This is a genomic window from Bacillus sp. ms-22 (assembly GCF_009759805.1).
GTDB classification, from domain to species: domain Bacteria; phylum Bacillota; class Bacilli; order Bacillales; family Bacillaceae; genus Bacillus; species Bacillus xiamenensis.
On record NZ_CP046653.1, the window covers coordinates 3,398,319 to 3,455,989 of the forward strand.

Here is a 57,671-nt window from a genome sequence, read left to right on the forward strand (position 1 = left end):
TGGATGGACATGAGCAGCAAATGATCTGCGTGTGAAAGCCGAATCAGCTTCACTCGAAAGAGCGCTCCACGTTCTAGTTGAAAAGGGGTGGATGCCTCTTTTTTCGCCCATTCAGCCGCTTTTTGTTCTTTTTCTTCCTGCGATTCCAGGTCTGATACATCTATCACTTCAAGCGCTGGAAGGGTCATATGGTCATGAATGATTTGCACCGGTTCATCCCCGCTCATTGCAAAGGATGTTCTGAGCGATTCATGTCTTTCCACCATTTGATGCAGGCTGTCCTGAAGCACCTTTATATCTAAAGGTCCGTTCATTCGAAAAGAAATCGTATTATTGTAAAATGGCAGATCGGGCTCTAATTGATAGAGAAACCACTGTCTTTGCTGGGCATAAGACATCGGAATCTCCTGACCCTTTTCCATTTTTCTCATCGGAATTGCTTCATCTGCTTTCGCATGTGAATCGATCCAGTCCGCTAATTCTCCAAGTCTCGTATGTTCAAAAAGAACTGCAAGCGGCACGTCAAAACCGGTTCTTTGTCTCACTGCAGACAGCATTTGCGTTGCCTTCAGCGAATGACCTCCTAGTAGAAAGAAATGATCACCGCAGCTGATATCTGAGACATCGAGCAGCTCTGCCCAAATATGTGCGAGCAGTTTCTCTGTCTCTGTTTGAGGTGCTCTGTTCTCTGAATCTAGTCCGCTTTCTTCTATTAATTCATGAAAATACGCCTCGTCCGGCATGCCATCTTCTGTTTCTTTCCAATATTCTTCAGGATACAGATGCACCGTGTATTCACCAGACAGCCGGGACTGTAAGCAGGTATGAATTGATTGATACAGTCGTTCTTCAACCGCCTTTGTTTGATCGGTTTTGAAAAAGACATAAATGGCTTGTTCTGTTTGCATCTCCGCATCCACCATCTCTTGAATCTCTTTCTTTGACCGGTCTAATCCCGTATAAATGAGCGGAGCATCTGTCATCAGACATGCCAGTATCGTTCGGAAGCCTGCCTGTTTGGACATCGAAAGATAACCTCTTTCTTTTAAAATGCCTTTGATCATGGAGCCTTCGCTCATTCCGACCTCGTCCCACATGCTGAAACTAAAGCAATACGGCTTCACTGTAGACGTCATCTTCTGATAATGAGCAAATTGTTCAACGAACTCATTCGCCGCACAATACGCGCCGACCGTCATTCCGCCCTTTAATGTACGTGCTGACGAGCTGGAAAGGAATAAGACGTTCTGCCGTTTGGAGGCAGCCTCATGAAGCGCAATCGTTCCATATACCTTCGCTTCGTACATTTTATTTAGCGACACAGACGTCATATCAGCAAGCAGCTCTTCTTGAATAATGCCTGCGAAATGGATGATGCCATCCAGCCTTTGATCTCGAGTGACCTCATGTCTTGAGATGGCGGCTTCAATCTCTTTTGCATCGGTGATGTTCGTTTTCTCATAAAGAACCGTGCCGCCATAGACTTTTGCCTGTTCCTTCAGTAAAGACAGGGTCTCTTGCTGCTCTGCAGATAAAGCCTCTTGCTCTTTTCTACCAAGCAATACGAGATGTGCTTGATAGGATGTGAGCAGATGTTCACTAAGCATACGCCCAATTCCGCCAAGCCCACCTGTGATCACATAGAGCCCAGATGCTTCAAATGGCGGCTTCTTCACCCTCTGTTCCTTTTCCAAATGAAGAGGGGTTAAAAGGGGAATATAACGAACACCTTCACGATAAGCAGTCACATGACTGTCTTTGTCATGTGTGAGTTCTGCCATAATCGCTGGTGCATGAGAATGACTTGATGCCGATTCTGTCAGAGAAAAATCAAGACATTGCACTTGAATAAACGGCCATTCATGCTGAACCGCTGTCAACAGCCCGGCTGTCGTTGCCTTTTCTACATCATGTGTATGATCTTCCGGCAAATTCATTGCATGAGCTGAGACAAAGGTGATGGCCACAGGTTCCTCATAGACGGAAATCGCTTTTGTTAAAAATAATGCACTCATGCTGCCCGTTTTCTGCGCTTGTTTCGCCTTGGCCACATGAAGCTTGTCTTCTTGGTTTGTATAGTTCCAAAGGTGAATGATGTGTTTCACCGAAACGCCATACGAACGGAGCGTCTCAAAGAGTTGTTCGTAGTCAGACGGCCGATTCGGGTGGATGATGAAGTGTGTGTGTGTGAGTTGTTTGAATGTTTGACCCGGTTCAACCGTAATAGATGCTTGTTCGCTGTTTGAAAGAGATTTCAATTGATCTGCCAGCCCTAATGTGTCTGCAAAGATCACCATGTCGCCTATTGTTTGCTTGTCAGCTGCTGCATCAAGCGGAGCAGGTGTCCACTGCTTTTGATAACTCCAATCAGGCAATGTATGCTCATTTTCAAGCCTTATGTCCATTTCCTTGATGATTTCATCGAATTCGCCTTCCTGCCATCGCGTCTTCAGCTGCGCCCTTTCTATTTTTCCAGAGCTTGTTTTTGGAAAGGCATGCTTCTGGACAGGAATGATACGCGCTGTAGACAAACCCATTTTTGTCGCAATATGGGATTTGATGTGCTGGCTTGCCCTCATAATATAAGACGGCTCATACAGCTTCGGTGTAAAAAAGAGAATCAGTTCATCGGATGCAGAAGCCTCCATTCGAGCGGAGCAGGCAGCCACAAAGCTCGTTTCTACGCCTGGTACTTCCTCTGCTATGGCTTCAATTTCATAGTTGTGATAATTTTTCCCGTTGATGATGATCATGTCTTTTTCTCTACCGGTTAATGTCAGCCTTCCTTCGTGAAGGAAACCTAAATCCCCCGTATGAAACCAGCCATCCGCTTGAAATACTTCTTCATTCGCTTCGTCATTTTGGTAATAGCCCTTCATTGTGGTTGGCCCTTTTATTTGCACGCAACCAATATGATCTTCTGGAAGAAGCTCGTGCTGATGGTTGACGATGCGGATGGTGATGCCTGGAATCGGTCTTCCGAGCTCTGTAAAGCTGACGGTTCCTGTCTCACGTGCCTCCGCCGGCCTCAACTGCTCTGTCAGCGAAGTTTCTTCAAAGGTCAATACCCCGCTGTTTTCATCTCCCCGCTCAATCGCAAAGGAAAAGACAACCGCTGATGAGATTTCGGACATGCCGAAAGCCGGCCTGATGACATCTCCCTTTAAACCATGCGGAGCAAGCAGATGTAAAAATCGGTGAATGGTTTTTGGTACGACCGCCTCTGCCCCATTGATCATGCAGGTCATGGCAGAAAGATCCCAAGATCCTGAAGAAATCTCTTTCTCATAATCATTGATCATTGCAAATGCGAAGTTAGGTGCCCATGTCTTCGTTGCACGGTAGCGGTCCATCCAGTCCAGCCAGCGCAGCGGCTGAGCGATAAAATCATCTGTTCTCGCCCGTACCTGCTCGCACCCTGTGTACACATTGACAAGGTGGAACATCACGATACCGCCAATATGATCTAAAGGCATCCAGTCTAACGAAACATCCTCTTGTGTAAATTGATTGGCTGCCACCGTGCCTTTGACATTCGCAAGCACACTTCTATGGGAATGCTCTACGCACTTTGGCATCCCTGTGCTTCCAGACGTTAAGATAAAGAAGACGGAATCATCTGGCGCGGCAGGATGAGCCCTTGTATCCCGTTCTAAAGAAAGCATCGGTTCGACTGCCGCGACACGCAATTGATCTGTGTTCCACAATAAAGCTAATCCTTGCACCTCGTCGATCAGTGAGTCATCTGTTAGGATGAGCGGATGCTCTAGCAGCTTCCAAGCATGATGAAGCTTCTTCACTGCCGCATTCATCTCTCGATAGGTGGGAGCAGCGGATACAAGTGTTGGAACAAATCCGCCTAATACACATGCCCAAAAGGCAGTGACCATAGCATGATTCGATGAAAATTGGAAGAAAACAGGATCGCCTGCCTCAAGACCCAGTGCCCTTAAACCAGTCAAAACCCGCTCGGCGTCTTCCTGTAACTGCGCATAGGATTGCGTGAGTTCGTTCTCACTGTTCACAATATACGTAAGCCCATTTGACGTTTTTGCCGCCTCTGTTAAGACTTCCTGTAAGGTCTGTGCACCTCTTGTAACATCTAAATCTCCTCCATAAGAAAGGGCGGGCGGCATGTCTGCCAAAGCAGGCTCAGCCGTTTGCGTCTGTATAGATTCAGCTGCGGCCTCCTGCTCAATATGCTTGTCGAGAAATAAATGAGAGAGGTGATATGGCCGCGGTCGAATGGTTTTTTCACGTGAAAAAACAGCGAAGCGTTCGATTTCATTGGTTTGTAATATGGCTGTCTTTACATCTTGTAAAATAGCATCCATTGATTCATGTACACTCGTTTGGTTAATGGTTGATGGTTTCATATGAGTTCCTTTCCTTTTTTGTTAGGCAGGAGTACAAGACTGCATCCTGCCTAATCTAAAGTTTACAAGACTGGTTCTCTATTTTTTTGATTCAGTATCTTTTTTATCAGCTGTGCATTTTGGGCTGCACATTCTTTGTTTTTGAACATATCAGCATGTCGACCGCAGCCTTGATACTGGCTAAAAGCACCGGTCGTCGCATGTTCCCAGCCCTCCATCCAGTCCGGAATCGAGATTTGTTCTTCAGATTGGATGAATGCAATATCTGCCTGTATCGCTCCTTGATTCACCCCCTTCACAAACGTTTCATAGTAGGCACGCGTCTTTTGTGCAAGCGCTTCTTGGACAAGCTCGCTTTGAGCAAGTTCACTTTGTTTCGACTGATGGACAATCGCTTCTATATCGTCATCAATGCTCCGCCCCTCTAAATTACTTTCTCCAATTTTCTTATAGGAATCGATCATGATAACCTTCTCGACTGTCCTCCCTGCTTGTTCAAGCGCTTGAACAAGCTCAAAGGCAAGGTAACATCCGCCAGAGTACCCCATCAACGTCAGCGACCCTTCTGGTTGAAGCTGCTGAATATGCTGAACGTACTGCGCTATTCGTTGATCCGTTTCAATAAAATCAAAGGCGATCAAACGAACATCATCAAGCGTTTTTGCTGCTTCCTGATAAATAAATCCATAGCCTGGTAATGGTGGGAGAGCAAAGACCGTAGATGATTGAGATTCATTGAATACAAGATAGCCAGCAGCTTCTTGGTCCTGCTGTTGAATGAAACGACTGAGCGCTTCTATCGTTGGTGTCTCAAACAGCAAGTGAATAGGCACCTGAACCCCGAACTCTTTTGACACTTTAGACAAAAGAGACATGGCTTTTAATGAATGTCCGCCAAGCTCAAAGAAATGATCGTCCGTGCTAATATCATCTCGTTCCAGTACTTCCCGCCACATGACCAGCAGCTTTTGTTCTACTTCATTTACCGGCAGTTTCACATGGCGGTTTCCTTGCGGCGCCTCTGGCTTTGGCAGCTTGCGTTTATCAATTTTTCCATTTGGCGTGAGCGGGAGGTTCTCTAGCACCGTCAGCTTATGAGGCAGCATATAAGCCGGTAAACGCTCTTTCAGCCCTGATTCGATCTCATCGAGCTTGCCCTTCCATTCATCATCACATGTGATATAAGCAAACAGCCTTGTATGATTGGTTTCATCCTGATCCGCAATAAGTGCAGCCTGTTTGACACCTGGATGCAGGAGGAGATGGGCTTCAATTTCTGTCAGTTCAATTCGGTGTCCGCGAATTTTCACCTGATCATCAACTCTGCCTGCATACTCAATGAGACCGTCTTCTCGAAAATAAGCTAAATCTCCCGTGCGATACAGCCGCTCGCCCGCAGCGAATGGATGAGCGATAAAGGCTTGTTTCGTCAGATCAGGCCGATTCACATATCCTTTCGCCAGCCCTTTGCCGCTCAGACAAAGCTCGCCAACCATGCCAATCGGTTGAAGCTGTCCTTGCTTGCTTAATATATAAGCACCCGTCTGATTGAGCGGCTTTCCAATTGGAATTGAACGTGCCTCTGCCGGAATGGCTTCATCTATAGGATAATAGGTCGCAAAGATGGTCGATTCGGTTGGACCGTAAACATTGATTAATCTGCCTTTCCCCATCACATCAAAGGCTTTTCTCACATGCCGGACTGATGCCCGCTCTCCTCCAAACAGCACCTTACGCACACCGCGCATCCAGTCTGTTCCTTCATCAACAAGAAGGTGGAATAAAGCCGTTGGAACAAACATGACAGAGATATTTTCTCCCCTAATCAGCCTGGTCAGCTCGTGCATGTCTAAAATGGTGTCTTTTTTCGGCAGGACTAGCTTTGCTCCATTCAAAAGCGCGCCATATACATCAAATGTAAAGCCATCAAATACGCTATTTGATAACGACAGCAATGTATCTGTTTCTGAAATGGTTAAGTAGTTCGTATTTTTGACCACTCGGGCAATATTTGAATGGGTCGTCATGATACCTTTTGGCTGTCCGGTTGTGCCAGAGGTATACATGATGTATGCTGTGTCATCTAATCCAGCTTCAAGCGGCAGATTCTCTGAGCTCATCAGTGAAATTTCCTGATCATCTACAAAAAGATACGTACCATTAAACGCGAGCGCCTTCGTTTGACTGATAAAGGATGAATGAGTGAGAAGATGCGTCGCTCCGCTGTCTCTCAGCATATATTGGATGCGGCTTTCTGGATAATCAGGATCAATTGGCACATAGGTTGCGCCTGCTTTTAAAACGGCAAGCAAGCTCACAATGAGTTCAGGCGTGCGCTCTGCTAAAATGGCGATAACCGTTTGATGTTTGGTTCCGTGTTTTTGCAAATGCCTTGCCAGACGGTTCGCCTGTTCGTTCAGCTCCGCATAGGTCATTGTGTGATTCTCTGCTGATAATGCCACCGCATTCGGCTGTTTGCGGACATTATGCTCAAACCACTTAGACAAATAGAGCTGATCATGTTCAAGCTCAGGTGCATTCCAGTCCTCAAGAATCCGCTGCTTTTCCCGTTTCGTCACAAGTGTGAGTGTGTGAACTGATTGATCGGGATGCTCGATGGCCTCTTTGATCAACAGAATCAGCTGCTCCTTTAATCGATGAACAAATGCAGGATTAAATGCACGTTGGTTAAAGGCCAGCTTCAACTGCAATTGTTCCCCGGGCGATGCAAGCAAATTGAGATCATAGTTCGATTTTTCATATACCTTCATTTCTTCTACGGTAAAGCCTAACAGCGACTCTTGCTCGTCTTTTTTAGCAGCGGGGACATTTTCAAACACCACAATATGATCAATGAGCTGCCGCTGACCTGTCTTGGCCTGGATATCATATATTGGGATATATTGGTGCGGTTCAGCTGCTAAAGACTGCTGCTGCGTCTCTGATAATAGAGAACGGAACGTCATTTGGTCTGTCAGCTGAATTCTTCTTGGAATGACATTGATAAACAATCCCACCATCCGATCCACACCAGCCAAATCTGCCGGACGTCCTGACACAACCGTTCCAAACAAAACATCATTTGACCGCTGATACCTGCTCAATAAAATGGACCAAACCGATTGAAGCGCACTGCTTAACGTGGCATTTTGCTGCAAGGCTAACTCTGATAAAGCAGCCGTTTCTTCTCTACTCATGGACCATTCGATTTCGCCTAATTCATGCTCATTTGTTTGCTTTCGCTGTTCTTTAAAGGTTGTTTGTCCATCAAACCCGGCTAACGATTGCGTCCAATATTCAAGTGATGCTTGTTTATCTTGTTTTTCCAGCCATTGAATATATTCTTTATATGGCTTAACTGGCTGCAGCTTGTAAGGCGTACCATGCAAAAGCCCATGATAAATCGCAAATAACTCCTGCACGACAAGGCCAAAACACCAGCCATCTAGAAGGATATGGTGATAGCTCCATATCCAGCGATAGCTTGAAGGGCCCGTTTGAAAAACGGATGCCCGCATGAGCAGATCCTGCGAGAGATCAAATCCTCTTAGCTGATCCTGTTCTTTAAAGCGCTCAATACGCTCAAGCTGTTCACTTTCAGAAAGGTTCTGTATGTCCACCACATCAAGCTGGAAAGGTCGTTTTTTCAAGACAACTTGGACAGGACGCTTCACTTTTTCGTGAAGGAACACGGTACGAAAAATATCGTACCGTTCCACGATGATATTCATGCTTTTCTCAAGCAAGTCATGGCGAAGTGTGCCCTTCACGTTCATATCCATTTGTTCTACATAAAAGCCCTTTTCTTGATGGTGGAGGGTATGAAACAGCATTCCTTCTTGCATCGGCGACAGGTAGTACATATCTTGAACTTGATCCCTTTTAAATTGACTCATCTATTCCATTCCTCCTTTCCCTTTTTCATGACTGATCTAGTGGTGTTAGGTCAATTTCTCCTCAAGCATGTCAAAGATTTCATCCATTTCATCCATTTCAAGATCCGCAACAGAGAAATCACTTGGCGTAAATTCCCGCTCGTGAAGTGCTAAGCAATGGGTGATGATGGACCTAATTTTCTCCTTCAACAATGCGATGAACTGCTGTATCGTTTGTTCTTCGTATTCACTTGCACAATAGGAACATGACAGAATGAATTGGTTGTGTTGAACAAGCCCGCTAATGTTCAGCTTATAAACAGCTTCTGATTCAGGGCTTGCTTGTCGGCCCATATCATAGGTTGACGGCCCAAAGAGTTCTGTCGCGACTTCCTGATCAATCTGCCCCAAATAGTTCAAGCTGATTTCAGGGTGTACGTGTTTGGCCGACGGATCAGATGCTGTCATGTATTTTAAAATACCGTAGCCAATTCCTTTATTCGGGACACGCCGCAGCATCTCTTTCGTTCCTTTAATAGCATCTGCTATTGTCTGATTCGGCTTCGCTTCAAGAACGACTGGATACATGCTCGTAAACCAGCCAACCGTGCGGGATACATCTAACCCTGATAAAATATCCTCTCTTCCATGACCTTCGAGCTGCACGTGTACATGAGATTGCCCTGTCCATTCCTGAACGGCAAGCCCAAGAGCACACAGAAGAATATCATTCATTTCTGTTGTGTACGGAAGATGAATATCGGTCAACAAATGCTCGGTTTCTGCTTCTGTCAGCTGCATTTTAACCGCTCTCGTATCGGTGACTTTTCTTTCTTTCACTTCATGGTCAACAGGTAAAGTGGTAAATGGCATGCTCTCAATCTCTGCCCAATACTCCTTTTGACTTTTGAGCGGCTGTGACTGTGCGTATCGTTCAATCGCTTCTGCCCATTCTTTGAAGGAGTGGGTTTTTGGCGGCAGAACCAGCGCTTCTCCTTGTTCTGCCTGATGATAAAGAGTCATAAAGTCCTCTAGTAAAATCCGGCATGAAACACCGTCAATGACAAGATGGTGCGTGACCATGAGTAAGTGATCACCTTGTTCTGTATGGAAACAAATCACTTTCATCAATGGACCTTTTTCGAGATTCAGCTGACGCTGATACTCATTGGCATATGTGGAGATGGCCTTTTTCACGTCCTTCTCTTTTGAAACATCACAAGAAATAATCGACATCGGTTCTGTGAGCTCCCGCTGATTATATTGCAGGATGTCACCATGCTCTTGTCTGTACACCATGCGCAGTGCATCGTGATGTGAAAACAGTTTTTGCAGGACTTGTTCTGTGATCGCCAAGTCAAATCCTTTCGGCGCATGAAGCATCATCGAGAGATTCCAATGGTGTTGATTTTCGAACCTCCGTTCAAAGAACCAGCGCTGAATCGGTGTTAAAATGACTTCCCCTTCGACCGGTGATTGATCCGCTGTGAGAAGATCGGCTTCTTCGATATATGGGCGAAGCTCCGCAATGGTTGGATATTGGAAAAGCAGCTTCATATCGAGCTTCCATCCCTCTTGCGTGAGCCTGCTTGCCATTTGGATGCCTTTAATTGAATCTCCGCCAAGGAAGAAGAAGTGGTCGTGAATACCGACTTGGCTTACGCCAAGCACATCTTCCCAAATGCCGCAAAGCAGTGTTTCGACTTCGTCTCTTGGCGCTTCGTACGCCGTTTGATTCGCTTCCATATCAGGTACTGGCAGTGCTTTAAGATCGACTTTGCCATTTGCCGTCATGGGGAATTGCTCTAGCTTTATGATCCATGATGGCACCATGTATTCTGGTAATGTGCGTTTTAGGCTTTCTTTCAGGGCTGTCGTGTCTTCATCCGTCGTAACGTAAGCGATAAGGGCATCTTGATCGCTGGCATCTTGGACTGTTGTCACGACTGCCTCTTTTACAGAATCTATCGCAAGGAGCTGCGCTTCTATTTCCGACAGCTCAATACGGAAGCCTCGGATGTTGACCTGATGGTCTTTTCTGCCGAGATAGATCAGCTCGCCATCCTCTGTCCATTTCACCAAGTCGCCTGTGCGGTACATGCGCTCTCCTGGATGAAATGGATCTGGGACAAATCGTTTGTCCGTTTCCTCGGGGAGATTCCAGTAGCCTCTGGCCAGTCCTTTCCCCGCAATGACAAGCTCACCCGGTACGCCTGGCGGCGAGAGATCATATAACGAACCCATGATGTAAAAACGGCTATTGGCAATCGCTGTTCCGATAGGAAGCGTGCCTTGATGCGGATCAATGATCCCGCTGGTCGCCACGACCGTATATTCAGTCGGCCCGTAGTTATTCACTAGTTTGTATGAAACGGGCTTCACCTGTTTCAGCTTATCTCCGCCTGTCAGTAAGTAACGGAGAGACTGATTGTCCATCGACATAAACTGCTCACATAGCTGCGTTGGCAGGAACGCAATGGTAATGCCTTCGTCATTGAAATACGTATTGAGCTTGATCATATCGAGACGGATCGCTTCGTCGATGATATGCAGCTCTGCGCCGGCTATCCATGTCGGGAACATCTCCCAAATGGAGGCATCAAAGCCAAAGCCGGCATATTTTGCGGTTCGATCTTCCGTTGTCACCTGGAAGGCATCATTGTGCCAGAAAGCGAGATTCACTAGTGACTGATGCTCGACCATGACACCCTTCGGCTGTCCAGTCGTCCCAGATGTGTAAATCATATAGGCGAGATCCGTTGGTTTGATAGGAACCTGAATCGCGTGCGCTTCTCCTTCTACCGCCTCTTCTATTAAGAGGGTATGACCTGTGAAAGAAGGTGGTGCAGTGAGCCCTTTTTGAATAAGAAGCACCTCTGCCTCGCAGTCTTCCAGCATGTACGCAATGCGCTGCGCAGGGTAGTCGGCATCAATTGGCACAAATGCCGCACCTGCCTTGAGAACACCAAGGACAGCGGCTGTCATATCCAGCGACGGACGAGTGAGAATGCCGACGCGATCTCCCGGTTTTGTGCCGCTGGACATGAGTCTTGCGGCCACAGTATTCGCCCGTTTGTTCAGTTCTTCATATGTCCAGCTTGTGCCGCAGAAGGTAGCCGCCTTTTGATAAGGTGTGTTGCACGCCTGCGCTTCAATTAGTGCATGAACGGTTTGATCGGACGGGACGTCTAGGACTGGCCCTGACCATTCATTCAGTAGGTCTTGCTTTTCTTCTTTCGTTAAGATTGATAGTGTTGAGATTGGCTGATTCAGCTTCGCCATCAGTTCGTCTATGATTTGTTCAAAGTATCGACTCCAGCGCTGAATGGTACTCTTTTTAAACAGTGCCGCTGCATACTCAAAGCGAAGACCCACTTGATTTTGTTCCTCAAAGACACCGAGCGTTAAATCAAATTTTGCATGAACCGTTTCTTGCTGCTTTTGCGAAAGCTTTAGCCCATTTAAATTCGGTAACGTCAGGTCACGATCATCTGTTGTCAACATGACACTAAACAACGGATTACGGCTCGTGTCTTGCGGAAGATCTAACTGCGCAACCAATTCCTCAAACGGGAACGCTTGATGTTCATAGGCTGATAGGTTGTGATCTTTGATTTTTTCAAGCAGGTGCTCGGAGGTTTCTTCTAGCTGAACTTCATGCCGAAGAGCTAGTGTATTCACAAACATGCCTGGAATCCGTTCGAGTGACGCATGCGTACGTCCAGCCGTCACAGCACCTATGACGATGTCTGTCTGCCCAGTTAATTGATGAAGGAAAAGAGCAAAGGCCGTTTGCATGACCATGTTCAGGCTCACACCTTTTTCAGCCATAAGTGCTTTGATGTGCTGCGTCTTTTCAGCAGACAGCCATCTATCGACTCGGTCTCCTTCAAATGACTGAACACTAGGGCGCGGAAAATCAAGCGGAAGCACCAAATCCTCTGGCGGCTGTGCATATTGCTCCAGCCAATACTGCCTCTGTTTTTCAAGCAATGCTTGCTGCTTTTCTTCCTGTTGCCACACCGCATAATCCTTGTAGTGCAGCTGAACTGGCGGTAATGCCTTTTTCTCATATAGCTCGGCCAATTCTTGAATGAGCAGACCACGTGTGACACCATCTGCAATAATATGGTGCATATCCATCATGAACATATATCTCTCATCAGAAAGCTTTGCCACCTTCGCCCTCATCAATGGTGCATGGTGTAATGAGAATGGTGTGATGAATGCTTCTATGGCAGATTGTTCCTGACCGCTCTCTACTTCAACAACCTCTAACGTAAACGGCACACGTCGATATACTTTTTGAACTGGGACACCGTCAATTTCAACAAAGGCTGTCCGCAATGATTCATGTCTGTCAATTAATGCTTGAAGTGCTTCTTCTAGCTGCTTCAGGTCAAGGTTTCCTTCCATCATTAACACTGCTGGCATATGGTAGGTGACTGCTTCTGGATGTAGCTGCTGTAACACGTACATCCGCTTTTGTGCAGACGAGACAGGATAGAAGTCTTGCTTTTTCGCTGGCTGAATGGCTGTGACCGCCGCAGAATCAGCTTCTTCCAAATATGCCGCCATCGCCCGTATGGTTGGCTTTTCAAAAAGGACTTTGAGTGGCACATGTTTGTTCAGCTTAGCTTGCATCTTTGATATGAGCACCATGCCTTTGAGAGAGTGCCCCCCTAATTCAAAGAAATGGTCATGAACACCGATTTGCTCAATTCCAAGAACATCTGACCAAATATCACAAAGCGCCTGCTCAAGCGCCGTTTCTGGTGCTGCGTGTACTGTGCGGCTCATATGTGCCTCATGAGGAAGCGGCAGAGACTTCGCATCCACCTTGCCGTTTTGTGTAAGCGGAATATGATCCACTTTGACAAAATAGGTTGGAATCATATAATCAGGCAGTGTCTCTGAAAGCTTTTCTCTAAACACCAGTGTTCCAATAGGTTCAGGCGCTGTATAATATAACGCTAGCTCTGGTAAACGGGTCATGTGAATCACTTTGACATACACTTCTTGAATGAATGAAAGTGCCCGTGCGGCATGCTCAATTTCTTGTTTCTCAATTCGATAGCCGCGAATTTTCACTTGGTCATCTACTCTTCCAAGAAACTCAATGTCTCCATTTGCATGCTGTCTGACCAAATCCCCTGTTCGATACATCCGCTCTTGAGGGAAAAATGGATTTTCAAGAAAACGCTCTGCTGTTAATTCAGGCTGGTTCAAATATCCTCTCGACACGCCTTCGCCTGATATATAGAGCTCACCCGGTGCGCCATATGGGACAAGGCGATGCTCACGATTGCATACAAGCGCGCTTGTGTGAGCAATTGGCTTTCCGATTAAAGAACGCTCCTTCAAAGCATCCAGCTCATGCGGTGTGATCAGCTTGGTGACTGTACCAATGGTTGTTTCCGTCGGACCGTAATGGTTCATCACTGCCACGCAAGGATGGTGCTTCATAAATGTCTCAACATCCTTAGGAACAATGGGTTCTCCTCCAAGTACAACAAGGCGCAAAGCATCAAATGCATACTGCGGAGAGTCTGCCATCATATGAAATAAGGATGGTGTCATTTTGATATAAGTCAGCTCTTGTTCATCAATAAAACGCATGAGACACACAGGGTCTGTATACACGTCTTCACGAGGAACATAGAGTGCACCCCCTGCTTTTAAGACAGGGAAAATGCTTGTGTAACCAAGGTCGTATGCATAAGAAGACAGCAGTGCGGTTCGATCACATTCTTGCATTGTCACCTCATTGGTCAGCCAGTTGACGTAATGAGATAGATTACGATGCGTGAGCTGTACGCCCTTCGGCTTCCCTGTTGTACCCGACGTATAAATCACATAAGCCAGCTGATCAACCGATACTTCCGGCAGGTCTAGCGAATGGTTTTGACGCACTGCTTTTTCAACATGTACCACCTGAATTGATTTGTGATACTGATCGGAATCGAGCAGAGACTCATTTGTCACGATGACTTGTGCCCCTGAATCTTCTAATGTGTAGCGGATACGTTCCGCAGGAAAAGCCGGATCAATTGGCACAAATGCACCGCCTGCTTTCATCACACCGAGCATCGATACGATGACATAGACAGAGCGATCAAGGATGAGCGCCACAGTGCTTTCTTTCTCTACGCCTTGAGCCTTCAGTTCACCGCTCAGTGCATTCGACATGTCCTCAAGTTCACGGTAGGTGAGCTTCCTTTGATCATCCATGACCGCCATGGCATCAGGTGTTTCCTTTGCTTGACGAGAAAATTGCACATGGAATGGCTCATGCTGACTCGTTTGTCCATCGTCTCTTTTCTCCAAACGCTCCATTTGCTCTTGTTGATCCAATAGATTGAACAAGCCGATCTGTTCATCTGGATGTAAAACCGCCTCACGAATAATCGTCAGAAGATGTGTTCCAAAACGGCGGATGGTCTCCTCTTTAAATAACGCCGTTGCATAGTCAAGACTTAGCTTTAATTCTCCCTCGCGTTCAAATGCTTCTAGAGACAGATCAAATTTGACCGAGCGATGTTGAATAGCATAAGGCGAAATGTTCAGATCGCCGAGCTTTAAAGCCGGAATCTCCATGTTCTGCATATTAAACGAAACACTAAAGAGCGGGCTCCGGGTTGTATCGCGATCAAGCGGAAGACGCGCAATTAACTCTTCGAGCGGATAGCTTTGATGTGCAAAAGCAGCTACACTCGTTTCTTTTATTTCTTCAAGCAGCTGTAAAAACGACTTGGTTTGTTCAGGTTTCCCGCGCATCGCAATGGTATTGATGAACATCCCCGGCATATCCTGTATATCCGGATGTGTCCGCCCTGCAACAGGCGAACCAACGATGATATCTTCCTGCCCGCTATAGGAAGCGAGCAGCACTTGAAAGGCGGATAATAAGAACATGTACAAGGTCGTATCCGTTTTCTGAAGCAATTCATGAATGCGCTGAGTCGTCGCTTGATCACAGCCAAACATCACCCGTTCTCCTGAAAAATCACGTTCCGCTGGACGCGGGTAGTCTGTTGGTAAATCTAAAACCGGTATATCTCCTTCGAATTGCTTCAGCCAATACGCTTCATGCTCACGCTGTTTCTCCGTTTCTTCTGCACTTAACTGCCAAGCAGCATAGTCTTTATAATGAATCGGTCTTTCTGCAAGCGTTTCTCCATCATAAGCCTTTGCCAAATCTTGAATGAACGTCTTCATGGAGCTGCCATCTGTAATCAGATGATGTGCTTCCACAACTAGAAGATGACGGTCCTCACTGACTTTAAGCAGCTGTGCTCGCAGGAGAGGAGCGGCTGTCAAGTCAAATGGCGCCTGACGTTCAGAAAGAAACGCCTCTGCATCTTCTTCCTTTACAACATGGACGGGAAGATGAAATGCAGCTCGTTCATGCACCCTTTGAACAATGTGTTCCCCTTTCATATGAAAGCTCGTTCTTAAGATTTCATGCGTTTGAATCAATTCATCAAACGCTGAGCTGAGCCGCTGATGATCAAGTGTACCTTCAAGCGTTAAGACGATCGGAATATGATAGTTCGTGCTCTCAGGTTCAAGTGTTTGCAAAATGTATAAGCGGCGCTGAGCTGGTGACACCGGATAGTCCTCCGCCTGCGCTGCCGGCAAGATCGGATGTACCTGCTCTTGTTCACCATCCTGATCGATAGATGCCGCAAGTGAGCGAATCGTTGGTTTCTCAAAAATCTCTTGAATTGGAACTTCCTTTTGAAACACTTCTTGAATCTTCGCTGACATCATCATCGCTTTGAGTGAATGCCCGCCAGCCATGAAGAAATGCTCGTCTATTCCAACCGTTTTCCCTAGCAGCTCTTCCCAAATATAAGCAAGCGCCTTTTCCGTCTCGGTTTCAGGCGGAAGAATCTTGATGTCTTCACCATGCGCTTCGTCTGGCTTTGGTAATGCTTTTCGATCGACCTTTCCGTTTGAGGTAAGCGGGAAAGCCTCTAGCTTCATGACATGATGCGGCACCATATACGCAGGCAGCGCTCGATTGAATAGAGTCCGCACTTCTTCTTCTGTGATCGTGCCTGTATAGTATGCGGTTATTTCTTTTTCATCTGAAGAAGACTCATGGACGATTACAACCGCATCATCTATACCCATTTCTTGCTGAAGAACCGTTTCAATTTCACCAAGCTCAATACGGAAGCCGCGAATTTTCACTTGATCATCTGTCCGGCCTAGGAATTCGATCTGACCATCCGAGTTATACCTAGCCATATCTCCTGTTCGATACAAACGTCCTTCAGGCCTAAAAGGATCCGCGATAAATGCTTGCTTTGTTAAATCTGGGCGATGGAGATATCCCCTTGAGACACCATCACCGCCAACATACAGCTCTCCTGGCGCGCCAATTGGTTGAAGCCTTTGATTGTCATCTAAAATGTAAGCGGACGAATGATTGATCGGCTGACCAATTGGGATTGTGCCCGTTTCATCCCCTCTCACCTCGTAAATGGTCGAGATGGTGGTGTTTTCTGTTGGACCATATGCATTCAGTAACACAAGTGATGGATGGCTCTTCTTCACAAGCTCTGCACTCTTCACATTGATCACATCACCACCTGTGATCAATGTGGACAACCCTTTAAACATCTGCGGCCGCTGCTGAGCGAGCTGATTAAATAATCCAGTCGTTAAAAAGAGCACCGAGATCTGATTCGTTTGGATAAATTGTTCAAATCGATTGATGTCTAATAACGTGTCACGTTCAACAGGATAAAGCGTCGCCCCATTTAACAATGTCGTGAAAATTTCAAAGGTAATCGCATCAAAGCTGACTGCACCTGTATGCGCCATACGATCCGACACGTTCAAACTCAATTTTTCCTGAGAACATGCTAATCTCACAATATGCTGATGCTCAATTTGAACACCTTTTGGCCGTCCAGTTGATCCTGACGTATACATGATGTATGCCAACTGCGCAGGAGACGTCTGGACTGACAATGGCACGTGTGAACGCTTAGACAGCTCTGACACATTGACAGCTTGGATGCCTTCATGAGCTGGCGGCTGACTGTCAGCATAGAGCAAAATCGATACACCGCTGTCTTCAAGCATAAATCGGATTCTCTCCTCAGGCTGGGATGGATCAATTGGTACGTAAGCAGCACCTGCATGAAGAACTGCTAATATGGACAGCACTGCATCTGCTGATCGGTTCATATACACAGCAACGGCATCCTCGGACTTTACTCCGTTTTCAGCCACCAAGCTGCCAGCTATGCGATGAATTTCTTGGCCAAGCTCCTTATAGGTAAATGACCGATCTCCTTCGACTAATGCAAGATGATCTGGCTGCGTTTGGATGCGCTCTTTGAGAAGCTCAGGAATGGACAGGTGCTTCGGATAATCTCGACCTGTCTTGTTCCAAGCTTCAATCTGCTGTTTTTCTTCATCTGTGATACATGTCACTTCATGAAGGCGAATTTCCGGGTTGTGGATGATCTGCTTCATGAGATGGGTCAGGTGTTTCGATATATGTTCAATGACCTTTTCTTCAAAAGCCTTCGCATTGTATTTGATTTTCAATGTCCATGTTTCACCTGGATATACAAGTACATTTAGATCGAAATTCGTTTGCTCAAATCCGTCTTTTACATCAATCGAAAAACCTAGACGCGCAGACATGGTGTCACCAGATAGCTCTTGATCTAAAGGATAGTTCTCAAACCCCACCAAGTGATCGAAGAGCTGTCCTCCAGCGGCTGTCTGCTGCTGAATGTCATAAAGTGGCATAAAATCATAGTTTTCCGCTTCCAGCGCATGCTTTTGAACCTTTTGAAACAGCTGTTTGAAGGTGTACGCCTGATCTATTGTCACCCTGACTGGTATCGTATTAATAAACAGCCCTGCCATACGTTCTATACCGGACACACTTGGCGGTCTTCCTGATACGACTGTTCCGAAAGTGACATCATCTGCCGCATGGTATGTGCCTAAAAGAACTGCCCAGACAGCCTGAAACATATTTGGCGGTGTCACTTGGCAATTTCTTGCGACCTCTTGAATGGTATTGACCATTTCAGCATCCCATGTGAACGTCCATTCCTGATGGTCGTATTGTCCGCCCGTCTCTTTCTGATGCAGCAGTCCTTGATGCTGAACAGCACCAGCTAGACGCTCCTTCCAATAGCCTTCCGCTTCTTGTTTATTTTGCTTTCCAAGCCACTGGATATAGTCTGCATAAGGTTTACCTTGTGAGCGATCCGGCGTTTTGCCGTTTCGATAAGATTCATAGTAATGAAACAACTTTTTCATCAAAACACCCATGGACCAACCATCCATGATGATGTGATGGTTGCTCCAAATGAGATGCCAGTTTGTTTCATTTAGCTGGAAAACAGCGACTTTCAATAACAGATCATTCGTTAAGTGGAAGCCTTGTTTTCTCACTTGCTTTTTATATTGTTCTAGTACCTTTTGCTGTTCCTGATGATTCATGTGAGATAGATTCTCTCTATGCACCTCTAAATGACGTTCTGCCAATACAACCTGACGAGGCTTTTGTAATTGCTGATATACAAAGGCTGTACGGAGAATGTCATATGTGCGTATGAGCTCATTGAGACTTTTTTCAAAAAGATCGAGATCGAATTCTCCTCTTATTCCAAGCTCTAGCTGTGTGAAATAAGAGGAGGAATTAGGATCTAGCATGGCATGATACAGCATGCCCTCTTGCATTGGCGTTAAAGGATATACCTTTTGAATCTTCTGTTTGCTCATAGTTCACCTCTTCGTTTGCTTAAAATATATCCATCAGCTTTTCAAGTTCATCCATGGTAAGATCGTCATCCCCTACATCACTAGGTGTGATCTGAGTCTCATCCTGTGATACACAATGTGAGATTAAGGCCTTCACGTTCTTTTCTAGAAGTTCCTTGAATTGCTCCATCGTACGCTCTTCGAATTCAAGTTGATTGTATGAAATCGTCATATGGAGCATGCCTTGTTCTACGAATCCAACAATATCTAACGCATGAGGCTTCTCTGATTCAGGGCTCAGCGATTGTCCTGCATGCCACGCGGATCGATTCAGCTCACCGCCGCCGATCTGTTCATCAAACTGACCGAGATAGTTGAAGCTGATTTCTGGTGTGACATCAAATGCAATATCACTTTTCATCTTGTCAGGCGTTAAGTATTTTAAAATGCCATAACCGATTCCCTTGTTTGGGATGTGCCTGAGTTCCTCTTTTAAATATTTGATTTGATAAGGAAGATCGTCTGTATGCGACATATCTAGTAACACAGGATACATGCTCGTAAACCAGCCGATTGTCCGTGACACATTAACCGCTGGAAGGATTTCCTCTCTTCCGTGTCCTTCAAGGTGAATCAAGTGTCTGTCTTCACCTGTCCACTCTTTCATGGACCATCCTAATGCTGTCAGCAAAATATCATTTATGTCCGTATGATAAGCCTCATGTACATCCGTCAGCAGGCTTTCTGTTTCCTCTTCAGACAAAGTAAAGCGGATTGTCTTCGTATGCAGCATTCTTTGATCCTCCGTGACATGATCCTTCTGAAGCGGCGTGATTGAATGCGCAAGTACCTTTTTCCAATAGGCCCTTTCCGCTAGCAGATCGTCTGAAACAGCGTATTCTGTCAGCTTTTGGGCATATTCTTGGAATGAATGTGTTTTTTCAGGAAGTGTTAGGGCTTCCCCGCGTTTCGACTGTTCATAAAGAGCCATGAAGTCTTCAAGGAAAATACGCCATGACACACCATCAATGACAAGGTGATGTACCGCTAGCAATAAGTGATCTCCCTGATCCGTTCGGAAAATAGCAGGTTTTATTAATGGTCCCTCTGTTAAAGAAATACTCGCCTGCACTTCATTTGCCAGCTTTTCCACCTGCACAATTTGCTGTGATAGCTCCCCTTTCACTTCTATCACGTCAACTGCTACATTGTTTTCCTCTACTCCTCGATGACGCTGGATGATGCGTCCTTCTTCTATTGGATAAACCATTCGCAAGGCATCATGATGGATCATCAGCTGCTCGAGCACCTGCTTAACAATTGCCTCATCCAAGCCATTTGGCGAATGGAGCATAACGGACTGGTTCCAATGATGCTGGCTACTAAAGTTGCGTTCAAAGAACCAGCGCTGAATCGGTGTTAAAATGACTTCCCCTTCGACCGGTGATTGATCCGCTGTGAGAAGGTCGGCTTCTTCGATATATGGGCGAAGCTCCGCAATGGTTGGATATTGGAAAAGCAGCTTCATATCGAGCTTCCATCCCTCTTGCGTGAGCCTGCTTGCCATTTGGATGCCTTTAATTGAATCTCCGCCAAGGAAGAAGAAGTGGTCGTGAATACCGACTTGGCTTACGCCAAGCACATCTTCCCAAATGCCGCAAAGCAGTGTTTCGACTTCGTCTCTTGGCGCTTCATATGCCGTTTGATTCGCTTCTATATCAGGTGCTGGCAGTGCTTTAAGATCGACTTTGCCATTTGCCGTCATGGGGAATTGGTCTAGCTTTATGATCCATGATGGCACCATGTATTCTGGTAATGTGCGTTTTAGGCTTTCTTTCAGGGCTGTCGTTTCTTCATCCGTCATAACGTAAGCGATAAGGGCATCTTGATCGCTGGCATCTTGGACTGTTGTCACGACTGCCTCTTTTACAGAATCTATCGCAAGGAGCTGCGCTTCTATTTCCGACAGCTCAATACGGAAGCCTCGGATGTTGACCTGATGGTCTTTTCTACCGAGATAGATCAGCTCGCCATCCTCTGTCCATTTCACCAAGTCGCCTGTGCGGTACATGCGCTCTCCTGGATGAAATGGATCTGGGACAAATCGTTTGTCCGTTTCCTCGGGGAGATTCCAGTAGCCTCTGGCCAGTCCTTTCCCCGCAATGACAAGCTCACCCGGTACGCCTGGCGGCGAGAGATCATATAACGAACCCATGATGTAAAAACGGCTATTGGCAATCGCTGTTCCGATAGGAAGCGTGCCTTGATGCGGATCAATGATCCCGCTGGTCGCCACGACCGTATATTCAGTCGGCCCGTAGTTATTCACTAGTTTGTATGAAACGGGCTTCACCTGTTTCAGCTTATCTCCGCCTGTCAGTAAGTAACGGAGAGACTGATTGTCCATCGACATAAACTGCTCACATAGCTGCGTTGGCAGGAACGCAATGGTAATGCCTTCGTCATTGAAATACGTATTGAGCTTGATCATATCGAGACGGATCGCTTCGTCGATGATATGCAGCTCTGCGCCGGCTATCCATGTCGGGAACATCTCCCAAATGGAGGCATCAAAGCCAAAGCCGGCATATTTTGCGGTTCGATCTTCCGTTGTCACCTGGAAGGCATCATTGTGCCAGAAAGCGAGATTCACTAGTGACTGATGCTCGACCATGACACCCTTCGGCTGTCCAGTCGTCCCAGATGTGTAAATCATATAGGCGAGATCCGTTGGTTTGATAGGAACCTGAATCGCGTGCGCTTCTCCTTCTACCGCCTCTTCTATTAAGAGGGTATGACCTGTGAAAGAAGGTGGTGCAGTGAGCCCTTTTTGAATAAGAAGCACCTCTGCCTCGCAGTCTTCCAGCATGTACGCAATGCGCTGCGCAGGGTAGTCGGCATCAATTGGCACAAATGCCGCACCTGCCTTGAGAACACCAAGGACAGCGGCTGTCATATCCAGCGACGGACGAGTGAGAATGCCGACGCGATCTCCCGGTTTTGTGCCGCTGGACATGAGTCTTGCGGCCACAGTATTCGCCCGTTTGTTCAGTTCTTCATATGTCCAGCTTGTGCCGCAGAAGGTAGCCGCCTTTTGATAAGGTGTGTTGTCCGCCTGTGCTTCAATTAGTGCATGAACGGTTTGATCGGACGGGACGTCTAGGACTGGCCCTGACCATTCGCCCAGCAGTTTTTGCTGCTGCTGTGGTGACAATAATTGCATCTGATCTAATGATTGATCTGGTGCTGACACCATTTGTTCAATCAAATAAAGGAAATATTCCTTCCACTTCTCAATTGACGGCTGTTGAAAGATAGCAGAGTTAAAATCAAACACAAGCTCAATCTGATCAGCAGATTCATTTCCAGTTAGGGTCAAGTCAAATTTGGCGATGTTCTCTTTGAATGGTTGTGGAACAATGTGAATTCCATCCATCGACAAATCACGGATATCTGCATTTTCCATCGAGAACACCACATCAAAGATTGGATGGCGGCTTGTGTCGCGCACCGTTTGTACTTGATCCACCAATTCTTCAAACGGGTACAGTTGATGTTCGTTTGCCTCTAATACAAGCTGATGAACTTTTGACGCAAATTCAGCAAATGTCTGCTGTCCCGCAGGCTTTGTTCTGAGTGCCAGCGTATTGACAAACATGCCGATCACAGATTGAATATCAGGATGAGTTCTGCCCACAACCGGAGAACCGATGATGATATCTTCCTGTCTCGAAAGCTTGCTTAAAAGTGTACTGTAGCAAGCAAGCAGCACTGTATACGTCGTACTGTTGAGCGATCTGACCAGCTCATCCAATTTCTCTTTAAGCGGGCCGTCGATCGAGAATGCGACGCGATCTCCTTCGAATGTCTGCACTTTTGGTCTTGGCAGGTCTTCAGGCAGTGCCAATACAGGCAGTTCTCCGTGTAATTGCTTCAGCCAGAACGCCTCATCAATTTCTTTTTGCGCAAGGGATTCCTCACTTTTTGACCAAACAGCATAATCCTTATATTGAACAGGTAATTCCTCTAGTTCGTCTCCTCGATACAAGCTCGAAAGTTCCTCAATTAAAATTCCGACAGACGCACCATCTGAAATAATGTGGTGCATATCAATCAGTAAATAACGGACATTGACGGAGACAGACACAAGCCCCACTCTGAGTAGAGGCGCTTTTTCTAAATCAAATGGACGGATAAAGTCATTCATTAGCTGCTGAATGTCTCGGCCATTCCCTTCGATTTTTTCAATGTCTACAGAGACATTTGGTTCAATCCGCTGAACAGGTGCACCCTGAACGAAATCAAAGCTCGTACGGAACGCTTCATGACGATGAACAAGCTGTTCAACGGCTTGTTCAAATCGTTTTTCATCAAATACGCCTTCAAGCTTTAAAGCGGCAGGCATATGATAGCTTTCAGCATCTGTCATTTTTTGCAGAACGAACAGTCTTTTCTGAGCAGATGTCACTGGATAAAAAGCCGCCTTTTCCGCTTTCTCCACTCGCTTGATTTCGGTTTGATCTGTTTGATCAACCGCAAGAGCAAACGCTTCTAATGTTGGTGATTCAAATAAAGTTTTCAGGGTGCATTCCACATTCATCTCTTCATACAGTCTGTTCAGCATTTTCATGCCGCGCAGCGAATGACCCCCGCATTCAAAGAAATGATCGTGTCTTCCGATTCTCGGCACTTCAAGAACTTCTTCCCAAATGTGTGCCAATATACGCTCTGTATCTGATTGAGGAGGGACGAATTCATTTGCTGTCTGCTCACTCAAATCAGGCACCGGTAAAGCCCGTCTATCTACCTTGCCGTTGCCTGTCAGCGGAAGCTCGTCTAATTGCATGAAGAAGGCTGGCACCATATAAACAGGCAGTTCACGTCCTGCTTGCTCACGTAAATCCGCTAGCGGAACAGCTCCGTCTGCTGTGAAATACGCACACAATGTATCATTTGACGCTGCAATCACAACAGCTTCCTTCACCTGTGGATGTTGCAGCAGCTGGTGCTCGATTTCTCCCAGTTCAATCCGCTGTCCTCGAATCTTCACTTGTTGATCCATTCGTCCAATGAATTCAATATCTCCATTTGACAGCCAGCGTGCTAAATCACCCGTTTTATACATGACCTCGCCAGATCGGAAAGGATTTGCTACAAACTTTTCGCTTGTTAGTTCTGGCCGGCGATAATACCCTTTTACCAGTCCATCACCAGCAACACAGAGCTCTCCTGCAACACCTGGCGGCTGCACATGTCCACATTCATCTACAATGTAAACAGCCGTTTGACTCACTGGCTTTCCAATGGGAATAGATAACGCCCGTTCATCTATTTGATTGACAGGATAATACGTTGTAAAAATCGTGCTTTCAGACGGCCCATACATATGAACAAGTTTGTTTTCCCCTACCGTTTCAAGCGCTGACGCAACATGAGGTACTGACGCGCGCTCTCCGCCAAACAGTACTTTTCTCACGTTCTTCAGGCTGTCCTTTTTCATATCAATCAGTAAGTGGAAAAGAGCCGTTGTGATCATTAAAATGCTGACTTCTTCCTTCTCAATCGCTCCAGAAAGCTCATTCATGTTTAAGATATTGTCCTTTGGCAGAACAATGAGTTTCGCTCCGTTCAATAAAGCCCCAAACACATCAAACATAAAGGCATCAAATACATAGTTTGAGATGCTCATCACCGTATCTTCGTGATGAATGGTGAGATAATTCGATTGCTTCACCGTCCTCAAAATGTTCCGGTGTGTCACCATGTTCCCTTTAGGCTTGCCTGTAGTACCAGATGTATAGGTCAAATTCGCCAAATCCTCAGGTGACACACCTATACCCGTATTGCTGTCTGACTGCTGATCAACAGCCTGATCTTCTGTTTCTATGATGGTCCCTTCAAAATCAGCCAGCACAGAACGATGACGCAGCACCTGATGCGTGAGCACAAACTGTGCACCGCTGTCTGTCAAAAAGTGCTTTACACGCTCATCAGGGAAGTCCGGATCAATTGGTACATAAACACCGCCAGCCTTTAGTACAGCTAGAACTGACATCACCATCTCATTGGACCGTTCAAAGAATAAAGCCGCTTTCATCCCTTTTTCAAAACCATGTTCTCGTAAATAATGAGCCAGCTGGTTGACTCTGTGATTCAGTTCTTGATAAGAAAGAACCACGTCTTTAAATTGCAGTGCAGGCTTATGCCCCTGTTGCTGCACCTGTGCTTCAAACTGCGTCACAATGGTTTCTTCCGCAGGATAAGGCGTAGGCAACGGGTTCCACATATTCAATTGATCCTCCGCCTCTTGTTCAGACAGTAAGCGGTACGACCGAATAGCTTCCTCCGGCATTTCAACTATCTGCTCCAGAAGATACACATAATGCTTGAGCATCTGCTCTGCTGTACTGCGTTTAAATAAAGCAGTACTGTAATCGAGAACGAAGGATACACCTTGACCTGACTCCATCGCTTGCAGTGTTAAATCAAATTTCGCAATATGGAAATTGGTTTCCTCGATTTCGACTTTCATCTCTCCAATATGCTGTGCTTTCGAATGATCCGGCGTCAGGGCAAAGACGGTATCAAACAATGGATGGCGGCTAAAATCTCTTTGCACATTCAGCTTTTCAAGCAGCCGCTCGAATGGGTATTGCTGATGTTCAAACGCCCGCATCGTCTTTTCCTTTACATGCTCAATCAACTGCGTCATTGTGCTGTTCGGATCAACCTCTGACCGCAAAGCCAGCGTCTGGACAAACATGCCGATCATATCATTCAGATCTGCATGCACACGTCCTGCTGTCGGTGTCCCGACAACGAATTCCTTTTGGCCTGTGTATTTCGCAAGCAGTGTATAGTAAGCAGAAAGCAGAACCGTATACAGCGTGGTGTGATGATTGACTGCAAGCTCTTGTAATCGGGCTTTTAACGTACCATCTATTTCTTTCATGACACGATCCCCTGTGAAAGACTGGACAGCTGGGCGCTGATAATCGGTGAGCAGCTGTAAAGCAGGAATTTCTCCCGAAAATTCTTGCAGCCAGAATGCTTCGTCCTTTTGGTCACCTTGATCTGCCTGATGCTCTTGCCAAACGGCATAATCCTGATATTGAAGCTTCAATGGCGCTTTCACCGCTCCCTCGTAAGCATCTGACAACTCACGCAATATCAAATCAATCGAAAGACCATCTGAAATCAGGTGATGCATATCAAAAAAGAGAAGGTGCTCCTGATCATGTAAAGACTGAAGCCCAATCCGCAAAAGCGGCGCGCGCTCGAGGTCAAAAGGTCTGACAAATTGCTTCATGTTCTCTTCCATCGTGCTGCCTGTCAGCTGTTCCATTTGAAATGGGACTGATGAAGCGACCCGCTGACGAGGAACTCCTTTGATTGTATGAAAAGAAGTCCGCAGCATATCATGACGTGCGATCATTTTTTCAAAGGCGGCATCCAGCTTCTCTCGTTGCAGCGTTCCTCTTAACCTCACAACGGCAGGCATATGATATGCGGTACTCTGCTCCAATTGACTCACCATATAGACACGCTGCTGTGGTGGTGACAATGGATAATCGGCGGCAAGCGGCGCTTTCGGTATCACCACTTGAGAAGATCTTTCCGCTTGTTCAATATAGACAGCAAGTGCGGCAATCGTCTGCTGTTCAAATAAAACGGACAGCGGCACCTCCACCTGAAAAGCTCGCTGAACATGCGTGAGAACTGTCATTGCTTTGAGCGAATGTCCGCCTCGATCAAAGAATGAGTCATACACACCAATGTTCTCTTGATCAAGAATTTCTTCCCACAAACGAACAAGCTTCGTTTCTATATCGTTTCTAGGCGCTACATAAACAGCACTAACAGCCTTGTCTCCTTTTAATGCGGCTAGCGCACGCCGATCGACTTTACCGCTGACTGTGAGTGGAAATGCATCGAGCTGTTTGAAATAAAGCGGCATCATGTAAGCTGGCAGCTGATGTTGAATAGCGGCTCGCAGCGTGTCCACTGAGAGGGCCTCTTGACGGGATTGATAATAAGCACTTAAAGCCTTCTCACCATCCGTTTCATCGACCACAAGTACGACAGCCTTATCGACGCCGTCTACCTGCTCCATCACAGCTTCAATTTCGCCCGTTTCTATACGGTAGCCCCTTATTTTCACTTGGTCATCCATTCTTCCAAGATAATCAATCGTGCCATCTGGAAGCCATCTGACTAAATCACCTGTGCGATACATCCGTTCATGAGGAGCAAACGGGTCTGCTCTGAATACCTTCTCCGTCAATTCAGGCTGATTCACATAGCCGCGTCCAACACCGATCCCCGCAATGCATAGCTCTCCGGCCGCCCCGCGCACCTGCAATTGCTCATATTCATTTAAAATATACATCCGGTGATGACCTAGCGGCTTGCCAATCGAAACATAGCGCTGTTCAGACGATTCCTGCAGCTCACTTCGATCTATACGATGAACCGCCGCATCCACACACGTCTCTGTCGGACCATACACATTCCATAGAGCAAAATTCGGCTGGCTGATGCGAACAGCTTCAATCAAAGACAGCGCCGCTTTCGCAGGCAATGCTTCTCCCCCAATCAGCATGTGAGTGAGTGCAAGCCCATCCAAATCGGCTGCAAGTAAAAGCTGTACATGCGCTGGCGTTCCATCTGCCGCTTCAATTTGATGTTCTCTGTAATACGCAGCCAGCTGTACACCATTTCTTGTCGTTTCCCTTGGCACGATATGAAGCGTATGTCCAAATAAAAGTGCAGCAAAGATTTGTTTTACAGATGCATCGAAATGGAATGGTGCAAGAAGCGCCATTTGCAGCTGACTTGCTCCCTGATACACTTCGTGATGCAGTGCATGAACCAAATGATGCAGCTGAAGATGCTCAATCATGACACCCTTCGGCTTTCCCGTTGTACCCGATGTATAAATCATATAAGCCAAATCCTTTGATTCCGTCTGATTGAAAAGGTCTGGCAGCGAGCAATCATCTAATAACACATGCTGCTGGACGATCATTTTCTCCTTGAAGGATGGGTACTGCTGAGCTAACGACTCCTCTGTTAAAACAATAGAAGCACCCGAATCCTCCACAATGAAGTGAATACGTTCCTCAGGTAATGCCGGATCGATTGGTACATATGCTCCGCCAGCCTTTAATATGCCAAAAATAGCTACCATCGCATCCGCCGTCCGGTTCATTAAAACTGCAACGGGTACATCACGAGAAACACCTTTCATTTGTAAAAACCGTGCCAGCTTGTCAGCCTGTTGATACAGCTCTCCATAAGTGAGCGTTCCATTTTCCGCTACCACGGCTGCCTGATCTGCATGCTTTTTTGCTGTCTCATCAAATAAGTGGTGAACCGGCTTCGCTACTGGTAATTCAAATGAATCTCCCACAGACTCAGATAATTGAAGCAATTCGCTTTGTTCATCTGCTGACAATAGAGGCAATGTCCCGATGAGCTGCTCAGGCTGAGAAACCGCCGCTTCTAGCAAGATCGTGAATCGATCAAACATCTGACTCATCTCATCTTCACTAAATAAATCGGTACGGTAATCAAAATCAATAGTCAATGTATCTGTATCCCAGCGGTCTTTCACATGAATCGAAATGTCATTCATGCCGCTTCCACTAAAAATAGGCTCAGTAATGAAGGACAGATTCTCTTTTTTCTGCCATTGCATGACCTGATATTCTAAAGAAATATCAAAAAGACGTCCTGTAAACCCTTCTCTTTCCCGCAAATCATTCATGAGCAGATTGTAAGGATATTTTTGATGACGCAATATCTTCATCTGATCCGCCATGACCCGCTTCACGAAATCAAGAAAGGATTGTGACCCATTCACAGATGCCCGCATCGGGATGGTGGAAACAAACATACCAATCATCTTTTTTTCTTTTGCATTCGTTCGGTTGCCCATAAAGGTTCCAAGGACAACATCCTCCATGCCGCTAAATCGGTGTAAATAAATATAAACAGTGGACATAAATATAGAAAGCATACTGACTTTCTGTTCTTCACAAAAAGCACGAAGCTTCTCCTTCAAAGAAGCTGGAATATCCCCCGAGAACCGCTCCGCATGTAAGCTCATCTCGTATCCCTTATGCGGTGTTAAAGAAGCGAATTCTGGGATATCGGCAAATTGCTCGTTCCAAAAACTTCGGTCTTTCTGAAAACGTTTAGAAGATTCATAGGTTTGCTCACTCATAATATGATCAACAAAAGAAATATCCTCAACTGGAGAGATGTCTACCCCCTGCAGCATGTCATGATATAAATCGATGATGCGGTTTCCCATCAGAATAATTGAAATACCATCAGCCACAATATGATGTGCCTTACAGAACAGCCAGCACTCTTGCTCACTGATTTGAAAGACCGTAAATTCAATCAACGAACTGTCAATCAACGCCATTGGCTCACGGATTTGCTCGTTCGCCCATGTCCTTACTTCCTCTTCACTCCATCCTTTCACCAGGCGTATCGGCTGTTTTTCATATGGCTTGATATATTGAACAGGCTCCTCCTGCTCGTTTTGATACACCAGCCTTAAACGAAGAGAGTCAGTTTGACGAATGTACTCTTGAAGCACATCAACAACCAAAGAAGGATTTAGACCTGATACCGACCTTAATCTGGCAAACCCACCCAAATTAGAAATACTTGTACCTGGATAAAATCTTTCTGTATAGAATACTCGCTTTTGTGCATGTGTTAAGGGGTAATAAACTGTACTCATTCTCATCCTCCGCTCTTCTATGTTTTCTACACCAATACGATCCCCTTTACCCTCTATATCAAAAGAACCAAGTCTATTTCATTAAAATAGACGAAATGACAGAAAAGGAGCCCACCCCGAATAAAACGGAGGGACTCCCATTTTGATTCGGTAGCCTGCCGACCATAGCAAAAAAAGAAACATTTACCTTAGGACATGGCTTTGCGTCTCTATGTTTCCATAGATTTGCCTTTTTCTTCTTTTCTTTTAGATATTTTCTATTTACGTACACTTTATATGAAAATATTGTTTTTTTCACCGAAAAATGGGTGTAAAGATTCATGCGTTATGCCGAAGGAATCACATCATAATTTACGATATTTACCGAAATTAACTAATAATAGTTGCGCTTCACCGAAAATAAATGACAAAATACCGCAAAAATTTCATGTTTCCCCTTAATTTTTGCAAATATGACCGAAAATGTAGGAGAGAGGTCTCCTCTCGTGCTCCGCATTTTCTTAAACCTTAAGAACTATATTCCCTAAAACTCTGAATATTTTTACCATAAAAACAACAAAAAAGGAGCTGCCATTTCAAATGACAGCTCCTTGTTTCTTCATTATATTTACATCACCTTAGACAAGCCAATCGTTTTCTCAATAATTAGCAACGCAATGATAGAAATGATAATAAATATGACAGATATCGCATTGACACTAGGATCAAAGGTTTGCTCAATATAATTAAACGTCCTCACTGGAATCGTAATGGTTTGGGGAGAAGAGACGAATAAACTAATCGATATTTCCCCAAATGACGTAACAGCTGAAAACACCCCGCCTGCGATGATTCCTGGCTTGATCAAAGGCAGCGTGATGCGAAAGAATGTGCGTATTGGCCCTGCACCAAGATTCATAGAAGCTAGCTCGAGACGTGGATCAAGATTTGACACACTGACACCCACCGTTCGAACCACATAAGGAAAACCAATGATGACATGACCAATGACTAGCGCCCACAAAGACCCTGTAAAGCCCATAGCCGTAAACAAATAAAGCATAGCAATCCCTAGTACGACCTGAGGAATCATGAGAGGCGACAAAATAAAGGCTTGAATAGCCTCCTTCCCCTTAAAAGAAAGCCTCGCTAAAGCATAAGAAGCCATCGTTCCTAAAAGAACGGTAAGCGGCGTCACAATCACTAGCAGAATCACACTGATGCGCAAAGATTCCATCCATTCCGGGTTTGACACGACCTCATGAAACCAACGAACAGAGAACGAAGTCGGCGGAAATTCAGGAAAGGCATTCGGACTAAAAGCAGAAAGGACAATGACAAGAACAGGTATAGTTAAAAAAAGATACACCAGTGAGCCAGAGGTCCAAATCAGGATCGAAAGCAAGCGGTCTCCTACCGACTTTTTACGCATGCATCCTCGCCTCCCAACGCTTCAATAGATAACTTAATAGACTAACCACCGCGAGTACACAAACCAATAACGTAAAGGACATAGCCGCTGCAAGAGGCAAGTTATATACCTGCATGACCTGCTGATAAATAGACAGAGGCAGCAGCGGCTGCATCCGTCCGCCGACTAACAGCGGGGTAATATAGCTCCCAGCTGCTAATGAGAAGACAATAATGGCTCCAGTGATCATTCCTGGAATGGTCAGTGGTAAAGTCACATGTAAAAAAGTCCGGATACGTCCTGCCCCAAGACTCATAGAAGCCGGCCTTAAATGACGATCCATATCGGTTAAGCTCGTTGCAATAGGCAGTACCGCAAAAGGAAGCATCACTTGAACATACGCAATAATCACCGCATTCATATTCCACAGCATCGATAACGGCTGCTTAATCACATGTAAATCTAATAACATGCCATTGATCAGGCCATTTTGGGAGAGAAGAACGATCCATGCAAATGTCCGAATGACAACACTTGTCAAAAGCGGCGATACAAGTAAGATATAGAAAAATGCCCGCAGTCGTGGGTTGGGTGCCTTGACTAGCACATAAGCTGCGGGATATGCCATCAATAAACAAATCACCGTTGTCTGTAGTGCCACCCATACTGTACTTCCAATTGCTTTCACATATGCATCTGTCGTAAACACATGTATATATTGAGACAAACTATAGGTTTGTAATGTATTCATCATCGAATCAACATCACGAAAACTAAGGACAAGCATCATCACAAGCGGAGCAAGAAGGAATACAACCAGAAACAAACAAGCTGGCAGCAGCATAAACCAATGGAATCGTTGATTCTTTTTTTTGATTCGCATCACGTATGCACCTTCGAATCTAAGAACACGATATCTTCAGGCTGCCAATGAATATGCACGGTTTCTCCAACTTCAGGCAGATGAGGAAATGCTGCATCTGATGCATGGACAATGATTTCACCTTTATCAAGCCGCACAACCAAACGTAAAGAGTGCCCGATATAACTAACATCCGCTAAAACCCCTGTGACATGGTTTGGCTGAGCTTCCTCCCGCACAGAAGATATGCTGATTCTCTCAGGACGCAGCATGAGTAAATGCTTCTTTCTCTTCTCTTTATCCCCCTCAGCCTTCAACTGGACAGGCTGCCCGTTTGACTGAGTGAAATGTGGAACAATATACGTGGAACTAGCTTCATCATACTCCGCCTCAAATAGATTGACCTGCCCGATAAATTCAGCGACAAATCGATTATTTGGCTGGCGATATACCTCTAAAGGCGTCCCAATCTGCTGAATTCTTCCCTCACCTAATATCCCAATTCGGTCTGAGAGACTTAAGGCTTCTTCCTGATCATGAGTCACGAGAATGGTCGTAATTCCTACATTTCGTTGAATATTTCGAAGCTCCGACTGCATATTTTTTCTTAGCTTTGCATCTAGGTTACTAAGCGGTTCATCCAGAAGGAGAACGGACGGCTGAATGGCAAGCGCCCGGGCAATTGCCACCCGCTGCTGCTGACCACCACTTAATTGGTGCGGCATACGTTTGGCAAACGAGTCTAATTGAACAAGCGACAAACTCTCCATGACCTTTTGCTTGATTTCCGCCTTCTTTTTCTTTTGAACCTTTAACCCGTATGCCACATTATCAAATACGGTGAGATGTGGGAAAAGTGCATAGCTTTGAAACACCATGCCTGTTTTCCTTTGATAAGGCGGTAAAGTCGTCACATCCTGATCACCAATATAGACGACGCCTTTTGTCGGTTCTAAAAACCCGCCAATGATATTGAGTAAAGTTGATTTTCCACAGCCACTAGGACCAAGAAGGGAGAAAAACTCTCCCTCTTTCACCGTAAGACTGACATCACGAAGAGCAATCTGTTCGCCGAAATGCTGGCTGATATGTTCTAAATTGATTCCACTCATGCGATCACCTATTTTCCTCCACCTAAAACTTCGTTCCAGCGATTTGTCCACTGACCAAGCTCCGAAGTCGCTGTTTCGTAATCTACCCAAGTCAGCTTGCTATAATAATTCTCGCCAACCTTCACTTTCCCCTTAATCTTGTCCCCATATTTCACATCAGAATTCGACATGCCATAGTAAGATTTTTCAGAGAAAACCTCCTGAGCTTCTTTTCCACTTAAGTAGTTTAATAGCTTATAAGCCGCGTCCTCATGCTGACTTCCCTTCGTTAACGCCCAGCTCGCTACAGCTGCTACAGCGCCTTCTTTCGGATAAGAGAACCCAATATTCATTCCTTCTTCTTCAAGTGCAAATGCTCGACCATCCCAATACGGAACTGCCGTAACGTCACCACGTTCTAACAACGTTTGAATAGACCCTGGGTTATCTGGAAAAGCAGCTACATGCCCTTTTAATTGTGCTAGACTTTTAAATGCTTTATCAATATCCTTCGGGTTTGATTCTGTCCCTCCTTGAGCGTGGACAAGTGCAGAGAAAAATTGCAAGCCAGCTGCATAGGTCGGAGAAGAAATAGCTATCTTCCCTTTCAGCTGATTGCTCCATAGGTCTGTCCAGCTGTTCGGTTCCTGCTTGACAAGGTCTTTTCTATAAGCGATCCCTAGCTGCCCCATACTAAAGCCTGCTGCATATTGTTTTCCATCAACAGTGAGTTTCTTTTGAACAGAACGATAAAGCTTCTTCACATTCGGTGCTTTATTTTCGTCAATAGGCGAAAGAACGTTTGCTGCAATCCCTCTTTGAATCGTATCAGGCTGTAAAATAAGCAGATCATACGGTGGATTTTTACCATTTGATGCTTTTAATTTTGTAAACCATTCAGAATCTGCTCCAGAGACCGTTTGAACTTTAATTCCTGTATCTTTTTCAAACTTTTCAAGGATTGGCTTGATATTCTTTTCCCAATCCCCGCCATAGACACCAACGATCACAGTTTGCTGTTGTTTACTTTGATCCTGCCCGTTCCCACCGCATGCCGCCAGCAGTAAAACCATTGATAAAATCCCTGCAAATATAGTGATTAATCTTCTGTTCATGATTCATTTCCCCCTTTTTGTTGGTTCAATTGACGAAGTGCCTGAATAATATCCATCTTTGTTAACGGTTCATGTCTATGACTGAAATGGGAGTGAACCGCATGTTTATAGTGCGTACGTTCATTCGCTGGGTATGAACGTAGCTGCACAGCAAGTTCACTGCTGGCTTCGTCCGTCCATACCTTCTCATAAACTGCTCTTTGCTCTCCAAAATCCCATAAGGCAGCCTCGGCATCATTCACCCTTTCGCGAAGCCTGCTGGTCTGCTCTTCGTCGATCTTCCATTCATTATGGTCTAGATAGACTTTGACGCCATATTGCTGCAGTGCTCTTTCTTCACTTAAAAGCCCTGCTTCCACTTCCTGAAGGACTTTTTCTTTCTTCCTAGCAAATGGATTCCCCCAGCCGCCTCCGCTTGGTGAAATCAATTGAACAATATCGCCTTTTTCAAGTCGCATGACATCAATTTTTGGCTGGTCTTGTTTTTCCCCATTTGGTTTGGTCAGTTTTACCTCACCAACTGCTCCTGCTTTGCCGCCCATTAATCCCCAAGGCTGAAACTTCATTCGTTCCATTCCTCGTGCTGTCACCATAGATTCAGGCTTGATCATTTCAAATGCTAAGCCAATTGCATGTCCTCCTCTATATTCCCCCGCTCCACCTGTGTTCGGCAGCAGCTCATATCGGTGTACATGGATATCAATATGCTGTTCCAAGCTCTCAATCGGTGTATTCTTTAAAAAGCCTGACGAATGATCAATGCCATCTACTCCATCCGTCCCTTTTTGAGCACCACCGCCTCCGCCTAACGGTTCGACAACAGACATTTTCCTGCCTCCTGTTTGATCATCAGGAACAGAGAGAACAACAATGGCAGATTGACCTGCACCTGCTGCTGGCACTGCCTCAGGCAACAGCTTGCCAATAGCTCCTAGCACGACATTGTACAGCCTCATTGTAATGGAATGCCGAATACCGACAGAAGCTGGATACTCTGGATGCACAAGCGTTCCTTTAGGAGAAATCACGTTTATCGGATACGTAATACCACCATTAATCGGAATAAATGGATCTTTGCTAATAATGTAATTAATTAATCCTTGATATAAAAAGGAATGCTTTTGACCATTGGTGACAAGATTAAAGGCCGTCTTTACTTGCGGGTCACACTCAGAGAAATCCAGTGTCAGCTGTTTCCCTTTGACCGTCAGCTTGATTTTTAATCGGATCGGCACGTCCGAAATCATATCATCATCTAAGTAATCGGCAAATTCACTCGTTCCATCTGGAATGGCTTCAATTACTTTTCCTGCACGATCTTCGGCTTGCTTGAGCAGGTCCATCATTCCTTGTTTCACTTCGTTCTTTCCAAATTTCTCAATCATTTCTTTTAATCGAACATCTGCTGTATTGACTGCTGCAATCATCGCATTGATATCCCCATCATTTAAATGACTGGCCCGGCTGTTGGCTCTTAAAAAGGTCCGAACCACCTGATTCTCTTTTCCGCCTTCATAAATTTTCACTGGCGGAATTCTTAATCCTTCTTGATGAACATCGGTTGCAGTCGGAGAAATACTTGAAGGCACAAGGCCCCCAACATCACTTACATGGACAAAAGACCAAGCATAGCTCACAATTTCATCTTCTATAAAAATAGGTTTTATGATATGAACATCTGGCAGATGAGTCGCTAAACCGTCTGTAGTATAAGGATCATTTGTGATGATAATATCTCCAGGCTGCATCGGTCCGCTTTCTTCAATCGCCTTTTTGAGACTCAGCCCTAAAAAGATCGTCACACCGACTGTCTTCGGATAGACAAAGAAATCTCCAGAAGGCGTGGCTAATGCTGTCGCAAAATCAGCAGATTCTTTTACAAATGTCGTAAATGACGTCCGCTCAATGACATGTCCCATACCTGATGCAATCGCATTAAAATAACTGCGCATCATCTCAAGCTTTGCTGGATCAGTTCTCATGTAAAGCTGCCTCCCTAGAAATCACTAAGTTTCCTGAATGGTCTATGTTGCCGGACCATTTTGGCAAAATCAATGTTGTCGTATCATCTTGCTCAATGATAGCAGGTCCTTTCACGTTAGAACCTACTGACAGAGTACCCCGGTTGTAAACGGCTGCTTCGTACTCTTTTTCTTCTATAAAAATACGTCTATATTCATATGGTTCCAAAGGTTGCACACCGCTTTCATGAACAGACGAGAAAGGCAACTGTGGTGTCTCTCCTATGACTCGAACCCGTAAATGAGTAAACTCAATATTCGCCTGATCATCTCGATGGCCATATTGACGTTTATGCAGATTGTGGAATGCTTCAGTGAGTTGATGAATGTCTTGTTCTTGCTTCAGCCAATCCGCCGATAATGGCAATTCAATCTCAAATGCCTGCCCTTGATAGCGTGCGTCAGCCAATAACAGAATGGACGTCTCTTTGATATGTTGGATGTTTTGCTGACTAAACCAATCCTCCGCTTTACGCGAAAGCATGTCATAATCTTGTTTTAATTGGTCAATTGTATAGTCTTGCAGGCATATTTTCTTAGACAAAACAGCATCGTGAATAAAATCAGCTGTTAGAGCACCTAACGCACATAATGTACCAGGACTTGGAGGAACAACCACATTTTTTGCATGAATTTCTCTCGCAAGGAAATTTGCCACAACAGGACCTGCCCCGCCAAACGCCAGCAAACTAAAATCTCTAGGATCAAACCCTTGCTGCTCCATGACATTGCTTAGTTCCGTGTACATATTGGCTACAGCCACTTGAATCAGCTGGTCAGCCGCCTGTTCGACCGTTTTATGAAGCTGATCAGCGATTGGCTGAAAGGCCATTTCCGCTGCAGACCGCTGCAATTGTAAATGTCCCCCGGCAAAACGATCTTGATTGAGGTAACCGCATATGAGGAACGCATCAGTTAAAGCGGCTTTCTTCCCCTTTCCATAAGAAGCAGGTCCAGGCTGCGAGCCAACTGATTCCGGTCCTGCTTTAAGAAGCCCGCCTTGGTCAAGCCATGCGACAGAACCTCCGCCAGCCCCTATCGAATACATTGCAACAGATGGAAGAATGATCGGAAATCCTGAAAGCTGATTCGATTGAGCCATTGTAGGCTGCCCATTTTGAATGATCGAGATATCTGCACTTGTGCCACCAACATCAAACGTAATTAAATTGGGTTCATTTGCAGAAGTTGCAATTCTCGCCGCACCAATTACACCAGCTGCCGGGCCAGAAAAAAGGGTTTTAACGGGTGAAGTGGCTGCACTTTCTGCATCCATTAACCCACCATTTGATTGGGTAATGTATGGAGAAATTGGGACACCTTCTTGTTTCAAGCGGCTTTTCAAGGTTTGTAAATACTGTTTCACCTTTGGTTGAATGTACAAATTAACAACAGACATCACTGTCCGCTCATATTCCCTCATTTGGGGCCATAGTTCAGATGAAGTCAGGACTTCTAACTGCGGGTAATGGTGATTGATATAGGCTTTTGCTTGTAATTCATGAACTGGATTTTGATAACTATGTAAAAAAGAAATGACAATACCTGCTAGCTTTTTAGACATGACCTGCTGGACAGCATCATCTAATTGCTGCAGATGGAGAGGTTTTTTGATCGAACCATCGTGTATCAACCTTTCAGAAATTGGATATACATGCTTCCGTGGTATCAATGGTTCTGGCAATCGAGAATTGAAATCATAAGGGATGGGTAGACGTAAACGCTGTAATGACAAAATATCTTGAAAACCTTCCGTCACAAAAAGGGCTAAATCTGCTCCCTTTCTCTGCAATAATGTATTAAGACCTATTGTCATCCCGTGTACAAGATATTGGATTTTGGATAAATCGACACCTCTTTCTTTTAGAAGATTCAGCCCATTGATAATTCCTTGAGCTGGGTCATCTGTCACTGTAGGTGTCTTGAGTTCAGTCAGCTCCCCTGTTGCTTCATTCATCAGCGATAAATCAGTAAATGTTCCACCTATGTCTATTCCGAGCCGATAAGAGACATCCGCCATTTGTACTTCCCTCCTGCAATGTAAATGGAATCATATTTTGATAAATTACAACATTTTTTTGATATTTGACTCCATATTATTAAAGCATATCGGTCTAGTCAATTTTATTTTTCTAAAATTTCTGTGTGTTAAAATCTTGAAATTAGCCCAAAAACCAATGATAAAGCCGTTCTGCATCAGCATAATCATTTTATGAGCAGCCAAATTAAATTTTTTATGCTTTCTATCCAAATATGAAATGGGGAAAAACGGTAAAAAACGTTTTTCGAATTTTAAAAGACGTTTTTTCAAAACGAGGAGAAATTGGTAAGTAATTCTGCTATACTCTGTTTACAAAATACGCAAAAAAGAAAGAGAGCCAGCATCTATGAAACTTCTTAAAACCATTCTCCTGCTTTTATTGATTGTCATTGGTGTAGCAACAGGCTATATCCAGCTGGAGCAAAGTAAACAAGAGACAACAGACTCTTCTTATGACAAAACCATTCACTTTCCATCAGATCGTTATCCAGAAACAGCCAAGCACATAGAAGAGGCAATTGATGAAGGTCATTCTTCCATTTGTACGATTGATCGAGAAAATAGTGATGAGCAGAGAGACCGATCACTGCATGGCATCCCAACAAAGCATGGATATGATCGAGACGAATGGCCAATGGCAATGTGTAAAGAAGGAGGAACAGGCGCTTCTGTGAAATATGTGCGTCCATCAGATAACAGAGGCGCAGGCTCTTGGGTAAGTCATCAATTATCCGATGATCCTGATGGCACAAGAATCCAATTTATTATTGATTAGCACCATTTTTATCTTCTGTATCAAAAAAATTTCGTGTAAGTGCATGCAGGTATATCAAACATTTTTTTTATGCCGATAATCCTTAAGGAGGGATACCCTACCTTATACCTAAAGGAGTCAAAAAGCATGCAGAAAAAGGGAAAACTGAGGCTTGGTGCCAAAATAATGCTGATCTTTTTAACTGTGCTCATCGTATTTTCAGCGGTTGTTGGTTATGTGGTGAATCGCGAAATGACAGAGAACATTAAGCAAATGGCCACAGAAAAAGCAAAAGGTGATTTAAAACTAGGCTACGCTTATTTAAACGAAAAGATTGCGGGCTCATGGCAGATAAAAGATGACAAGCTTTACAAAGGCGATACGAAAATCAATGACTCTAACGCATTGGTTGATCAATTAGCTAAATATACTGGTGATACAATCACGATTTTCCAAGGAAATACCCGTGTTGCCACGAATGTCATGTTAAACGGAAAACGAGCTGTAGGGACAGAAGTCTCACCTGAAGTCAAAGCCGCTGTTTTAGATAAAGGAGAACATTATTACGGCACAGCAAATGTTGCGGGGAAAGACTACCAAACGGCTTATATGCCAATCAAAAATGATTCAGGTGAAACGATTGGTATTTTTTACACCGGTGCCAATCAAAGCATGATTTCACAAATGCTTCAGTCGTTCTTTATTCAATTTCTCATTGTCCTGCTGCTAAGTTTAATTGTTTCAGTTATCATTATTTCTATTTTCACAAAACGGATTCAGAAACGCCTCAAACACATGGCATCTGCTATTAAGAGTGCGGGAGAAGGAAATTTGACAATCAATGTGACAGATCACACAGGGGATGAACTTTCTGAACTAGCCGATCATTTTAATAAGATGCGGGAGAAATTAAATCAAACCATTTTAAATGTCATGAAAACATCTGAATTAGTGGCCACCTCTTCAGAACAGCTTTCAGCTAGCGCAGAAGAAACGAGTGCAGCATCAGAAAAAATCACTCACACCATTCAAGAGGTTGCGCAATCGTCTGAACAGCAAGCCCTTCAAATGACAGCAAGTGAACACACGATGAGACAAGTATCAAACGAACTTGAAAATATCACTGAAAATGCGGGACAAATGGCGACAAGAAGTCAATTCGCACAAGAAATGGCCCAAAAAGGGGTACAGAATATTGGTGAAGTCAACTCACAAATGACATCAATTGCAAAATCAATTGAAGAAAATGGCACAGCGATTCAAGCGCTGGAAACACGTTCAGTCGAAATTGATCATATTTCCAAAGTCATTACAGACATCGCCAACCAAACAAACCTTCTTGCTCTTAATGCGGCTATTGAGGCAGCACGAGCAGGTGAACACGGAAAAGGTTTTGCCGTTGTGGCAGACGAAGTAAGAAAGCTTGCAGAAGAATCTCAAACGTCATCCAACATGATTTCTCACCTCATTTCTGAAATTCAAAAAGAGATGAATCATTCGACGAGTGCAATCAAACGAGTGAGGGAGGAAGCGGCTCAAGGGGCTGTTCTTATTTCTCATACAGAGGAATCATTTATTGATATTCAGCGGTCAATGAGGGAAATGGCAGATGGCATTAAACATTTATCAAGTGCATCACAAAAAATCGCAGCTTATACAACTGATGCGAAACAGTCCTTTGCCTCTATCACAGAAGGCGTTAAACTGACGAGCGAACATTCACAGCAAGTAGCCGGTTTAACAGAAGAACAATTTGCAGCAATGGAAGAAGTAACAGCTTCATCAGAAGCTCTTGCCCATTTAGCAGGAGACTTACAAGAAATGGTGTCACAATTTCACATCTAGATCCCTCAACACAGGAGCGCAAGACGGCGACAATCGTCTTGCTGCCTAACATTCTCTTCAAGAATCTTTTCTTTCAAACATTCACCTTTCGACGTTAACGCTAGCTAACAACATCCATTAATAAAGGAGTTTGATATGATGAATGATTTAAACAAAACCTATTCCCTCTCTATTTCTTATCATCAAATCACGGTATACACAGGAAGCGAAACACCACCTGTTATTGATTGGACAGATGATGCGATTCAACAAGGATTCGCAACTGGAGATCAAGGAATTTCCTTTGAAGGCATTAACAACGGAAAGGCTTCTATTGTCGTGACATTAAATAGCCATGAGACTCCATCTTCCGTCGATAGAGCCATCACAGTGCCATTTACACATACAAGCGGCCACGTTTATCTTACAAGCGTCATGGCACAGGTACTGTCTTTCTCCATACCAAAAGGAGACTATCAGCTCACCTGCTATTATACCTCTCAACAACCTGATCAAGATCTCTATTGCTTTGATTTTCGGAGTGCGTAAGTCACAATTTGTCGAACTGATCAAACCACTTTTCCGCAAAATCTACCGATTCTCTCATCGGCAGTAAATACGAATGGGCGAGCCCGATTTGACCATGATGATGAGTACATCCTGAATGTAAAAAATCACGACCAATTTCTTCAAATAATTCTTCTCTTGTAATGATATCTGGATACTCTTTCCATACTCTCCACCCTTTTTCTAACATAGGAGCCCCTCGAGTCATGAGGTCTTGCTGAGGAATTCGATATTCAGCTAGGTGGAAGGCTGTATGGCTCTCAAATGACGTACCAGCCAATAGTACGTTTGCATCAAGATCGTACATACGTCCAAGAGGCGAGGCTTCTCCTAAACCATAAGCAAGCCTATGGTGTTTCAAAATGTCATGTTTCTTTTTCCCCCAGGCTGTGAAAGAAAAATGAGGATGATTACTTCTCTCTACGCCTGGGTATTTCCAAAATGTTTCTGCTATCTTTCCCATTGCTGTTGGAGCCGTGTAGGCCGGATCAAATGCAGGCATCGTATCTTTGATCGATTTCCACCAAGAATAAGGAACAGGCGGATCAATCCAATCAGCGGGATCAGACAGCTCTAACGTTTGTGCCGGCATAATCAGTGTGCCTTCTTCTGTTAAGGTTTCCATTAATGCTTGTATGACGGCTACAGCACCCCCATTCACCCAGCCCATAGATGATAAGGATGAGTGGACACATAAGATCATGCCCTTCTTCACACCAAGTTGAACCAAGTCTGCTTTGATTCTTTCCTTTGTGATCGGTTCAGCTTGATTTTCGATTAATTTTCGCATCGTTTATTTCCTCCTGCGTCTCTTCTATTACTGATGAATGAGACGTTTAACCGCGATCGACAATTTATAATTTGCGTAATTTGTTAGCTCCGTTAAAAACTGATCAAGCTCATCATGACTGGAGAAATGTCCTTCGGCCATATAACAGCCGTCTCCACTTATTTTAAACAGGTTCTTGATTTCTTCCTTTTGGTGAAGAAACGACAGGAGCAGTTCGTGATGATGACTTTTGGTATAGAGCTGCATAAATGTCTGAATGGTCTGCTGTGTCCGCCAGTCAATCGAAATGGTATAGGCTTCAATGACACCTTCTTCTTCTAGCTTTAACACACGATTTGCAACTGCTTGACCGGTTAAATGAACTTTTTCACCAAGTGCTTTCATCGTCAATCGACTATTCTTTGAGAGTTCATTTAAAATGGCCATATCTGTTTGGTCTAGCATTGGATCACCACTTTCAAAAATCAAGTCCTTCTGCTGAAAGACTTTCATCCCCCTCTGTCACATGAGGCTCTTTTAATATACTGTAAAATTACTTAGAAAAAAAGGAGGCCTTTTTGATGAAAATAACGCTCATTCGTCAAGCTACTTTATACCTTCAATATGGTCAATCCACTTTCTTGATTGATCCATTTTTAGCAAGAAAGGGAACATACCCGCCGTTTCCGCATACAGCCAATCAACATTTAAACAATCCAATTGTCGAGCTGCCTGCAAACATTGATTTGGACAAGATGTTACAGCCGGATGCTGTCCTGCTCACTCATTTACACGTGGATCACTTTGACGACGAAGCAAAAAAGAAATTAGCTCAAGAGCTGCCTATCTATACTCAATCGGAGAAAGATCGAAAAGAAGTCGAAGAAGCTGGCTTTCAGCATGTCACATGTATTGAAGATGAAATCAATATTTTGGGTGTTCATATTAAACGTACAGGCGGACAGCATGGGACAGGTGATACCGCAAAACGGATGGGACAAGTGAGCGGTTTTGTTTTCTCTCACCTGGATGAGCCCACTCTTTATATTGCAGGTGATACCATTTGGTGTGATGAGCCGAAAGAAGTTGTGAATACATGTCAGCCAGATGTTATTGTGGTCAATAGTGGGGCTGCCCAATTTCTAGAGGGCGATCCGATTACAATGACAAAGGAAGAGGTCGTGGACATTCACTATTCCCAGCCAAATGCTCAAATTGTCGCCTGTCATCTTGAGGCTGTGAATCATTGTTTATTAACAAGAGCTGCATTAAAAGCTTACATTCAAGAACATCATGCAGAACAATCTATTTTTGTCCCTAATGATGGTGAGACCCTGACCTTTTAAAAAGGCTCTATAAACAATAAAAAAACCGGCACCTCGCTGCCGGTTTCATCATTATGGTCGATGGTGCTGTGGTTTTTTCAGCAATGGAACAAACCCGTTATTTTTTAAGTGATTGTAATGTTCATCCATTCGTTTCGTGATATGCGTGCCTTGTTCCTTTGTTAACACACCATATTGAACATATTTCTTAATCACTTCTTTTCGTTTAGAAAGAATTTGCTGCTCAAGCACTTCAATTTGTTTTTGTTGTTCTGTCGTTAATTTTACTTGCTGCGTGACCGGACGCTTTTCCATTTGGGGTGTTTCGCCATGAGCTGTCTCCACTTGAAAGCCAAATAATAACAGCATCATAGATAACATGATGAAGACTCTTCTTTTTTTCATCTCTGTGTTCCCTCCTTTATTGAATGTTATTTTGCACGCACTTTCCTTTTTTATACATTATTTCACGTCATCAAATTGAGCATAATATTCTTACTTTTTTGCTTTTCGTCTGAAAACGTTGTCCTAACTGAAAAAGCGTGCTATGTTTTGTTTTGTATAAAAAATAGAGGAGGATTCTTAAATGAGTCGTTTTTATCATAGAAAACCTATATGGGTGCTGCTTGTTGCGTCTGCTCTCATGCTTGTCATGTCTGCTTGCAGTCAATCAGGCTCATCTCAGTCTGGAGAATCAAAGTGGGATCAGATTCAAAAGAAAGGAAAAATCGTGGTTGCTACTTCAGGCACCCTTTATCCTACGTCATACCATGATACATCTAACGGCAAGGATCAATTGACTGGCTATGAAGTTGAAGTTGTCAAAGAAGCCTTTAAACGCCTTGACGTGAAAGTAGAATTTAAAGAAATGGGCTATGATGGTATGCTGAGCGCCATTAATTCTGGTCAAGTGGATGCCGCTGCAAATGATATCGACATCACAGATGACAGGAAGGATAAGTTCGCCTTTTCGACTCCTTATAAATATTCCTACGGAACGGCTATCGTACGGAAAGATGATTTGTCTGGTATTAAGACACTAAAGGATTTAAAAGGAAAGAAAGCAGCTGGTGCTGCAACAACGATTTATATGGATGTCGCTCGTAAATACGGTGCAAAAGAAGTCATTTATGATAATGCCACAAACGAGCAATACTTAAAGGATGTCGCGAACGGCCGAACAGATGTCATTCTGAATGACTACTACTTGCAAACACTCGCTCTTGCTGCATTCCCTAAATTAAATATTACGATTCACCCTGACTTAAAATACATGCCAAATGAACAAGGGTTTGTCATGAAAAAAGACAATACAGAGCTTCAGAAAGAATTGAATCGTGTCTTAAAAGACATGAAAAACGACGGAACAATGAAAAAGATTTCAGAGAAATTCTTTAATCATGCTGACGTCTCAAAAAAAATTGATGTTGATGTCGAAGATGTCGACATTTCTAAATAAGGAGCCGCAGCCGTGGGAGATATTCATTTCGAATATATCTTTAATCCTGCACTAGCAAAGGCGTCGTTTCCATTTGTCATGAAAGGCATCTGGCTGACGCTGCTCATTTCCTTTGTGAGCATGTTTTTTGGAACCATTCTCGGCTTTTTTATTGCCCTTGCCAGAATGGCAAATTCGTGGGTGCTTCGACTGCCTGCCCGGCTGTATATCTCATTTATGCGCGGGGTTCCCATACTGGTGATTTTATTTATCCTTTATTTCGGATTCCCTTACATCGGTATTGAGTTTACAGCTGTCACTGCTGCTATTATTGGGTTCAGCTTCAATAGTGCTGCATATATTGCAGAAATCAACCGGGCGGCTCTCTCCTCTGTTCCAAATGGTCAGGTGGAAGCCGCCAAATCACTTGGTCTCAGCTATTGGCAAACGATGCGCGGGGTCATTCTGCCTCAATCCGTTCGCATTGCACTGCCGCCGTTGACCAATGTCATGCTCGACTTAATCAAAGCCTCCTCCCTAGCGGCGATGATTACTGTACCAGAGCTTTTCCAGCAAGCCAAAATCGTGGGTGGACGAGAATTCGATTATATGACCATGTATATTTTGGTCGCATTGATTTACTGGGGCATTTGCAGTGTCGTCTCATTGCTGCAAGACTTTTTGGAAAAACGCTATGCTAAATATTTATAACAAAAAAGAGAGCAGTTCCAATGGATCTGCTCTCTTTTTCCTTTAATGGATCAGCCATAACCACACATATAACCCCAATAAAGTGATCATTAGAGTCGGTATGGTCAGAATGATTCCAGCTTTCATATAGGCGCCCCAAGAGATATGGACTCCCTTTTTCTTCAAGACATGAAGCCACAGCAATGTCGCCAATGAGCCGATTGGGGTCATTTTCGGGCCAAGGTTTGAGCCGATGACATTGGCATAAATGAGTCCGTCTCTCATCACACCTGCTGCATCGGTATGACCGATGGCAATCGCATCAATTAAAACGGTTGGAAGATTGTTCATCACAGAGGACAGCACTGCGGCCAGAACCCCCATAAACATCGTTCCTGCAAGCAAGCCATGCGATGCCCCTTGTTCAATCCAAGCTGCTAATATTTCTGTTAGGCCAACATTCTTCAAGCCATAGACGACGACATACATGCCGACTGAGAAGAACACAATGGACCACGGTGCTTCCTTGATGACTCGTTTTGTCGCCACTTGCGGACTCCTTTTCGCCAGCCACAAGAAAGCAAGGGCAATGCCTCCTACAATAATTGACACCGGAATGCCAACCAATTCCCCGGCAAAATAACCAACGAGCAACAACCCTAACACATACCAAGACAAGCGGAACATGCGCAGATCACGAATGGCTGACGCTGGCTCCTTCGCCTGTGACAAATCGTATGTTTTCGGGATGAGCTTTCGGTAAAACACATAAAGCACAAGCATACTCGCCCCAAGTGACACAAGGTTTGGCACGAACATGTTCGCCGTATATTCTAGAAAGCCAATATGAAAATAATCAGCTGATACGATATTGACCAAGTTACTAATGACAAATGGCAAGGACGTCGTATCTGCAATAAAGCCGCTCGCCATCACAAATGGGAGCACCATACGTTCATCCAACTTTAATGCTCTCACCACAGATAAAACGATCGGAGTTAAAATGAGTGCCGCTCCATCGTTGGCAAAAAAAGCGGCTACCACAGCGCCGAGTAATGTTAAATAAATAAACATGCGGACACCGTTTCCTTTTGCGGCTTTTGCCATATGCAGTGCCGCCCATTCAAAAAATCCGATTTCATCTAAAATTAACGAAATGATGATAATCCCAATAAATGCAAAAGTGGCATTCCAGACAATTTGTGTGACTTCCCACACATCGCCCAAATGAACCACGCCAAAGGCAAGAGCAAGAATGGCTCCCCCACATGCTGACCATCCAATGGTTAAACGTCCTGGCTGCCAAATGACAAGGACGAGGGTCATGATGAAAATCAAAATGGCCAAGGTGACTGATCCCAAAGGTGGCCCTCCTTTCAAATCTTTATCTATCATACAACGAAACGCAGCAATTGTATGCCTCTTTTACAGCTCGCATGAAAATCGAAAATCCGCAGGTGATTCCGTGCACCTGCGGATTCTACGTTTATTGATCTTTCTTCATCAGCATCAATTCAATAAATAACTCACACCGCTGGCTAAAATGACTCAAATCAATCGAAGTCATATCAAAGATTTGTTTCATTCGATAGTTTAATGTATTTTGATGAATAAACAGCTGTTCTGCTGCTGGCTTTAGCTTGCAATTATTCAATAAGTAAACCTCAAGGGTTTTTAAAAAAGAGGTCTGGCTGCCACGGTCTTTTTCCTTCAAACGTAACAAATCTGGATTGAAGTCGTTTTTCTTTTTTTGGTGGCTGTAAATCGAGTCTAAGAAACGAAAGACACCCAGATGCTCGTAATCATACGGAATCAATTCCTGCCCCCCGACAATTTTTACAGCCTTCACTACCTCTATCGCTTCAAATCGACTTGTACTCATTTTCATGACATCTCGATATTCTCTTCCCATCCCAATATACAAAGGGGACGAATGTGAATGCGTTTTCGATTGAAGATGAGCGATGACATCGGCGGCAGTCGCTTTCGGTGAATGACGGTCTGACAGACTGCCTAATATGACAACAATATCTGCTTGCACCGAATAGACGTGATTGACCTTATCTTCTAGCTGCAAATAGGTTCTAATCACATCCTTCACATCTTCTGCCGTCTCACTTTTGTTATCGGCGGCATGAACAACCATCACAGTAAAGACAGCTGGAAGCGGAATGCTTAAGTTCTCGGCTTCCCATTTCAGCTCTTCTTCTGTATAAAAATGATCATCCATGACCTTTTTGAAAAATTCTTCAATCTTGCCTTCCTTTTTCTCCAGCTGTTTCTTATTTTTATAAATGACTTTTCCAACCTGAAAGGATGCCTCGTGTAAAAATTGCAGCTCCTCCTGAGAGAGGGAATCCTCAATGTCCTGCACCCAAATAAACCCCACAACCTCTTGTTTATGCTTGGCACTCACAGCCACCCGTCGATTAAATCCGAGCTCCTCATGACCATTCACATAAAAAGGATTTGAATCTGTGTACAGCTGCTGAATCACTCCTGTTTTCTTTAACCAATCGACCACAGCTCCCGGACATTCCTTTGAGAAAATCGTTTGCTGGTTGACTGGGTCGAACTGCTGGATGCTGTAAGAATTATAGGCAAGCAACTGACATTCAGTACTTTCTAAAATGACCGGTTTTTTTAAATAACCACTAATAAATGCAATTAATTTATCGACATCAAAAAATGTATGAAGCTTTTCTAATATCTCTTCCATCCCGATTGCTCCCTGAATAAGTGATACATTTATCATACTTCTTTCCAGTCAGATTTGTATAGAAGCAAGTCGCAGGCAGATAAAAAAAGCATGAACCCGCCTGCACAGGTTCATGCTTTTCCATATTAAAACATTTCACTAATCGTTTTGGCCTGCATGTGCAGCGCAAGGTAATCTGGGCCGCCTGCTTTTGAATCTGTTCCTGACATTTTGAAGCCGCCAAATGGGTGGTACCCCACGATAGCTCCTGTACAGTTACGGTTAAAGTAGAGATTCCCCACATGGAACTCCTGCTTCGCACGGTTGATGTGGTCACGGTTATTTGTAATGACCGCACCGGTTAAACCGTATTCCGTGTTGTTGGCTACTTCAAGTGCCTCATCAAAGCTTGAGACTTTTGAGAAAGCTAGGACAGGTCCAAAGATTTCTTCTTGCATCAAGCGAGATGTTGGCTCAAGATCTGCAAAAATAGTTGGGTGGATGAAGTAGCCTTCTGAATCATCACTCGTTCCGCCCGTGACTAAGCGACCTTCCTGCTTGCCAATCTCGATATACTCTGTGATCTTGTCAAAGGAAGCCTGATCAATGACCGGTCCCATGTAGACATCAGCCGATAGCGGATTGGCTGTTGTTTTCGTTTCAGTGATTTCCTTCACTCGCTCGATCACTTGGTCATACAGCTTCTCGTGGACAACAGCACGAGATCCAGCCGAACATTTCTGACCTGAGAAACCGAAGGCTGATGTGAAAATGGCGTTCGCTGCAAGTTCAACATCTGCATCCTCGTCTACAACCACAGTATCCTTACCGCCCATTTCAGCAATGACACGCTTTAAATGCTGCTGTCCTGGCTGCACTTTTGCCGCACGTTCAAAAATACGTGTCCCTACTTCTCTTGATCCAGTGAATGTAATGAGGCTTGTTTTCGGATGATCCACTAAGTAATCTCCCACCTCTGCTCCGCTTCCTGGTACAAAGTTGACAACACCTTTTGGAAGACCTGCTTGCTCAAGTTCTTCCACAAAGCGGGCCGCAATAACAGGCGTCGCACTAGCTGGCTTTAATACGACTGTATTTCCTGTAACGATTGGTGCTACGGTTGTTCCTGCCATAATTGCGAACAAGAAGTTCCACGGCGGAATAACGAGCGTCACGCCAGTTGGTGTGTACACATATTGATTGCGTTCTCCCTCGCGGCTGTTCACAGGTTTGCCTTTCGCCAGCTCCAGCATTTGACGGGCATAATACTCTAGGAAGTCGATTGCTTCTGCTGTATCTGCATCCGCTTCATTCCAAGGCTTCCCTGCTTCTTTTACAAGAAGGGCTGAATACTCATGCTTTTTACGGCGAATGCTTGCCGCAGCACGGAATAAAACGCCGGCTCTTTCTTCTGGAGACGTGTAGCGCCATGTTTCAAATGCTTTTGCCGCAGCTTGAATCGCTTGTTCTGCCTCTTCCTTTCCGGCCTTCGATACCGTGCCAACGACTTCTTCCTTCTTCGCCGGATTGATTGAGACAATCTTGTCTTTCGTTTCGATTCTCTCTCCATTAATCACAAGCGGATAGGTTTGGCCAAGAGATTCGGTTACTTTGGCTAATGCTTGTTCAAACGCTTGGCGATTTTCTTCCTGGCTAAAATCCGTAAATGGTTCATGCTTGTAAGGTGTTGTCATCTTTGTCACGCTCCCGTTTCAAATTATTTTCTCGTCATCCCTTTTAAAGCAAATGCAATGTTTGCCGGTCGTTCTGCAAGACGTCTCATGTAGTAGCCATACCACTCTCGTCCATACGGGGTATAGATCCTCATTTGATAGCCTTCTTTCACAAGCACTTGCTGCGTTTCTGATCTCATGCCATACAGCATTTGAAATTCAAACTGATCTGTCCGTATATTGTGTTTTTTCACAATATGTTTCGTAAACTCGATCATTTGATCATCATGTGTCGCAATAGCTGTATAGTTCCCCGAGAGTAATTGCTTTTCGATCAGCTTCTTGTAATTCTGATCGACGTCTTTTTTGTTTGGAAACGCCACTTCAGCGGATTCCTTATAGGCACCCTTGACAAGTCTTAAAAATGGCTGCAGCTCATTTAGGTCATCAAGATCCTTTTCTGTTCTGTACAAATACGCCTGCAAGACCGTACTGACATACTCATATTGAGATTTCATCTCTTTGAAGATGTCTAGCGTTTTTTGACAGCGCTGTTCATCCTCCATGTCAATTGTCACCATAATACGGTGTTTCTCCGCCGTATCTAAAATGCTTTTCATATTGCGATACACAAGGTCATCGTCAATATCTAAGCCAAGTGACGTCATTTTGAGTGATACGTGGGAATTGAGTTTTTCCTCTGCAATCCGTTGAATGGTTTGAATACATTCATTCGTCCGCTCATTTGCAATCTCTGCCTTTGTGACAAATTCACCAAGGTGATCGACTGTTACAGCCATACCTTGATCATTTAATCGTTTGATGACAGGGATAGCACTCTCAAAATCCTTCCCCCCGATGATCTTCTTTGATGCAACAGCACTTCCCCAATTACGAGCAATATGGTTCAAGAGACTGCTCTTTGACAAAAACAAGAAGAAATTTCTTGTGACCGACTCCATAAAGGGCACCTCCCACTCTTTGTAAGCTATGTCTTTATTGTAAGGCTCATGAGCTGTCCGCTACAATATTTGAAGATGACAAAAATTCTGACTTTTTTTGTGGTTTTATCACAATACGAGATCAAAAAGAGCCTGCCGCTAACCGGCTGGCTCTTCCACGCTTACGCCCACACCTCATCAAGGGTAGACTGCAATAACTCATTTAATTCTTCAGTGAGATCGTCTTTCGGCTGATTGTAGCTTTTCACCAATTCATGAAAACGAGCTAGCTCTTTGTCGATAAATGGGTGGACATGCACAAGGCGGTCCTCTAAATCCATTTCTTCTCCGTCCATTTTGCGTTTGAGCAGCTCATGAATTTCAGCTAAAAGTGGTCCATCCTCCACAAGCTCCTTGAGCAGTTCATGAAAGTCCATAGGCGGAACCGTCCGGTAGCGTTCAATCCATTGACAGGCAAGCAGCGGACGAAGCACATAGAAATATTTCTTAATTCGCACCTGCTCTCCTCGTAAATGCCGGCTTTCATTTCGCTTCGCCATATTGAGGTAATGATACATCAATGCTGCTGGATAAAAGGCTCGATCTTTTAATTCTCTCAGCTGCTTGGCCAAAGAGAAGGATTCAGCATAGATGATGTCAGAAGACAGCCATTCGATAATGGATGGATTCGATTGATTGAATAAACGCAGCGCCTTTCGCAGCTCCCAGCCGCTAATATCAAGCGCATCGTCAATGGGCAGCTCGATCACATCACGATGTTCTTCCATCGACCAATACCATTCCTTCCGAGGAACATAGATAAACCGAACATCATAATCACTGTCAGTTGAAGGAAATCCCCATGCCCTGCTGCCCGATTCAACAGCGAGACAAATCTTTACGTGATATGTTTCTTCGATGATTTTCAACTCTGCCTTGATTCTCTCTCTCAACATCGATCAACTCTTTCTATAGAATTCTGCATGACTTCTTCACCTTTTGGGAAAATACGAATAAGACATATATGAAAAAGGAGTTGGACCTCATGTCTATATCTCGCATCATGAAATGGATAACTGGAATTTTTGAAGCCTGCCTTGCCATCCCAGTGATTGGAGGACTATTTGTTATCAGCAATGGCTATACACCGCTCATGGTCATGCTTATTCTGCATATTATCACACTCGTCTTATCGAAGCGAGACCAAGGACCAATGATTGGGAGTATCATCGGAATTGTGACATCCTGCCTCGCCTGGATTCCGATTCTCGGATTCATCCTTCATATCATCACAGCTCTTGTCCTCATCATTACTGCATTAGTGCCTGATGAAAAAACAAGACAGAACACGAGTTATTAAACAAAGAGGCCCTCAGCTTGAGCGGCCTCTTTGTTCTTTTAGATCAGCAAATGCTTTTGTAAAAAGGACAGCTTCTCCGTTTGAAAAGCCGGGATAAATTCGTGACCAAAATATCGGTACACCTTCAGCTCTTTATCTGTTTCTAAGTGATTGTATGCCGCAAACACAGTAGATGGCGGAGTTACTCTATCAATCAGGCCGATCGCCATCAATGTGGGCTGTTTCACCCATCCGGCTAAATTGATTAAATCAAAATAGCTTAATGTCTCAAATACCTTTTCTTCGGCTTCTGGATCACTGTTTCTTCGGAAGTATGAATTGATTTCTAAATAAGGCTGCTCTAAGGCTACATCGACTGCACGCTCAAAATTTGATAAATAAGGGTAATCAGCCACAACGACCTTCGGAATGTCTGAAAGGGCTGCGGCGGCGATCGCTAATGCACCCCCCTGACTTCCGCCGATGACGCCGATACGGTGTTCATCCACTTCAGGGAAGGACTGAATGACTTCAAGTGCACGAACCGCGTCTAAATAAACACCGCGATAATAGTAGGTATCCTTCGATAAAATGCCTTTTGTCATCCACCCCAATGCTTGACCGCCTGGTGTTACTGACGTATCTTCACTGCCGCCTTGACCGCGGACAAGCATACCGAATGTCGCATAGCCATGCAGCGCCCAGTTGACAATGTCATGAATACCGCCGTCATAGCTTCCGTTATAGCCATGAAATCGAATGAGCGCAGGATGCGGACCCGTTTGATCAGGTACGGCATACCAGCCTTCAACACGAGATTGTCCAAAGCTTTGATACGTCAGGCGGTATACTTTGACCCCTTTTACAGGATAGTCGTAAGGTTCAAGGGTTACTTCTGCTTCCACTTGACGCAGTTCTTCAAGCGACGTTTTCCAAAAGTGAGAGAAATCAGGGCGTGCTGTTTTCTTTGGTTTATATTCTTTTAGCTCTTCTAGTGGTAAATCGAACAATTGCATATCCTACTATTCCCCTTTGTTTTATTAGTTATATGTATCATATCACTGATTTCTTTCCTAAGAAAGCGATTTTCACTCTCTTCTACTAATATAGACGAAACCTTCTGACATTTCTATTGGCAAAGATGGTATAAACCTTTATGATAAAGAAACTGACTTGAAGCCTAGACGCTCTCAGGCAGAATCAGTCTATCTATCCATCCATTCATGAAGTGGAGCATTCATGGATTTTTACTTTGCATGCAAACAAATTAAGGAGGAACCGTCATGAAAATCGCCCTTATCCAAATGGACGTTCAAATTGGAGAGCCTGATGTGAACTTTAAGAAAGCAGAAGCGTTTTTAGAAGAAGCGATCCGCCAACAGCCTGACCTGATCATTTTACCCGAAATGTGGAATACCGGATATGCGCTGGAACAGGCGGAGCAGCTTGCCGACGTAAACGGAGAACGCACAAAACAGCTCTTCTCTAACTTTGCCCGAAAGCATCAAGTGTATCTCATCGCAGGAAGTGTATTGAATAAGCGTACTGAAAATCAAGACATCACTAACACGATGTATGTGTTTAACCGCCAAGGTGATCGTGTATTAGATTATGATAAAATTCATTTATTCCGCTTAATGGATGAGCACAACTATTTAACCGCTGGTGATCAGCTCGGTTTATTTGACTATGATGAACATATAAAGATCGGTGCCATGATCTGCTATGACCTCCGCTTCCCGCAGCTTTCCAGAACACTTGTAAACAAAGGGGCAAAGGTGCTCATCAATACCGCCCAATGGCCGTCAGCCAGAGTCGACCATTGGCGCAGCCTGCTCATCGCAAGAGCCATTGAGAACCAGTCATTTATAATTGCGGTCAACCGGACGGGCACAAGCAGAGACACTGAATTCCCTGGACACTCCATGGTGATAGACCCGCTCGGCCGTATACTGCTTGAGACAAATGATGACGAAGACATCTATTATGCAGATATTGATCTTCAGCTGGTAGATGAAGTGAGACAACAAATTCCTGTCATGACAGATCAGCGTCTGGACTTATATTAGAAAGCAGGGTGCTCCCCTGCTTTCAGCGTGTAGACAAACCCTCGCATTCTTTGTCAGTCCTGCGTGCCGGTGCTCACGAATCTTAAATTCGCTCCGCTCCGGTACTCGTCCTTCCTAGACTGCAAAGGTTTTCAGGTCACGCTGAAAAGAAGACAAAGGGCTAAAATAAAGATCATTTTAGCCCCTTGTCCACAATCTTAAAGCAGGGCGCTCCCCTGCTTTTTGTGTTTGATTAAACGTTTGTTTAAGCTTCTCCTCTACTCTGATAAAGGTCCATTAATGCTTGAGCGGCTTTCGTTACATACCTTTCTTCCACATATGCAAACACAAGCGTGCGGGTTGGACATGACTCAATTGGTAAGTAGATCACTTGGCCTCTTTCCTCTTTTGCCACCATTTTCGGCACAACCGTCACGCCTAGTTCGTTTTTAACCAAGGCCTGAGCCGTTTGAATATGACTGGTTTCAAATGCAATCCTTGGCCGAAAGCCATGATGACGACACAGTTCTGTGACCACTTTCCGAAAGCCATACCCCTCCTTCAGCATAATGAATGGGACGCCTTCAAGAAGGTGAAACGGAACGGCTTCACCACCGATTCCTTTCTGGTCAGCTTGATGGATGATGTCGTTCAATTCCTTGCCTAACCAAGGTTCGGCAGCTTGCGGAACTGCGAGAAGGAGCGGCTCTGTCAGCATTTGTTTCGTTTTCAATTGTTCGTGCTCGACAGGCAGAGATAAAATAGCCAAATCCAATTTCCCAGCCAGCAAAAGCCTTTCTAGCTCACGAGGTGATTCTTCTATCAAATGAACGTGTACATGGGGATATGTTTTACAGAAGGTTTTTAATACACCCGGCAGGACATATCCTCCTGTGACAGCAGGTGCTCCGATCATCAGTTCTTTCCCTACCTCATAAGATGCTTCCTCCATCTCACGCAGCAAATCATTACGTTCCTTCAAAATGTTCTCAGCTCTTTTGATCAATCGAGTTCCTTGAGGTGTTGGGGTCACTTGTCCGTACTTCCGAATAAATAACGGCGTGTCTAATTTCTCTTCCAGCTTTTTAATTTGTTGACTTAAAGAAGGCTGGGCAATATGAAGGTTTTCCGCCGCTTTTGTGAAACTTTGCTGGCGGTACACTTCAATGACATATTCCATCATTCGTATATCCACTTTTCTCACCTCATAGGTTTTATCTATTCATATCATATCTTTTATGTCTTAGACAAATAACCGGAAGAATTCTACGATAAAGTAGACAACAAAAAGGGGGAAAAGGAATGAATCCATATTCTAAGGCCGAGACACAATTCTCACAAAATGCAGAGAACTACCGAGATTCACCCATATTTGCAGCAGGAGAAGAGCTAGAATGGATGAAAGTGATAGCAAATACGAAAGGTCATGAGCATTTACTTGATATCGGCAGCGGGGCAGGGCATACCGTTTTTTCCTTTTCAGACATCATCTCTAAAGGAATTGGCATTGATGTCACGCACAAAATGATCGAGGTGGCAGAAGCACTAGCAAAAGAACGCCATTTGGACCATATTACGTTTCAGCAGGCAGGAGCAGAAGCATTGCCTTTCTCAGAAGCATCATTTGACCTCGTGACATGCCGATTTGCTGCTCACCACTTTCCAAACCTCCGAGCGTCTATGTCTGAAATCAGCCGTGTCTTAAAAAAAGGCGGCAAATTTCTTCTTGTAGACCATTATGCACCTGAAAACCGAGCACAGGATGAATTTATTAACCACTTAAACCGATTGAGGGACCCTTCTCATGTTCGTGAAAGCTCGCTATCAGAATGGAAAGAGCTGTTCGCTGACAACCATCTGACTAAAGAAGATATTCACTACTGGGACCTGCAGATTGATTATCAGGACTGGATCAAGCGTGGACGTACACCAGAGAGTGTTCAAAAGGAGATCGTTTCCCATCTTCAAGCCGCAGACCCTGAAACGAAACAGCTGTTTCAACTTCAATTCGATGAATATCATCAGCCCACCTCCCTCTGCTTAAAAGCCGCACTCCTGCAAGGAATCAAACAGTGATGCTATAGAAAAAACACCTCCATGTTTTATTTCGGATCACAACGATCCGTTTTCAAACTTGAAGGTGTTTTTGATCTGTCTCATCTTATGGGGTCAGTCCCGTCCCCTAAACGGTAGACTTTTTATTTCGAGTATAAATCCCAGCCAAGTTTAAGTGTGTCGACAATATAATTGGCGACTTCCTCTGCCTCTAGATGATCTGTTTCAACTCTTGAGTTATGAAGGGCATAAATTTCCCGGCGTTCTTCAAACAGCTCTTTCATCTCGTCAATCGTGCGGTTATGAAGAACAGGACGGTTTTCGATTAAAATATCCAACCGCTGCTTCCAATTCTCCCAAGATAAATCAAGGAAAAGAACCGTACAATGCTTCAAGCAGGCTCGTTTGATTTCTTCCTGTTTGAACGCACCGCCCCCTAGGGACACGATCTTCAGCTGAGTATGTTCACATAAATCGACGATATATTCCTTTTCAGCCTGCCTGAAGAAAGCTTCTCCCTTTTGCTGAAACATTTCTGGAATCGTCATGTTGTACTTTTTTTCAATCTCCTGATCGACATCAATAAAATCTCTATATAACTTTTTGGCAACCATCTGTCCAATGGTTGTTTTCCCAACACCCATAAAGCCAATGAGGACAATATTTCGCTGTCTCACAGGGATTTCTCTATTGTTTTTCATGTTCGTGACACGTCCTCCTTACGACAAGGAATGCTACATAATGTTTCTATTATATGATAAATGGGCTGTGAAAAGATAGGCATTCTTAAAAATTGTGTTTGACGACGTAACCGAGCTGTTCGGAGAGCTTCTGGGCATGCTCCTTCACTTTTTGTTGCAGCTGAGGAATGACGTCCTCGGTAAATCGATGGGTAGGTCCAGAGATGGATAAACATGCCTTCACCTCGCCATGAATGTTAAAGATCGGTGCCGCCACTGCCGCAGATCCGACCTCCCGTTCATCAATACTGCTAGCAGTATATGTCTTCAGAATATGCGCACATTCCTTTTGCCAGTCCTCCCTCGTCACGTGATCAGCCTCAGATGCAAACACTTGTTGCTGAAATTCTTCACTTTGGAAGGCAAGCAGTACCTTTCCGCCGGCACCTGCGTATAACGGTAGCTTCTCGCCGATCTTGACAAGATGACGAATAGATTGAAGGCCTTCCGCTTGTTCAATACATACCCTGCTTGTCTGATCCAGCACGTACAAGTTGACGGTTTCCTTTGTTTCGTCACGAAGTGTGTACATCAGCG

General features: G+C 44.5%; 31 protein-coding genes and 1 riboswitch (2 of these 32 cut by a window edge). Of the genes, 9 read left to right on the plus strand and 22 right to left on the minus strand.

Features of this window, described 5'->3' with window-relative positions:
- From GPA07_RS17590 to GPA07_RS17635, 10 genes are all read right to left on the minus strand, one after another.
- Positions 1-4,376, minus strand: partial view of a non-ribosomal peptide synthetase gene (locus tag GPA07_RS17590; protein ID WP_157293071.1) — the 5' portion only. Its footprint begins 5,761 nt before the window's first position; the window shows 4,376 of its 10,137 coding nt (coding positions 1-4,376); it begins with the start codon at positions 4,374-4,376; its stop codon lies off the left edge, out of view.
- A gap of 62 nt (positions 4,377-4,438) precedes the next feature.
- Positions 4,439-8,272, minus strand: a complete 3,834-nt coding sequence (locus GPA07_RS17595; protein WP_157293072.1) for a non-ribosomal peptide synthetase — start codon at positions 8,270-8,272, stop codon at positions 4,439-4,441.
- 45 nt (positions 8,273-8,317) lie between these two features.
- On the minus strand, positions 8,318-19,015 hold the full coding sequence (locus GPA07_RS17600; protein ID WP_157293073.1) for a non-ribosomal peptide synthetase: 10,698 nt from the start codon (positions 19,013-19,015) through the stop codon (positions 8,318-8,320).
- 19 nt (positions 19,016-19,034) lie between these two features.
- Positions 19,035-29,753: a non-ribosomal peptide synthetase gene (locus GPA07_RS17605; RefSeq protein ID WP_198303829.1), complete on the minus strand. Its 10,719-nt coding sequence runs from the start codon at positions 29,751-29,753 to the stop codon at positions 19,035-19,037.
- Between the two features lie 146 nt (positions 29,754-29,899).
- A riboswitch (cyclic di-GMP riboswitch) is annotated at positions 29,900-29,993 on the minus strand.
- A 367-nt stretch (positions 29,994-30,360) separates the two neighbouring features.
- Positions 30,361-31,164, minus strand: coding sequence for an ABC transporter permease (locus tag GPA07_RS17610; RefSeq protein ID WP_071168109.1), 804 nt, complete (start codon positions 31,162-31,164; stop codon positions 30,361-30,363).
- A complete protein-coding gene (locus tag GPA07_RS17615) occupies positions 31,157-32,026 on the minus strand; it encodes an ABC transporter permease (RefSeq protein WP_008359509.1) in 870 nt (289 codons plus the stop codon). Before GPA07_RS17615 ends, GPA07_RS17610 begins: the two co-directional genes overlap by 8 nt.
- On the minus strand, positions 32,026-33,117 hold the full coding sequence (locus tag GPA07_RS17620) for an ABC transporter ATP-binding protein (RefSeq protein WP_008359507.1): 1,092 nt from the start codon (positions 33,115-33,117) through the stop codon (positions 32,026-32,028). The genes GPA07_RS17615 and GPA07_RS17620 overlap by 1 nt, the downstream gene beginning before the upstream one ends.
- An 8-nt stretch (positions 33,118-33,125) precedes the next feature.
- Complete coding sequence (locus GPA07_RS17625) at positions 33,126-34,211, minus strand: ABC transporter substrate-binding protein (protein ID WP_071168110.1); 1,086 nt, start codon at positions 34,209-34,211, stop codon at positions 33,126-33,128.
- Positions 34,208-36,193: a hydantoinase B/oxoprolinase family protein gene (locus GPA07_RS17630; RefSeq protein ID WP_008359503.1), complete on the minus strand. Its 1,986-nt coding sequence runs from the start codon at positions 36,191-36,193 to the stop codon at positions 34,208-34,210. Before GPA07_RS17630 ends, GPA07_RS17625 begins: the two co-directional genes overlap by 4 nt.
- Positions 36,183-38,252 (minus strand): hydantoinase/oxoprolinase family protein, encoded by a 2,070-nt coding sequence (locus GPA07_RS17635; RefSeq protein WP_157293075.1) that lies wholly within the window; start codon positions 38,250-38,252, stop codon positions 36,183-36,185. The genes GPA07_RS17630 and GPA07_RS17635 overlap by 11 nt, the downstream gene beginning before the upstream one ends.
- A 367-nt stretch (positions 38,253-38,619) precedes the next feature.
- Here GPA07_RS17635 and GPA07_RS17640 point away from each other — a divergent pair, with 367 nt between their 5' ends.
- The 3 genes from GPA07_RS17640 to comJ all read left to right on the plus strand — a co-directional run bounded on the left by GPA07_RS17640 (position 38,620) and on the right by comJ (position 41,400).
- A complete protein-coding gene (locus GPA07_RS17640) occupies positions 38,620-39,048 on the plus strand; it encodes a NucA/NucB deoxyribonuclease domain-containing protein (protein ID WP_071168113.1) in 429 nt (142 codons plus the stop codon).
- Between the two features lie 126 nt (positions 39,049-39,174).
- A complete protein-coding gene (locus GPA07_RS17645; RefSeq protein WP_071168114.1) occupies positions 39,175-40,872 on the plus strand; it encodes a methyl-accepting chemotaxis protein in 1,698 nt (565 codons plus the stop codon).
- Positions 40,873-41,010: 138 nt separating this feature from the next.
- Positions 41,011-41,400 (plus strand): competence protein ComJ, encoded by a 390-nt coding sequence (comJ, locus tag GPA07_RS17650; RefSeq protein ID WP_008359494.1) that lies wholly within the window; start codon positions 41,011-41,013, stop codon positions 41,398-41,400.
- Between the two features lies 1 nt (position 41,401).
- Here comJ and GPA07_RS17655 read toward each other — a convergent pair whose 3' ends face one another.
- Positions 41,402-42,208: an AAC(3) family N-acetyltransferase gene (locus tag GPA07_RS17655; protein ID WP_157293076.1), complete on the minus strand. Its 807-nt coding sequence runs from the start codon at positions 42,206-42,208 to the stop codon at positions 41,402-41,404.
- A gap of 27 nt (positions 42,209-42,235) precedes the next feature.
- Complete coding sequence (locus GPA07_RS17660) at positions 42,236-42,700, minus strand: Lrp/AsnC family transcriptional regulator (RefSeq protein WP_083381094.1); 465 nt, start codon at positions 42,698-42,700, stop codon at positions 42,236-42,238.
- A 68-nt stretch (positions 42,701-42,768) separates the two neighbouring features.
- Here GPA07_RS17660 and GPA07_RS17665 point away from each other — a divergent pair, with 68 nt between their 5' ends.
- Positions 42,769-43,533 carry an MBL fold metallo-hydrolase gene (locus GPA07_RS17665; protein ID WP_008359488.1) on the plus strand — a complete coding sequence of 255 codons (765 nt, stop codon included), beginning with the start codon at positions 42,769-42,771 and terminating at the stop codon, positions 43,531-43,533.
- Between the two features lie 51 nt (positions 43,534-43,584).
- On the opposite strand, the gene GPA07_RS17670 is transcribed toward GPA07_RS17665, so the two are convergent.
- Entirely contained in the window at positions 43,585-43,917 is a 333-nt protein-coding gene (locus tag GPA07_RS17670; RefSeq protein WP_008359487.1) for a YckD family protein, read from the minus strand.
- Between the two features lie 238 nt (positions 43,918-44,155).
- Between GPA07_RS17670 and GPA07_RS17675 the strand changes: the two genes are divergently transcribed.
- Both GPA07_RS17675 and GPA07_RS17680 read left to right on the plus strand, forming a co-directional pair.
- On the plus strand, positions 44,156-44,971 hold the full coding sequence (locus GPA07_RS17675) for a transporter substrate-binding domain-containing protein (protein ID WP_406566834.1): 816 nt from the start codon (positions 44,156-44,158) through the stop codon (positions 44,969-44,971).
- 12 nt (positions 44,972-44,983) lie between these two features.
- Positions 44,984-45,661 carry an amino acid ABC transporter permease gene (locus GPA07_RS17680; protein WP_008359484.1) on the plus strand — a complete coding sequence of 226 codons (678 nt, stop codon included), beginning with the start codon at positions 44,984-44,986 and terminating at the stop codon, positions 45,659-45,661.
- 42 nt (positions 45,662-45,703) lie between these two features.
- Here the strand turns inward: GPA07_RS17680 and GPA07_RS17685 are convergent, their stop codons facing one another.
- The 5 genes from GPA07_RS17685 to GPA07_RS17705 form a co-directional block, all read right to left on the minus strand.
- Positions 45,704-47,002, minus strand: coding sequence for an arsenic transporter (locus tag GPA07_RS17685; RefSeq protein WP_071168118.1), 1,299 nt, complete (start codon positions 47,000-47,002; stop codon positions 45,704-45,706).
- 124 nt (positions 47,003-47,126) lie between these two features.
- On the minus strand, positions 47,127-48,359 hold the full coding sequence (locus GPA07_RS17690) for a PucR family transcriptional regulator (protein ID WP_157293077.1): 1,233 nt from the start codon (positions 48,357-48,359) through the stop codon (positions 47,127-47,129).
- A gap of 125 nt (positions 48,360-48,484) precedes the next feature.
- Positions 48,485-50,032 (minus strand): L-glutamate gamma-semialdehyde dehydrogenase, encoded by a 1,548-nt coding sequence (gene pruA, locus GPA07_RS17695; protein ID WP_008359478.1) that lies wholly within the window; start codon positions 50,030-50,032, stop codon positions 48,485-48,487.
- Between the two features lie 23 nt (positions 50,033-50,055).
- A complete protein-coding gene (locus GPA07_RS17700; RefSeq protein ID WP_157293078.1) occupies positions 50,056-50,973 on the minus strand; it encodes a proline dehydrogenase family protein in 918 nt (305 codons plus the stop codon).
- A 161-nt stretch (positions 50,974-51,134) separates the two neighbouring features.
- Positions 51,135-51,905: a nucleotidyltransferase domain-containing protein gene (locus tag GPA07_RS17705; protein ID WP_232532174.1), complete on the minus strand. Its 771-nt coding sequence runs from the start codon at positions 51,903-51,905 to the stop codon at positions 51,135-51,137.
- Between the two features lie 92 nt (positions 51,906-51,997).
- On the opposite strand from GPA07_RS17705, the gene GPA07_RS17710 reads away from it, so the two are divergent.
- Positions 51,998-52,312, plus strand: coding sequence for a hypothetical protein (locus GPA07_RS17710; protein WP_008359470.1), 315 nt, complete (start codon positions 51,998-52,000; stop codon positions 52,310-52,312).
- Positions 52,313-52,350: 38 nt separating this feature from the next.
- Here the strand turns inward: GPA07_RS17710 and GPA07_RS17715 are convergent, their stop codons facing one another.
- On the minus strand, positions 52,351-53,307 hold the full coding sequence (locus GPA07_RS17715; protein ID WP_157293080.1) for an acetylxylan esterase: 957 nt from the start codon (positions 53,305-53,307) through the stop codon (positions 52,351-52,353).
- Positions 53,308-53,574: 267 nt separating this feature from the next.
- Between GPA07_RS17715 and GPA07_RS17720 the strand changes: the two genes are divergently transcribed.
- Positions 53,575-54,360 (plus strand): carbon-nitrogen family hydrolase, encoded by a 786-nt coding sequence (locus GPA07_RS17720; RefSeq protein WP_157293081.1) that lies wholly within the window; start codon positions 53,575-53,577, stop codon positions 54,358-54,360.
- 244 nt (positions 54,361-54,604) lie between these two features.
- Here GPA07_RS17720 and GPA07_RS17725 read toward each other — a convergent pair whose 3' ends face one another.
- Complete coding sequence (locus tag GPA07_RS17725; protein WP_008361558.1) at positions 54,605-55,522, minus strand: LysR family transcriptional regulator; 918 nt, start codon at positions 55,520-55,522, stop codon at positions 54,605-54,607.
- Between the two features lie 119 nt (positions 55,523-55,641).
- On the opposite strand from GPA07_RS17725, the gene GPA07_RS17730 reads away from it, so the two are divergent.
- Entirely contained in the window at positions 55,642-56,415 is a 774-nt protein-coding gene (locus GPA07_RS17730) for a class I SAM-dependent methyltransferase (RefSeq protein ID WP_008361557.1), read from the plus strand.
- A 122-nt stretch (positions 56,416-56,537) separates the two neighbouring features.
- Here GPA07_RS17730 and GPA07_RS17735 read toward each other — a convergent pair whose 3' ends face one another.
- Together GPA07_RS17735 and GPA07_RS17740 are read right to left on the minus strand one after the other, a co-directional pair.
- Positions 56,538-57,095: a shikimate kinase gene (locus tag GPA07_RS17735; RefSeq protein ID WP_071168121.1), complete on the minus strand. Its 558-nt coding sequence runs from the start codon at positions 57,093-57,095 to the stop codon at positions 56,538-56,540.
- An 85-nt stretch (positions 57,096-57,180) separates the two neighbouring features.
- On the minus strand, positions 57,181-57,671 hold the 3' portion of the coding sequence (locus GPA07_RS17740; RefSeq protein WP_008361553.1) for an IclR family transcriptional regulator. Its footprint extends 283 nt past the window's final position; the window shows 491 of its 774 coding nt (coding positions 284-774); the start codon falls outside the window, past its right edge; it ends in the stop codon at positions 57,181-57,183.

Coding starts and splice junctions, on each gene's coding strand:
- GPA07_RS17595 (WP_157293072.1), bottom strand. CDS start 8,272: ATGAGTCAATTTAAAAGGGATCAAGTTCAAGATATGTACTACCTGTCG.
- GPA07_RS17600 (WP_157293073.1), bottom strand. CDS start 19,015: ATGAGCAAACAGAAGATTCAAAAGGTATATCCTTTAACGCCAATGCAA.
- GPA07_RS17605 (WP_198303829.1), bottom strand. CDS start 29,753: ATGAGTACAGTTTATTACCCCTTAACACATGCACAAAAGCGAGTATTC.
- GPA07_RS17610 (WP_071168109.1), bottom strand. CDS start 31,164: ATGCGTAAAAAGTCGGTAGGAGACCGCTTGCTTTCGATCCTGATTTGG.
- GPA07_RS17615 (WP_008359509.1), bottom strand. CDS start 32,026: ATGCGAATCAAAAAAAAGAATCAACGATTCCATTGGTTTATGCTGCTG.
- GPA07_RS17620 (WP_008359507.1), bottom strand. CDS start 33,117: ATGAGTGGAATCAATTTAGAACATATCAGCCAGCATTTCGGCGAACAG.
- GPA07_RS17625 (WP_071168110.1), bottom strand. CDS start 34,211: ATGAACAGAAGATTAATCACTATATTTGCAGGGATTTTATCAATGGTT.
- GPA07_RS17630 (WP_008359503.1), bottom strand. CDS start 36,193: ATGAGAACTGATCCAGCAAAGCTTGAGATGATGCGCAGTTATTTTAAT.
- GPA07_RS17635 (WP_157293075.1), bottom strand. CDS start 38,252: ATGGCGGATGTCTCTTATCGGCTCGGAATAGACATAGGTGGAACATTT.
- GPA07_RS17640 (WP_071168113.1), top strand. CDS start 38,620: ATGAAACTTCTTAAAACCATTCTCCTGCTTTTATTGATTGTCATTGGT.
- GPA07_RS17645 (WP_071168114.1), top strand. CDS start 39,175: ATGCAGAAAAAGGGAAAACTGAGGCTTGGTGCCAAAATAATGCTGATC.
- comJ (WP_008359494.1), top strand. CDS start 41,011: ATGAATGATTTAAACAAAACCTATTCCCTCTCTATTTCTTATCATCAA.
- GPA07_RS17655 (WP_157293076.1), bottom strand. CDS start 42,208: ATGCGAAAATTAATCGAAAATCAAGCTGAACCGATCACAAAGGAAAGA.
- GPA07_RS17660 (WP_083381094.1), bottom strand. CDS start 42,700: ATGAAAGTCTTTCAGCAGAAGGACTTGATTTTTGAAAGTGGTGATCCA.
- GPA07_RS17665 (WP_008359488.1), top strand. CDS start 42,769: ATGAAAATAACGCTCATTCGTCAAGCTACTTTATACCTTCAATATGGT.
- GPA07_RS17670 (WP_008359487.1), bottom strand. CDS start 43,917: ATGAAAAAAAGAAGAGTCTTCATCATGTTATCTATGATGCTGTTATTA.
- GPA07_RS17675 (WP_406566834.1), top strand. CDS start 44,156: ATGCTTGTCATGTCTGCTTGCAGTCAATCAGGCTCATCTCAGTCTGGA.
- GPA07_RS17690 (WP_157293077.1), bottom strand. CDS start 48,359: ATGGAAGAGATATTAGAAAAGCTTCATACATTTTTTGATGTCGATAAA.
- pruA (WP_008359478.1), bottom strand. CDS start 50,032: ATGACAACACCTTACAAGCATGAACCATTTACGGATTTTAGCCAGGAA.
- GPA07_RS17700 (WP_157293078.1), bottom strand. CDS start 50,973: ATGGAGTCGGTCACAAGAAATTTCTTCTTGTTTTTGTCAAAGAGCAGT.
- GPA07_RS17710 (WP_008359470.1), top strand. CDS start 51,998: ATGTCTATATCTCGCATCATGAAATGGATAACTGGAATTTTTGAAGCC.
- GPA07_RS17715 (WP_157293080.1), bottom strand. CDS start 53,307: ATGCAATTGTTCGATTTACCACTAGAAGAGCTAAAAGAATATAAACCA.
- GPA07_RS17720 (WP_157293081.1), top strand. CDS start 53,575: ATGAAAATCGCCCTTATCCAAATGGACGTTCAAATTGGAGAGCCTGAT.
- GPA07_RS17725 (WP_008361558.1), bottom strand. CDS start 55,522: ATGATGGAATATGTCATTGAAGTGTACCGCCAGCAAAGTTTCACAAAA.
- GPA07_RS17730 (WP_008361557.1), top strand. CDS start 55,642: ATGAATCCATATTCTAAGGCCGAGACACAATTCTCACAAAATGCAGAG.
- GPA07_RS17735 (WP_071168121.1), bottom strand. CDS start 57,095: ATGAAAAACAATAGAGAAATCCCTGTGAGACAGCGAAATATTGTCCTC.